54 protein-coding genes (1 of these 54 running past the window's edge) are annotated in these 57,371 nt (G+C 66.9%); 23 read left to right on the top strand and 31 right to left on the bottom strand.

Features of this window, described 5'->3' with window-relative positions:
- The 3 genes from ACFXKN_RS19330 to ACFXKN_RS19320 form a co-directional block, all read left to right on the top strand.
- Positions 1-197, top strand: partial view of a sulfurtransferase gene (locus ACFXKN_RS19330; protein WP_379433526.1) — the final stretch only. It extends 637 nt beyond the left edge of the window; 197 of the gene's 834 nt are visible here — the last part of the coding sequence; the start codon falls outside the window, past its left edge; it ends in the stop codon at positions 195-197.
- A 5-nt stretch (positions 198-202) separates the two neighbouring features.
- Positions 203-508 (top strand): DUF1416 domain-containing protein, encoded by a 306-nt coding sequence (locus tag ACFXKN_RS19325; protein WP_379433525.1) that lies wholly within the window; start codon positions 203-205, stop codon positions 506-508.
- Positions 509-686: 178 nt separating this feature from the next.
- Positions 687-1,379: an FABP family protein gene (locus ACFXKN_RS19320; protein WP_378967258.1), complete on the top strand. Its 693-nt coding sequence runs from the start codon at positions 687-689 to the stop codon at positions 1,377-1,379.
- Positions 1,380-1,704: 325 nt separating this feature from the next.
- Here the strand turns inward: ACFXKN_RS19320 and ACFXKN_RS19315 are convergent, their stop codons facing one another.
- From ACFXKN_RS19315 to ACFXKN_RS19295, 5 genes are all read right to left on the bottom strand, one after another.
- Positions 1,705-3,291, bottom strand: coding sequence for an ATP-binding cassette domain-containing protein (locus tag ACFXKN_RS19315; protein ID WP_379433524.1), 1,587 nt, complete (start codon positions 3,289-3,291; stop codon positions 1,705-1,707).
- A 131-nt stretch (positions 3,292-3,422) separates the two neighbouring features.
- The gene (gene cydD, locus ACFXKN_RS19310) at positions 3,423-5,363 is read right to left on the bottom strand and encodes a thiol reductant ABC exporter subunit CydD (RefSeq protein ID WP_379433523.1); all 1,941 of its coding nucleotides are present in this window, start codon (positions 5,361-5,363) and stop codon (positions 3,423-3,425) included.
- A 102-nt stretch (positions 5,364-5,465) separates the two neighbouring features.
- Positions 5,466-6,494 (bottom strand): cytochrome d ubiquinol oxidase subunit II, encoded by a 1,029-nt coding sequence (cydB, locus tag ACFXKN_RS19305; RefSeq protein ID WP_379433522.1) that lies wholly within the window; start codon positions 6,492-6,494, stop codon positions 5,466-5,468.
- 9 nt (positions 6,495-6,503) lie between these two features.
- Complete coding sequence (locus ACFXKN_RS19300) at positions 6,504-7,958, bottom strand: cytochrome ubiquinol oxidase subunit I (RefSeq protein ID WP_379433521.1); 1,455 nt, start codon at positions 7,956-7,958, stop codon at positions 6,504-6,506.
- Positions 7,959-8,093: 135 nt separating this feature from the next.
- The gene (locus ACFXKN_RS19295) at positions 8,094-8,999 is read right to left on the bottom strand and encodes an aminodeoxychorismate lyase (protein WP_379433520.1); all 906 of its coding nucleotides are present in this window, start codon (positions 8,997-8,999) and stop codon (positions 8,094-8,096) included.
- 122 nt (positions 9,000-9,121) lie between these two features.
- Here ACFXKN_RS19295 and ACFXKN_RS19290 point away from each other — a divergent pair, with 122 nt between their 5' ends.
- From ACFXKN_RS19290 to ACFXKN_RS19275, 4 genes are all read left to right on the top strand, one after another.
- Positions 9,122-10,225 carry a YgfZ/GcvT domain-containing protein gene (locus ACFXKN_RS19290; RefSeq protein WP_379433519.1) on the top strand — a complete coding sequence of 368 codons (1,104 nt, stop codon included), beginning with the start codon at positions 9,122-9,124 and terminating at the stop codon, positions 10,223-10,225.
- 11 nt (positions 10,226-10,236) lie between these two features.
- A complete protein-coding gene (locus ACFXKN_RS19285) occupies positions 10,237-10,905 on the top strand; it encodes an MOSC domain-containing protein (protein WP_379433518.1) in 669 nt (222 codons plus the stop codon).
- Between the two features lie 79 nt (positions 10,906-10,984).
- Positions 10,985-11,935, top strand: coding sequence for an asparaginase (locus ACFXKN_RS19280; protein ID WP_379433517.1), 951 nt, complete (start codon positions 10,985-10,987; stop codon positions 11,933-11,935).
- A 175-nt stretch (positions 11,936-12,110) separates the two neighbouring features.
- Positions 12,111-12,338 (top strand): DUF3073 domain-containing protein, encoded by a 228-nt coding sequence (locus ACFXKN_RS19275; protein ID WP_378967168.1) that lies wholly within the window; start codon positions 12,111-12,113, stop codon positions 12,336-12,338.
- A 287-nt stretch (positions 12,339-12,625) separates the two neighbouring features.
- Here the strand turns inward: ACFXKN_RS19275 and purM are convergent, their stop codons facing one another.
- The 6 genes from purM to purF form a co-directional block, all read right to left on the bottom strand.
- The gene (gene purM / locus ACFXKN_RS19270; protein ID WP_378967163.1) at positions 12,626-13,705 is read right to left on the bottom strand and encodes a phosphoribosylformylglycinamidine cyclo-ligase; all 1,080 of its coding nucleotides are present in this window, start codon (positions 13,703-13,705) and stop codon (positions 12,626-12,628) included.
- 88 nt (positions 13,706-13,793) lie between these two features.
- The gene (locus tag ACFXKN_RS19265) at positions 13,794-15,458 is read right to left on the bottom strand and encodes an ABC transporter ATP-binding protein (protein ID WP_379433516.1); all 1,665 of its coding nucleotides are present in this window, start codon (positions 15,456-15,458) and stop codon (positions 13,794-13,796) included.
- Entirely contained in the window at positions 15,451-16,401 is a 951-nt protein-coding gene (locus ACFXKN_RS19260; protein WP_379433515.1) for an ABC transporter permease, read from the bottom strand. The genes ACFXKN_RS19265 and ACFXKN_RS19260 overlap by 8 nt, the downstream gene beginning before the upstream one ends.
- Positions 16,402-17,442, bottom strand: a complete 1,041-nt coding sequence (locus ACFXKN_RS19255) for an ABC transporter permease (RefSeq protein ID WP_379433560.1) — start codon at positions 17,440-17,442, stop codon at positions 16,402-16,404.
- Positions 17,443-17,510: 68 nt separating this feature from the next.
- Complete coding sequence (locus ACFXKN_RS19250) at positions 17,511-19,118, bottom strand: ABC transporter substrate-binding protein (protein ID WP_378967139.1); 1,608 nt, start codon at positions 19,116-19,118, stop codon at positions 17,511-17,513.
- Positions 19,119-19,380: 262 nt separating this feature from the next.
- Entirely contained in the window at positions 19,381-20,961 is a 1,581-nt protein-coding gene (purF, locus tag ACFXKN_RS19245; protein WP_378967130.1) for an amidophosphoribosyltransferase, read from the bottom strand.
- A gap of 145 nt (positions 20,962-21,106) precedes the next feature.
- On the opposite strand from purF, the gene ACFXKN_RS19240 reads away from it, so the two are divergent.
- Entirely contained in the window at positions 21,107-22,525 is a 1,419-nt protein-coding gene (locus ACFXKN_RS19240; protein WP_379433514.1) for a YhgE/Pip domain-containing protein, read from the top strand.
- Positions 22,526-22,545: 20 nt separating this feature from the next.
- Here the strand turns inward: ACFXKN_RS19240 and ACFXKN_RS19235 are convergent, their stop codons facing one another.
- Complete coding sequence (locus ACFXKN_RS19235) at positions 22,546-22,956, bottom strand: sterol carrier family protein (protein ID WP_379433513.1); 411 nt, start codon at positions 22,954-22,956, stop codon at positions 22,546-22,548.
- Between the two features lie 43 nt (positions 22,957-22,999).
- Here ACFXKN_RS19235 and ACFXKN_RS19230 point away from each other — a divergent pair, with 43 nt between their 5' ends.
- From ACFXKN_RS19230 to ACFXKN_RS19220, 3 genes are all read left to right on the top strand, one after another.
- The gene (locus ACFXKN_RS19230) at positions 23,000-23,203 is read left to right on the top strand and encodes a hypothetical protein (RefSeq protein ID WP_378913900.1); all 204 of its coding nucleotides are present in this window, start codon (positions 23,000-23,002) and stop codon (positions 23,201-23,203) included.
- 6 nt (positions 23,204-23,209) lie between these two features.
- Positions 23,210-23,710, top strand: coding sequence for a hypothetical protein (locus ACFXKN_RS19225; protein ID WP_379433512.1), 501 nt, complete (start codon positions 23,210-23,212; stop codon positions 23,708-23,710).
- A gap of 71 nt (positions 23,711-23,781) precedes the next feature.
- Entirely contained in the window at positions 23,782-24,648 is an 867-nt protein-coding gene (locus tag ACFXKN_RS19220) for an alpha/beta fold hydrolase (RefSeq protein ID WP_378967101.1), read from the top strand.
- A gap of 1 nt (position 24,649) precedes the next feature.
- Here the strand turns inward: ACFXKN_RS19220 and ACFXKN_RS19215 are convergent, their stop codons facing one another.
- Positions 24,650-25,273, bottom strand: a complete 624-nt coding sequence (locus ACFXKN_RS19215) for a CPBP family intramembrane glutamic endopeptidase (RefSeq protein WP_379433511.1) — start codon at positions 25,271-25,273, stop codon at positions 24,650-24,652.
- The gene (locus ACFXKN_RS19210; protein ID WP_379433559.1) at positions 25,270-26,973 is read right to left on the bottom strand and encodes an alpha/beta hydrolase; all 1,704 of its coding nucleotides are present in this window, start codon (positions 26,971-26,973) and stop codon (positions 25,270-25,272) included. Before ACFXKN_RS19210 ends, ACFXKN_RS19215 begins: the two co-directional genes overlap by 4 nt.
- A 156-nt stretch (positions 26,974-27,129) precedes the next feature.
- On the opposite strand from ACFXKN_RS19210, the gene ACFXKN_RS19205 reads away from it, so the two are divergent.
- Entirely contained in the window at positions 27,130-27,417 is a 288-nt protein-coding gene (locus tag ACFXKN_RS19205) for a YiaA/YiaB family inner membrane protein (RefSeq protein WP_056818759.1), read from the top strand.
- A gap of 48 nt (positions 27,418-27,465) precedes the next feature.
- Here the strand turns inward: ACFXKN_RS19205 and ACFXKN_RS19200 are convergent, their stop codons facing one another.
- Together ACFXKN_RS19200 and purL are read right to left on the bottom strand one after the other, a co-directional pair.
- The gene (locus ACFXKN_RS19200) at positions 27,466-29,250 is read right to left on the bottom strand and encodes an alpha/beta hydrolase (protein WP_379433510.1); all 1,785 of its coding nucleotides are present in this window, start codon (positions 29,248-29,250) and stop codon (positions 27,466-27,468) included.
- A 22-nt stretch (positions 29,251-29,272) separates the two neighbouring features.
- The gene (purL, locus tag ACFXKN_RS19195; protein WP_378967071.1) at positions 29,273-31,567 is read right to left on the bottom strand and encodes a phosphoribosylformylglycinamidine synthase subunit PurL; all 2,295 of its coding nucleotides are present in this window, start codon (positions 31,565-31,567) and stop codon (positions 29,273-29,275) included.
- Positions 31,568-31,730: 163 nt separating this feature from the next.
- Here purL and ACFXKN_RS19190 point away from each other — a divergent pair, with 163 nt between their 5' ends.
- The gene (locus tag ACFXKN_RS19190; protein ID WP_379433509.1) at positions 31,731-33,026 is read left to right on the top strand and encodes a glycosyltransferase 87 family protein; all 1,296 of its coding nucleotides are present in this window, start codon (positions 31,731-31,733) and stop codon (positions 33,024-33,026) included.
- Positions 33,027-33,102: 76 nt separating this feature from the next.
- On the opposite strand, the gene ACFXKN_RS19185 is transcribed toward ACFXKN_RS19190, so the two are convergent.
- Entirely contained in the window at positions 33,103-34,395 is a 1,293-nt protein-coding gene (locus ACFXKN_RS19185) for a M18 family aminopeptidase (RefSeq protein ID WP_378967049.1), read from the bottom strand.
- Between the two features lie 62 nt (positions 34,396-34,457).
- Positions 34,458-34,895: a MarR family winged helix-turn-helix transcriptional regulator gene (locus ACFXKN_RS19180; RefSeq protein WP_378914051.1), complete on the bottom strand. Its 438-nt coding sequence runs from the start codon at positions 34,893-34,895 to the stop codon at positions 34,458-34,460.
- A 116-nt stretch (positions 34,896-35,011) separates the two neighbouring features.
- Between ACFXKN_RS19180 and ACFXKN_RS19175 the strand changes: the two genes are divergently transcribed.
- Positions 35,012-36,088 carry a substrate-binding domain-containing protein gene (locus tag ACFXKN_RS19175; RefSeq protein WP_379433508.1) on the top strand — a complete coding sequence of 359 codons (1,077 nt, stop codon included), beginning with the start codon at positions 35,012-35,014 and terminating at the stop codon, positions 36,086-36,088.
- Positions 36,089-36,548: 460 nt separating this feature from the next.
- On the opposite strand, the gene purQ is transcribed toward ACFXKN_RS19175, so the two are convergent.
- Together purQ and purS are read right to left on the bottom strand one after the other, a co-directional pair.
- Complete coding sequence (gene purQ / locus ACFXKN_RS19170) at positions 36,549-37,226, bottom strand: phosphoribosylformylglycinamidine synthase subunit PurQ (RefSeq protein ID WP_378967037.1); 678 nt, start codon at positions 37,224-37,226, stop codon at positions 36,549-36,551.
- The gene (purS, locus tag ACFXKN_RS19165; RefSeq protein ID WP_218718741.1) at positions 37,223-37,459 is read right to left on the bottom strand and encodes a phosphoribosylformylglycinamidine synthase subunit PurS; all 237 of its coding nucleotides are present in this window, start codon (positions 37,457-37,459) and stop codon (positions 37,223-37,225) included. The genes purQ and purS overlap by 4 nt, the downstream gene beginning before the upstream one ends.
- A gap of 97 nt (positions 37,460-37,556) precedes the next feature.
- On the opposite strand from purS, the gene ACFXKN_RS19160 reads away from it, so the two are divergent.
- Positions 37,557-38,201, top strand: a complete 645-nt coding sequence (locus ACFXKN_RS19160) for an MBL fold metallo-hydrolase (protein WP_379433507.1) — start codon at positions 37,557-37,559, stop codon at positions 38,199-38,201.
- A gap of 1 nt (position 38,202) precedes the next feature.
- On the opposite strand, the gene ACFXKN_RS19155 is transcribed toward ACFXKN_RS19160, so the two are convergent.
- From ACFXKN_RS19155 to ACFXKN_RS19110, 10 genes are all read right to left on the bottom strand, one after another.
- A complete protein-coding gene (locus tag ACFXKN_RS19155) occupies positions 38,203-39,549 on the bottom strand; it encodes a dipeptidase (protein WP_379433506.1) in 1,347 nt (448 codons plus the stop codon).
- Between the two features lie 11 nt (positions 39,550-39,560).
- Entirely contained in the window at positions 39,561-39,998 is a 438-nt protein-coding gene (locus ACFXKN_RS19150) for a hypothetical protein (RefSeq protein WP_378967001.1), read from the bottom strand.
- A complete protein-coding gene (locus ACFXKN_RS19145) occupies positions 39,995-41,419 on the bottom strand; it encodes an APC family permease (protein WP_378966996.1) in 1,425 nt (474 codons plus the stop codon). The genes ACFXKN_RS19150 and ACFXKN_RS19145 overlap by 4 nt, the downstream gene beginning before the upstream one ends.
- A 188-nt stretch (positions 41,420-41,607) precedes the next feature.
- A complete protein-coding gene (locus ACFXKN_RS19140; protein ID WP_379433505.1) occupies positions 41,608-42,309 on the bottom strand; it encodes a DUF2334 domain-containing protein in 702 nt (233 codons plus the stop codon).
- A gap of 123 nt (positions 42,310-42,432) precedes the next feature.
- Positions 42,433-44,580 (bottom strand): S9 family peptidase, encoded by a 2,148-nt coding sequence (locus ACFXKN_RS19135; protein ID WP_379433504.1) that lies wholly within the window; start codon positions 44,578-44,580, stop codon positions 42,433-42,435.
- A gap of 135 nt (positions 44,581-44,715) precedes the next feature.
- Complete coding sequence (locus ACFXKN_RS19130) at positions 44,716-45,648, bottom strand: alpha/beta hydrolase (protein WP_379433503.1); 933 nt, start codon at positions 45,646-45,648, stop codon at positions 44,716-44,718.
- 164 nt (positions 45,649-45,812) lie between these two features.
- Positions 45,813-46,235 carry an HIT family protein gene (locus tag ACFXKN_RS19125; RefSeq protein ID WP_379433502.1) on the bottom strand — a complete coding sequence of 141 codons (423 nt, stop codon included), beginning with the start codon at positions 46,233-46,235 and terminating at the stop codon, positions 45,813-45,815.
- A gap of 106 nt (positions 46,236-46,341) precedes the next feature.
- Complete coding sequence (purB, locus tag ACFXKN_RS19120; protein WP_378966950.1) at positions 46,342-47,763, bottom strand: adenylosuccinate lyase; 1,422 nt, start codon at positions 47,761-47,763, stop codon at positions 46,342-46,344.
- A 6-nt stretch (positions 47,764-47,769) separates the two neighbouring features.
- Positions 47,770-48,423, bottom strand: coding sequence for a TetR/AcrR family transcriptional regulator (locus ACFXKN_RS19115; RefSeq protein WP_378913865.1), 654 nt, complete (start codon positions 48,421-48,423; stop codon positions 47,770-47,772).
- A 157-nt stretch (positions 48,424-48,580) separates the two neighbouring features.
- Positions 48,581-49,744, bottom strand: a complete 1,164-nt coding sequence (locus ACFXKN_RS19110) for a pyridoxal phosphate-dependent aminotransferase (RefSeq protein WP_379433501.1) — start codon at positions 49,742-49,744, stop codon at positions 48,581-48,583.
- 127 nt (positions 49,745-49,871) lie between these two features.
- Between ACFXKN_RS19110 and ACFXKN_RS19105 the strand changes: the two genes are divergently transcribed.
- Positions 49,872-51,083 (top strand): M23 family metallopeptidase, encoded by a 1,212-nt coding sequence (locus tag ACFXKN_RS19105; RefSeq protein WP_379433500.1) that lies wholly within the window; start codon positions 49,872-49,874, stop codon positions 51,081-51,083.
- Positions 51,084-51,096: 13 nt separating this feature from the next.
- Here ACFXKN_RS19105 and purD read toward each other — a convergent pair whose 3' ends face one another.
- On the bottom strand, positions 51,097-52,380 hold the full coding sequence (gene purD, locus ACFXKN_RS19100) for a phosphoribosylamine--glycine ligase (RefSeq protein ID WP_379433499.1): 1,284 nt from the start codon (positions 52,378-52,380) through the stop codon (positions 51,097-51,099).
- 342 nt (positions 52,381-52,722) lie between these two features.
- On the opposite strand from purD, the gene ACFXKN_RS19095 reads away from it, so the two are divergent.
- The 7 genes from ACFXKN_RS19095 to ACFXKN_RS19065 all read left to right on the top strand — a co-directional run.
- A complete protein-coding gene (locus ACFXKN_RS19095; protein ID WP_378966914.1) occupies positions 52,723-53,100 on the top strand; it encodes a PH domain-containing protein in 378 nt (125 codons plus the stop codon).
- Between the two features lie 14 nt (positions 53,101-53,114).
- Positions 53,115-53,540, top strand: coding sequence for an HIT family protein (locus tag ACFXKN_RS19090; RefSeq protein ID WP_379433498.1), 426 nt, complete (start codon positions 53,115-53,117; stop codon positions 53,538-53,540).
- Between the two features lie 80 nt (positions 53,541-53,620).
- Positions 53,621-54,142, top strand: coding sequence for a DUF3558 domain-containing protein (locus tag ACFXKN_RS19085; protein WP_379433497.1), 522 nt, complete (start codon positions 53,621-53,623; stop codon positions 54,140-54,142).
- A 29-nt stretch (positions 54,143-54,171) separates the two neighbouring features.
- The gene (locus tag ACFXKN_RS19080) at positions 54,172-54,561 is read left to right on the top strand and encodes a hypothetical protein (RefSeq protein ID WP_379433496.1); all 390 of its coding nucleotides are present in this window, start codon (positions 54,172-54,174) and stop codon (positions 54,559-54,561) included.
- A 14-nt stretch (positions 54,562-54,575) separates the two neighbouring features.
- Positions 54,576-55,973: a PPE domain-containing protein gene (locus ACFXKN_RS19075; RefSeq protein ID WP_379433495.1), complete on the top strand. Its 1,398-nt coding sequence runs from the start codon at positions 54,576-54,578 to the stop codon at positions 55,971-55,973.
- On the top strand, positions 55,970-56,725 hold the full coding sequence (locus tag ACFXKN_RS19070) for an ESX secretion-associated protein EspG (protein WP_378966887.1): 756 nt from the start codon (positions 55,970-55,972) through the stop codon (positions 56,723-56,725). The genes ACFXKN_RS19075 and ACFXKN_RS19070 overlap by 4 nt, the downstream gene beginning before the upstream one ends.
- Before the next feature lie 299 nt (positions 56,726-57,024).
- The coding region (locus ACFXKN_RS19065; RefSeq protein ID WP_379433494.1) for a type VII secretion target at positions 57,025-57,371 on the top strand (347 nt) is incomplete at its 3' end.

Here is a 57,371-nt window from a genome sequence, read left to right as displayed (position 1 = left end):
AGCTCGCCGAGCTCTACAAGGATGCGGGCCTGGACGGCGAGAAGGAGACCATCGCCTACTGCCGTATCGGCGAGCGTTCCTCGCACACCTGGTTCGTGCTGCAGGAACTGCTCGGCCACCAGAACGTCAAGAACTACGACGGCAGCTGGACCGAATACGGTTCGCTCGTCGGCGTGCCTATCGAGTTGGGAGCGTAATCAATATGTGTGCAGCACCTACCCAGGGTCAGGCCATTCCGGCCGGCGTCGATGTGGAGAAGGAAACGGTCATCACCGGCCGTGTCCTGAGCACCGACGGCCAGCCCGTCGGCGGCGCCTTCGTGCGTCTGCTCGACGGCAACGGTGACTTCACCGCCGAGGTCGTCGCCTCGGGCACCGGTGATTTCCGCTTCTTCGCCGCGCCGGGTTCGTGGACCCTGCGCGCGCTGTCCTCGTCGGGCAACGGCTCCGCCGAGATCAGCCCCGATGGCGCGGGCATCCACGCCGTGGACGTCGCGGTCGCGAAGTAAGATCTCACAACGGCCCTGGTAGTTCCTGTGCGGGAACTACCAGGGCCGTTTTCGTATCTGTTGCGAGGGGTAGCTAGACTTCGGTTGTGGTCATCTTCTTCGAGGTACTCCTTGTTGCCGTGTCGATTCTCATCGGCTGGTTCGGCCTTTACGTCTTCTACCGCCTCTTCACCGAGTCATGAGCGGGCTCGCCGGCGAAGGTAACGAACAGGCCGAGCGAGCGAGTAACGAGCAAGGCGCTCCGGCCGAGCGTCGTAGTGGCGACGAGGCAGTGAATGTCGCCGCTGAACGGGCGAAAGAGACCGGCGCCCGAAACATTTCGGTCCTGCCTGGTCTTCCCCTGCCCGAAGACACGGCCAATCTGCGCCTCGGCCCGGATCTGAACCACGCCATGCTCGCCCTGCTGCCGATGGTCGGCGTGTGGCGCGGCGAGGGCGAGGGCCACCACCCCACCGAGGGCGGCTACCACTTCGGCCAGCAGATCATCGTCTCCCACGACGGTGGCGATTACCTGGCCTGGGAATCGCAGACCTGGAAGCTCGACGCCGAGGGCGAGTACACCGGCCCGGACCTGCGCGAGAGCGGCTACTGGCGGGTCGGCGGTGAGGGCTCCGAGGAGATGCTCGAACTCCTGCTCATCCACAGCAACGGCGTGATCGAGCTGTACTACGGCAAGGCCCGCAACCATGCATCCTGGGAGCTCGCGACCGACGTCTCCATCCGCAGCGCGTCGGGCGCGGTAGTCGGCGGCGCGAAACGCCTCTACGGCATCGTCGAGAACGGTGACCTCGCCTACGTGGAAGAACGAGTAGACCCCGACGGCGCCCTTGTCCCCCGCCTGTCGGCGCGGCTGGTCCGCTACATCGGCTGACAATCTTCGCGAACGGCCCGTCCAGCTCTGGGCGGGCCGTTTTCGTCGTGAAATGGAGCGACCCCCGAGCCTTTCCATCGCATTCGGTGAACGCGATGGTCCCGGTTGGATCATCCGGGGGCTCGGGGGTCGGGTGACTGCCTGGGATTCGCTCAGCGCACCGCTGGGGAATCTCCCGCAGTGGAGCTGCTAGCGGGCAGCCACCTCACGCATCCGATGAACATACATTCTTCAGACCACCTCCTCTCTTGTGTACTGATGAATCTAGCTGCGCCCGGCGCGGTCGGCAATCGAATTAATTGTGGTGCTGACCTGGGTGAATGCATCAGTTCGCCGCGGCATGGGGATATTCGACGTGGCAGGTGCCGGTCGCGTCGACGGTGACGATCGTGTCGGCTCCGTGGCCGGGCGGGAGTTGGTGGGTGACAACGACAACTGTGCGGTCGGGGGCGACGAGGCCGCTGTTCGCGTCCAAGAGGTCGCGCAGAATGTGGTCGCCTTCGGCTGCGGCCAGGTGTTCGGTCGGCTCGTCGAGGAGCAGGGTGTGCGCGGGGGCGACGAGGGCGCGGGCCAGCAGGATGCGGCGGCGTTGACCACCCGATACCGCGGCCGCACCGGCGGTGAGCGAGGTGTGCACACCGTCCGGCAACGAATCCAGCCAAGGCCCGAGACCGACTGTGCGCAAAGCGCTTTCGGCCGCATCGAGGCTGAGGTCACCACGCGCCACCCGCAGATTCTCCAGAATCGAGGTACCGAACAGATGCGCGTCCTCGGCGAAGAAGGTGACCCCGTCCCGAGGTGTATCGAACAGCCCGGCCCAGGCCATCAGCAACGTCGTCTTTCCCGCCCCACTCGGGCCGAGGACGACCACCCGCCGCCCCGCAGGCATCGCGATCGTGGCCGGCTTGTCTGCGGCCGCTGAGGGTTTCACCGAGGTGTCGCGAAGGCGATGCAGCGCGGCCCTTGCGGTGGTGAGGGTGGTCGCGGCGGCCGGGAGCGCACCGACTGCTTCGAAGGCGGAGAGGGGCACCAGGACGAGGATCGTCAGGGCCATCGGGGTCATTCCGCCGGGAAGTCCGCCGGTCGGTCCGTAGGCGGCGATGCCGACCAGCAAGGCGCCCAGTGCACTGATCCCGATCGAGAGCGGGGTCGCCGCGGCCGCCCAGGCGCTGCGCGACGCTGCCGAGTCCTCCGCGGCCACCGCACGATGGGAGGCCTTGTCCGCCACCGCGAGCGCCGCATCGAGGCGACCCGCGACGCGCAGTTCAGCGGCATGGTCGAGCACGGTCACCGCCTCAGCGGTGAACTCCGCCCGATCGGCCCGCACCGCGCGTTCGGCCGCCCGCGCGGCCACCGCCGACAGCCACGGCGCCACGATCCCCGAAACCGCCAGCGCGACAGCCAGAATCACCGCGGCGAGTGGCGAGATGATCGCGATCAACCCCACCGCCGCGAGCGACAACACCACCGCGACCGCGACCGGAACCAGCACCCGAACAACGACCGCCCCGAGGTCATCGATATCGGTACCGATGCGCACCAGCACGTCTCCGCGCCGCATCTCCCGGCCCGCCACGACACGCCGACCCGACGAGCCTGCCCGATCCCGCCACCACCAGACATCGGACTGGGCCAGCGTGCGATACACCGAGGTCCGGGCGGTAGTCATCGCCCGCAGCGCCACATCGTGGGTGGCCAGTCGCTCCAGGTACCGGCACAACCCCCGCGAGATGCCGAGCGCCCGCACCGAGACCACCGCGACGCTCAGATCGAGCACCGGCGGCATCTGCCACGCCCGCGCGATCAACCACGCGGCCAGCGCGGCCAACCCGAGCCCGCTCCCCAGCGCCGCAACTCCCCACGCGATCGCCACAGCCACCCGCGCGGGCGACAACGCGAGCAGCCGCCACATGTCCCGAACATCCCGAATGAGGCCGAGGAGACCCCCGCCTTCCGAGCGGTCCTGCCCGCGTCGAGCGCGAACGCCGCCCTTTTCCGACCGATCCGGTCGGCGATCACCCGCAGGAACATCCCCAACAATGCTCACGAGACCCGAACCTCCTGACCGGATCGGTCGGCGGACGCCGCCATGCCCGCGACCACCTCGACGACTACGTCCGCGGCTGCCAGAACTGTTGGGCGGTGGGCGATTACCACTACTGTCGCGCCGCGGTCGGCGAGGACGCGCAGGGTATCGAGCACGCGTTGTTCGCTCTCGGAGTCGAGGTGGGCGGTGGGTTCGTCGAGGAGCAGGATCGGGCGGTGGGCGGCCAGCACCCGGGTCAGGGCGAGGCGCTGGCGTTGGCCGAGCGAAAGGCCGGTGCCGTTCTGACCGACGACGGTGTTCCAGCCATCCGGGAGTTCGGCCAGCACCGCGTCGAATCCTGTTGCCGCGCTGACGGCTTGGAGATCCCAGTCGGGCCGGTCCGCTGCGGCACCCAGCAACTCCACGTTCTCGCGCAACGTCCCAGGAACCAGCACCGGGCGTTGCGGCAACCAGGCAATGCGGTTCCACCAGCCATCGGGGTCGAGTTCGCGAACATCGATCCCGTCGACCAGGACGGCACCTTCATCGGGTTCGATCAGCCCCAGAATCACTTGCACGGTAGTCGATTTCCCGCACCCGTTCGGCCCGGTCAAGACGGTCACCAGACCGGGTTCGAGCGCGGCCGACAGGTGATCGGGCGCGGTGCCCGCTCTGGCTGCGACAGTCAATCCGCGCAAGCTGATTCGCGCCGGCCCACCACCCGCATCGGCACCTGCACGCGTTGTGAAACCGTCCCCCACCATCCGCCCCGCCTGCACATCAGGCAGGCCAGATTCCCCTCTCTCCCCGCGCACTATCTCCGCGCCGGGTGCGACGACATCGCCCCATCCGGCACGAGGACGCGTGGATTCGATCCCCGGCTGCACAACCGGTTCGAGCACCGCGAAAGCCCGGTCAGCGGCCGCCATTCCATCCTGCGCCGCATGGAACTTCTCCCCCACCTGCCGCAGCGGCCAGTACACCTCGGGAGCGAGGATCAGCGCCACCAGCCCGCCGTACAACGCCATCTCCCCGTACACCAGCCGCAGCCCGATCGTCACCGCGATCAACGCGACACTCAGCGTCGCGAGGCTTTCCAGCACCATCGATGACAGGAACGCGATCCGCAGCGCGCGCATGGTCCGCTGCCGCAGCGAATCACCCAGCGCCCGCACCTGATTCGCCATACTCGGCGCGCCGCCGCCTTCGCGCCCGAGCGCGCGCAAGGTGGGCATGCCGGCGAAGAGGTCGAGGATCTGGTCCGACAACCGGGTGGTCGCGGCGAGTGTCGCCTCGGCTCGCCCCTGGGTGAGGAGCCCGATGAGCACCATGAATACCGGGATCAACGGCACCGTGATCACCGCGATCAGTGCCGAAGTCGGATCGTGCAACGCGATGACCACCAGCACCACCGGCGGCACCAGACACGCCAGCAACAGCGCGGGTAGGTAGCCCGTGAACCATCCGCGCAACCCGCTCAGACCGTTGCCGACAACGACCGCGATCTCGGTCCGCCGCGCGTCGAGTTCCCTCGGCGGTAGTTCGGCACCGGCCCGCAGCACCGCCGTCTCGAGCTCCGCGACGACCGCGCTGCCGGCTCGATGCGCCAACCGGGCCTGCCACCAACTCGCCAGCCCCCGCACCCCGACAGCGATCGCGAGTACAACCAATTCCGTGATCCACGAACCGAGTTCACGCTTGGCCGGATCAGTGATAACCCCGGCGAGTACCCGCCCGAGCACAATGGCGATCACCACGATCGTCGCCGTGATCACCAGCGCCAGCGCGACCGCGATCACCAGATGCGGACGCGCCGACCGCGCGTACCGCCACAACCGTGGATCGACCGGCCGCCGACCGGACCGCTTCCCGCCTTCCCCGGACGGGCCGGGTGGCGCCACCGCGTCCGGCCCCGCAACCGCCGAGCCGCTCCGCGCGTCCGCCGACACCGCCGGCATAGACGCGACCCGTCCCGGTCCATCCTGCGACAAGCTTTCCGACACCACCGCGTCCGACCTTTCGCGAGCAAAACCTTCCCGGGACGAGGCCGACACCATCGCTCAGCCTTTACCGCTCAAAGGCAAACCCACCGGCGGCGGAATCTGTTCGACGCGAATCCGCTGCCGGAATACCCAATAGGTCCACCCCTGATAAATCAGCACCACCGGCGTAGCGATCAGCGCCGCCCAGCTCATCACCTTCAACGTATACGGCGTCGATGACGCGTTGTAGATGGTGAGGTCGTAGAGCGGACTGATGGTCGAGGGCAGCACATTCGGAAACATCGACCCCACGATCAACACCGTTGCCGAGACAACAGTAAGCGTCGTCCCGACAAAGGCCCATCCATCACGGCCCGCGAAATTGGCCACCGAGGCGAGAACAAGCCCGAGCACAGCAGTCACCAGAACAATCCAGGTCCACCCGGCGCCGTAGGCGAGCTGCGTCCACAATCCGAATCCGCCGACCACCACTGCGGTGGGAATCAACAGCGACCTGACGATCCGCACAGCATCGGTCCGAACCTCACCCGCGGTCTTGAGCACCAGGAAAACCGCACCGTGCAACGCGAACAGCACACCGGTAGCCAATCCACCGAGCAAGGCGTACGGGCTGAGCAGATCCCCCACCGACCCGACGATCTGCTTGTCCGCGTTCAACGGCACGCCACGCACCATATTCGCGAACATCCATCCCCAAGCCAACGCCGGAATCCACGATCCGATCCCGATCCCGGCATCGCACCATGCCCGCCACTTCGGATCATTGATCTTGCCCCGGTATTCGATCGCGCACACGCGCAGAATCAACGCGACCAGCAGGAGCAGCAGCGCCAGATAGAACCCCGAGAACATGCTGGCGTACCACTCGGGAAACGCCGCGAACAGCGCGCCGGCGGCGGTGATCAGCCACACCTCGTTGCCGTCCCAGACCGGCCCGATCGTATTGAGTACCACGCGCCTGCGCGTATCGGAGCCCTTACCGAGAATCGGCATCAGCATGCCGACGCCGAAGTCGAATCCTTCGAGCACGAAGTAGCCGGTGAACAGCACGCCGATCAAGACGAACCAGAACTGTTGCAGACCCATCGTCGGCTCCTAGTACGCGAAGGAAAGTTGGGGAGTATCCGAGTCGGCCGAACTCTCGGCGTGCACCGGCGTGTCCGGCCCCGCGACGACATACCGTCGCATCAGGTAGCACCACACGATCGCGAGCGCGCCGTAGAGCAGCGTGAACACCACCAGCGAGAACAGCACGGTCCCCACATCGTGTTCGGAGACCGCCTGCTGCACCGTCATTCGAATATTCGGATCACCGGTCGGATTGGGCACCACCGCCCACGGCTGACGCCCCATCTCGGTGAATACCCACCCCGCGGCGTTGGCAAGGAACGGCGTGGGAATCGCGAGCAGGCTCAGCCAGGAGAACCATCGCTGATTCGGCACCCGGCCACCGCGCGTCACCCAGAATCCGGCCAACAGCAGCAGCACCGACCCACCTGCCAGCCCGATCATGGCGCGGAAGGACCAGTAGGTGACGAACAGGTTGGGCCGATAGTCACCGGGTCCGTACGCGACGTTGTAGGTCTTTTGCAGATCGACCACACCGTCGAGCGTCACCCCCGTGAACTCACCCTGGGCGAGGTAGGGCAGCACGTAGGGCACCTTCAGTACGTGGATCACACTGTCGCAATTGTTGTGCGTACCGACGGTGAGAACGGAGAAGTCGGGATCAGTCTCCGTGTGGCACAACGATTCCGCCGATGCCATCTTCATCGGCTGCTGTTCGAACATCAGCTTGGCTTGAATATCACCGGTGAAGATCAGTGCGGCACCGGAGAGCGCGACCACTACCAGCGAGGCGCGCCCGACCGGTCGCCACATTGTCCGCGCCGCTTCGAGTTTCACCGGATCACCACTGCGTGCGTTGCGCACCATCCACCAGCCGGCGATGCCCGCCACGAAGGTGCCCGCGGTGAGAAACGCGCCCGCCACCACATGCGGAAACGCGGCCAATGCCGTGTTGTTGGTGAGCAGCGCCCAAATGCTTTCCAGCTCAGCGCGTTCGGTCTCCGGGTTGTATCGCGCGCCTACCGGATGCTGCATGAAGGAATTGGCCGCGACGATGAAGAAGGCCGACGCGTTCACCCCGATGGCGACGATCCAGATCGTCGCCAAGTGCACCAGCTTCGGCAGCCGGGTCCACCCGAAGATCCACAATCCGATGAACGTCGACTCCATGAAGAAGGCGATCAGCGCTTCCAAAGCCAGTGGCGCACCGAAGACGTCGCCGATGAAGCGGGAGTATTCGCTCCAGTTCATCCCGAACTGGAATTCCTGCACGATGCCCGTCGCGACCCCGAGGGCGAAGTTGATCAGGAACAGCTTGCCGAAGAATTTGGTCAGCCGGTACCAGCGCTCGTCGCCGGTGACCACCCACGCGGTCTGCATCATCGCGATCAGCGGAGCGAGTCCGATGGTCAGCGGAACGAACAGAAAGTGGTAGACGGTCGTGATCCCGAACTGCCACCGGGAGACATCAAGGGTGTCCATCCGACCTCCACCGATCTACTACGACGACTTGTAGTAGATCGTACGCCCGGATTCACCCCGCTCGAGCGTGACAACCGCCACGGCGCGCGGAAACCCTTTCCGCAGGGGCACGCCCACCCGTGCCCCACGCACGGGTCACCAGTCTCCGATGGTCCCCGGCCGTTCGATGCCGAGGTCGACCATGTCGATGATCTCCTGGGCATTGTCGGGCGCCGACATGCGCACACCGTCGAGCTGGTTCACGCGCGCGGCGAGGGTGATGCTCGACAGCAGCCAGATGCTGTCACAGTCGAAAAGGTCTGCGGTGAACAGTGTCTGGTACTTGCACGACCAGCCGGACTTCTCCGCCACGTTGAACAGCGCCCGCTGCGTGACACCGGGCAGCACACCGCTTTTCGCGGGCACGGTGATGAGTTCCTTGCCGCGTGCGATCACCACCGACGAGCGCGGCCCCTCCAGCACCTTGTGTTCGGTGCTGTGGAAGATCACGTCCTCGGCGCCCATCCGCCGCGCGAACCGCAGCGCGGCCATATTGGTCGCGTACGACAGCGTCTTCGCGCCGAGCAGCTGCCACGGCGCCGCCTGCGCGAGGTCGACCGAGATGCCGCGCGCCAGCGACATCACCTTCACGCCCTCCGCGCGCGCCGTCGCGACCCGCGCGGGCACCGGGGAGACGAGCACATACGCGGTGGGCTGCGGGTCCTCCGGCGCCAGTTCCGAGCGCGGCGCGTCGAATTCCGAGTCGCGACCGCGGGTGTAGATCAGCCGCAACATTCCTTCCTCTTCCGATCCCCATTCCTTCACGGCCAGTTCCACCGCGGTGCGCCATCTCGACAGACCCGGCTCCGGCAGTTCCAGCGCCTGCGCCGAACGACGCAGCCGCGCCAGGTGAAATTCCAGCGCGGTAGCCGTGCCGCCGCGCACCAAAATAGTTTCGAATACTCCATCGCCGCGAAGTGCGCCGATGTCGTCGGCATAAAGCGACGGCACGTTCGCGTCAGCGACCGTCCCGTCGAGTGTCACAAGAACCCGATCTCCCATGTGCCGAGCGTAGGCGTTATCGCTCTGTTATGCCTACGGCTGGATCGAATCGAGCTCGCGACGCGCGCCGTGAGGACTACCAGGTTCAGCGCGCGTCGGCAGACGCGCCTACAGTGGGTGTCGTGTCACAGGTCGTCGTCCCCAGTCCTGTTCTCCATACGCCGGGTGCCGTCGCGGGTGCTCCCGACACTCCGGACGCCGCGGTCGCCTGGCATTACGGTGACCCGTTCGGAGAGCAGAAGGCCGCCGCGGAGCGGGTCGCGGTCGTGGATCGCTCCCATCGCAGCGTCGCGATAATCACCGGCGCCGAGCGCCTGACCTGGCTGCACACCATCACCAGCCAGCACATCGCCGCGCTGCCCGACGCGCACAGCGCCGAAACGCTCGACCTCGATCTCAACGGCCGCGTCCTCCATCACTTCGTCCTCACCGACCTCGACGGCACCCTCTGGCTCGATACCGAGGCCGACCGCGGCGCCGAGTTGCTCGCCTTTCTGAAGAAGATGGTGTTCTGGGCCGACGCCAAACCCGAAGCCGCCCCCGATCACGCCGTGCTGAGCCTGCTGGGCCCGCGAGTGGACACGCTGCTCGACACCCTCGGCATTGCAGCGCTGCCCGAGACCTATGCCGCCGCGGCGCTGCCCGGTGGCGGCTTCCTGCGGCGGATGCCGGACTCCTTCGACTTGATCGTCCCCCGGCCCGAGCTCTCGGCATGGTGGACCAGGCTCACCCAGGCCGGGGCCGCCCCGGCGGGCATGTGGGCCTACGAGGCGCTGCGAGTGGCCGCACTGAGGCCCCGCGTCGGCGTCGACACCGACGAACGCACGATCCCGCATGAGACCCGCTGGATCGGCGGCATCGACGAGCACGGGGCCGTCCACCTGAACAAGGGGTGCTACCGCGGGCAGGAAACCGTCGCCCGGGTCCACAACCTCGGCAAGCCCCCACGCAATCTGGTGCTCCTGCACCTCGACGGCTCGGCCGACGAGCGCCCGTCGACCGGTGACGACGTGACCGCGGGTGGGCGCACCGTCGGCCGCCTCGGCACCGTCATCGACCACTACGAACTCGGCCCGATCGCCCTGGCCCTGGTCAAGCGTTCGGTTCCCGCCGGCACCGAACTCGTGGTCGGCAGCATGGCCGCCGCCATCGACCCCGACTCGATCCCCGCCGACGACACCGAGCAGGCGGGGCGCGCCGCCGTCAACCGGTTGCGCGGGCGATGAACCGTCCGGTCATGCGCGTGGGCGATACCGGCCGCGTCGAGGCCGTGTGTGTCGTACACGCCGAGATCGAGGTCCGCACGCGCGTCGGCCGCACCGCCATCGACAAGCGTCCTGTCGATGGCCGCGTAGCCGTGGCCGCACTCGGCCTGGCCGGTGACCACGTCTGCGACACCGCCAACCACGGCGGCATCGACCAGGCCGTCTACGCCTACGCCGAGGAGGACGCCCGCCGCTGGGCCGGTGAACTCGACCGTGAACTGCCCGCGGGCTGGTTCGGCGAGAACCTGCGCCTGACCGGCCTCCCGGTCAGCGACGCGGTGCTCGGCGCGCACTGGGCGATCGGCGACACCCTCCTCGAGGTGAGCGCGCCCCGCGTGCCCTGCGCGACCTTCCAGCAGTGGTCCGGCGAACCGCGCTGGGTGAAACGCTTCGCCCTGCGATCCGACACCGGCGCTTACTTCCGGGTGCGCACCGAGGGCACGATCGGCGCGGGCGACGAAGTCCGCGTGGTCCACGTCCCCGAGCACGGCATCACCGTGCGCGATCTGTTCACCGGCGCCGACCCCGCCCGCCTCGAACGCCTGCGCGCGGAAGAACCGACGATCTCCGCCGACGTCCACATGCAGATCGACCGCCACACCCGAACCCGCACCGGCGTCACGGTGGAGGTCAGGGGATGAACGATCCGCAGGTCACCACGGAGGTCAGCGGGATGATCCTCCCGGAGACGACAACTCACTTCATTGCGGAGGTCAGCGAATGAGTGTCGAATTGGTCGAGGTCGTCCGTTCCGGTTTTCGTGAGTGCGTGCACCGCGGATCCGTGGTGATCCTCGACGCATTCGGCACCCCCACCCTCGAACTCGGCGAGATCCACGGCCCGATCTTTCCGCGCTCCACCAACAAGCCGATGCAGGCACTGGCCCTGCTGCGCAACGGTTTCGACCCCGTCGACGACGACGAACTCGCCATCGCCACCGCCTCCCACTTCGGCGAACCCGACCACATCGCCCTCGTCCGTCGCCTGCTCGACCGCTTCGGCCACACCGCCGAAGACCTCGCCTGCCCACCCGACCTGCCCTTCGAGGAAAACGCCCGCGCCGCCGCGATCACCGGCGAAGGCGCCAGCCGGCTGTACATGAACTGCTCCGGCAAACACGCCGCGATGCTGGCGACCTGCGCGATCAACGACTGGCCGCGCACCGGATACCTCGAGATCGAGCACCCGCTCCAGCAAGCGGTCCTGGCCACCGTCGCCGACGTCACCGGCGAACCGGAGACCGATCTGGGTATCGACGGCTGCGGCCTGCCGATCGTGCCCGTCTCGCTGGTCAACCTCGCGCGCGCCTTCGCCGGCTTCACCACGGCCGAGTCCGGCACCGCGCCGCGCCGGATCGCCGACGCCGTTCGGGCGAATCCACGAGTGATTTCCGGCACGAGCGGCCCGGATCTTCTGGCCATGTCGGCGACCCCCGGACTGTTCTGCAAGATCGGCGCCGACGGCGTTCACGCGGGTGCGCTTCCCGACGGAAGGGCCTTCGCGTACAAGATCGAAGACGGTCACGATCGGGCCCGGATGCCGCTGACGCTGGCGATTCTGCGCGAACTAGGCGTCGAGTGGACCGATCAGCACACCCAACTCGCGGCCACCGCGGTGTTCGGCGGCGACGCCAGAGTCGGAGTGATCCGCGCGATCCCGGGAGTCATCTGAGACCGGGCAGTCTGGGCGAAGAAGGGGCAAACCGGGGCGCTTCGACAGGTCTTCACCCACTCATGGGAGCGCGACGGTCTGACACACGCTAAAGTGTCTGTCAGGAAGAGTATTAATTCGAACGGGGCCGCCAACAAACCCCAGGCCGCCCCGCAGTGACGCGAGGGGGTCAGCCATGGGCCGTGGCCGGGCTAAGGCAAAGCAGACCAAAGTCGCACGTGAGCTCAAGTACAGCTCCGCGCCGACCGACTTCGCGAGCCTTCAGCGCGAGCTGTCGGATAGCGATGCTCCGCTCTACTCCCAACCAAGGAGTGGTGCAGTGCTGTCCGATGAGCACGATGCGGACGAGTCGTCGTCTCGTCGAAACGACGAGGACGACGGCTACGACAGCTGGCGCCGCTGACCAACAGCGACGAAGGGGGAGGCCATCCGGCCTCCCCCTTCCAGCCGTTCTCAGGTGAGTGACGACAGGCTCGCAGTAACAGTACGGCGAATACCTGAATACGCGACGAGCGTCCTGTGCACACACAGGACGCTCGTCGTGTTCGCCGCCTCGAGGCCCCGACCACCCCGAGCCGGCAGGAAAATCCCTCCGGTACGGGTTAACCGATCAGTGGCCGGAACAAACCCCGCAACGCACGTGAGCCGGGTCGCGGCGATCGCGACCCGGCTCAGTGGTAATTGCGTCGATCAGAACCTGGGGTGGTCGCCCAGCAGCACCGCACGCGGCGCTTCGACGTCAGCGGCCTTCTTGACCTGACCCAGCGTCCAGCAGTCGATGTGGCGGGCGGTGAGCACCGCCAGCGCACGATCAGCGTCCTCGGGCGCCACGATCGCGACCATGCCGACGCCCATGTTGAACGTCTTCTCCATCTCGATGCGCTCCACGCGTCCGCGCTGGGCGATCATCTTGAACACCGGCGCCGGGTTCCAGGTGCCACGATCCAGCTCGGCCACCAGGCCGGCGGGCAGCACGCGCGCCAGGTTGGCGGCCAGGCCACCACCGGTGACGTGCGAGAAGGTGCGCACGTCGGTTTCGGCGATCAGCGCGAGGCAGTCCTTGGCGTAGATGCGGGTCGGCTCGAGCAGTTCCTCACCGAGGGTGCGGCCGAACTCCTCGACGTGGCCGGTGAGCGACATCCGGTCGATGTCGAGCAGCACCTTGCGGGCGAGGCTGTAGCCGTTGGAGTGCAGACCCGACGAGCCCATCGCGATGACGACGTCACCGGGACGCACCCGGTCGGGACCGAGCACCGAATCGGCTTCGACAACGCCGACGCCGGTCGCGGACAGGTCGTAGTCATCGGGATCCATCAGGCCCGGGTGCTCGGCGGTCTCGCCACCGAGCAATGCGCAACCGGCCTTGATGCACCCCTCGGCGATGCCGGAAACCAGCTCGGCGACCTTCTCCGGGATGACCTTGCCGATGGCGATGTAGTCCTGCAGGAACAGCGGCTCGGCGCCACAGACCACCAGGTCGTCGACGACCATGGCGACCAGATCCAGCCCGACGGTGTCGTGCTTGTCCAGTGCCTGGGCGACGGCGATCTTGGTGCCGACGCCGTCGGTGGAGGCGGCGAGCAGCGGTTCCCGGTAGCCGCCCTTGAGCGCGAACATCCCGGCGAAGCCGCCGATACCGCCCTGCACCTCGGGTCGGCTGGCCTTCCTGGCCAATGGTCCGAACAATTCGACGGCGCGGTCACCGGCTTCGATGCTCACGCCTGCCGCGGCGTAGGAAGCGCCTGCACCGCTGGGTGTCTGTTCAGTCATTGTGGGGGAAAGCTCCAAACCGAATCGGCGGATAGATGCCTACTAACTCTAAGTGATCCGCCAGTCCGGGTGTCGTGCGGCTCCTAGGTCATTGTTCCAGTTCGGGGGTTAGTGTGGCGCCGATCTCGGCGCGGCGGCGCCGCTGTTCGACCGGGTCGGGGACCGGAACGGCGGCAACGAGGCGGCGGGTGTACTCGTGTTGTGGGTCGCGCAGGATCTGTTCGTTGTCGCCTTCCTCGACGCAGGATCCCTCGCGCAGGACCATGATCCGGTCCGCGAGCTGGTCGACGACGGCGAGGTCGTGGCTGATGAACAGACACGCCCAACCGCAACCACGCTGCAAATCGGCGAACAGCTCGAGCACCGCCGCCTGCACCGACACATCCAGCGCACTGGTCGGCTCGTCGGCAACGAGCAGATCCGGGTCGAGCACGAGCGCCCGCGCCAGACTCGCCCGCTGACGCTGCCCACCGGACAGTTCATGCGGGTACCGGCCCTCGGTGCCCGCGGGCAACTGCACGTCGTCGAGCATGTGCCTGACCCTCGCGCGGATGCTCGCCTTGTCGCCGGTGCCGTGCACGACCAGGGGTTCGGCGACGCATTCGCCGACGGTCAGGCGCGGATTGAGCGAACCGGCCGGATCCTGGAACACGAACCCGAACCGCCGCCGGATCGGCCGCAGTGTGCGCTGGGACAGCTCCGCGATGTCCTGCCCGCGAATCAGCACGTGCCCCGCGCTCGGCCGCTGCAGCGCGGCCACACAGCGCCCGATAGTCGACTTGCCCGACCCCGACTCGCCGACCAGGCCCAGGGTCTCCCCCGGCCTGATCTGCAAGCTGACGCCGTCGACCGCACGGAACGCGGGCCGCCCGAACGGCCCGGGGAACGTGACGACCAGATCCCGCACATCGAGCACCGGCTCGACGGACCGGTCGATCGCGGGCCGCTCGATGGTCGCCGCGCCGAGGTGCGGAACGGCATCGAGCAGCGCCCTGGTGTAGTCGGCCTTCGGACTGGCGAACAGCTCGTGCACCGGCGCCTGTTCGACCACCTCGCCCGCGCGCATCACCACCACCCGGTCGGCCAGGTCGGCGACGACACCCATGTTGTGGGTGATCAGCACGATCGCGCTGCCGAGCCGATCACGCAGATCGCGCAGCAGTTCCAGGATCTCGGCCTGCACCGTGACATCGAGCGCGGTGGTCGGCTCGTCGGCGATGATCACCTTCGGCTCACACGAGATGGCGATCGCGATCATCACGCGCTGCTTCTGCCCGCCGGAGAGCTGATGCGGGTAGTAGTCCACCCGATGCTCCGGGTCGGGCAGCCCGACCGTGCGCAGCAGCTCGATCGCCTTGGCCTTGGCCACTTTTCGGCTCATCCCACTGTGTGCGCGCAGTGCTTCACAGATCTGGAACCCGACCGTGAACAGCGGGTCGAGCGCGCGCGCCGGTTCCTGGAACACCATCGACACCTCGCCACCGCGCAGTGCGGTGAGCTGCCGTTCGGTCATCGAGGTGACCGGCCGATCGCCGATGGTGACCAGCCCGCGCACCGAAGCCGAATGCGGCAGCAGCCCGATCGCGGTGCGCGAACTCACCGACTTGCCCGACCCGGACTCGCCGACGATGGCGAGCACCTCACCGGGGAACACCTCGTAGGACACATTGCGCACCGCGTTCACGGGTCCGCTGTCGGTCGAAAAGGTGACCGAAAGGCCCGAAACAGCCAGTGCGGCAGTCTTTTCACTCATCGACTGTTTCCTTGTCTGCCGAGGTGACCGCACGCCTGGTGCGCAGCAGCGGGTTCAGCGTTTCGTCGAGGCTCTCGCCGACCAGCGTCATCCCGAGTACGACCAGCACGATCGCGGTTCCGGGGAAGATCGAGGTCCACCAGATGCCGTTGGAGACATCGTTGAGCGCCTTGTTCAGGTCGTAGCCCCATTCGGCGGCCTGGGTCGGCTCGATACCGAAGCCGAGGAAACCTAGCGCGGCGAGGGTGAGAATGGCATCCGCGGCGTTGATGGTGACGATCACCGGCAGCGAGCCGGTGACGTTGGACAGGATGTGCCGGAACATGATTCGCGTCGTCGACGCACCGGTTACCCGGGCGGCATCCACATACGGCTCGGTCTTCACCGCGACCGTCGCGTTGCGCACCACCCGGAAGTACTGCGGCACATAGACAACCGTGATCGCGATGGCCGCCGACAGCATGCCGCCGAGGCTGCTCGACGTACCACCGGCGACAACGATCGACACCACGATGGCGAGCAGCAGCGACGGGAACGCGTAGATGGCGTCCATGATCAGCACCAGCGTCTTGTCGACCCAGCGCCCCACATACCCCGACAGCAGTCCGAGCGGCACGCCGACCAGCAGCGACAGCGTCACCGAGATCGCGATCACCAGCAGCGCGGTGCGCGCACCGAACAGCACCCGCGAGAGCACGTCCTCGCTCCGCACCGAGGTACCGAACCAGTGCTCGGCCGAGGGCCCCTGCTGCGGCACGAAAGCCACACCGTCAGCGGTGTTCTGGGCCAGCCCGTAGGGCGCGAGTAACGGCGCGAACGCCGCAACGAGCACGAACACCGCGACCAGCACCAACCCGGTGATGAGGGTGACCCGTTGCAGTCCAACAGTTTTCGACAGCAGCTCGGCGCCGGGCAGACGCCGTCGTTTCACAGCGGTGGCCATCTAGAACCTCACCCTCGGGTCGATCAGCGCGACGATGGCGTCGACGACGAAGCTCATCACCGCGACGACCAGCGCGATGAACGCCACGATGCCCTGCACCGCGATGAAGTCGCGTGCCCGCAGATACTCGGCGAGCTGATAGCCCAGGCCTTTCCATTCGAACGTGGTCTCGGTGAGCACCGCGCCGCCGAGCATCATCGCGATGCACATGCCCATCACCGTGATGATCGGGATCAGCGCGTTGCGCACCGCGTGCCTGCCGGTGACCACCCGCGTGGACAACCCGCGCGCCCGCGCCGCCTCGACGAAATCGCTGCGCAGCGTCTGGATCAGGTTCACCCGCACCAGCCGCAGGAAGATGCCGCCGGTGAGCAACCCCAGCGCCACCGCGGGCAGCACCGCGTGTTCGAGCACGTCGAGCACATAGGACGGTTCGCCGTAGAGGATCGAATCGATGATCAGGATGTTCGTCTTCGGCGAAACATGTCGCAGCGCGAGCTCTACGTCCGTGCTGGCCCGCCCGCCGACCGGGAACCAGCCCAGCCACACCGAGAAGATCAGTTTGAACAGCATGCCGACGAAGAACACCGGCGCCGCGTAGGCGAGCACCGCGGAGAACCGCAGGAACGCGTCCGCCGCCGTATCCCGGTGCGTCGCCGCGTATCTGCCCAGCGGGATGCCGACGGCGAACGCGACGAGCAGACCCCAGAAGACGAGTTCGAAGGTGGCGGCACCGTAGGTGATCACCACGTCGGCGATCTCTTGATTGTCCTGCGTCCGGCCGAAGTCACCGTGCAGAAAGCCGGTGATGTACTCCCAATATTGCGTCAGGATAGGGCGATTGAGCCCTGCGGCTTCCTTGCGTTCCTCGATCTGATCCTGGGTCAGTCGACCACCCATGGCCGCGCTGATCGGGTCACCGATCACCCGCATCAGGAAGAACACCACTGTCACCAGCAACCATGCGGTCGGCAGAATCAGCAACAGCCGAATCAGCAGGTACCGCAGCAAAGCCACCTGGCGGGAACCCCCGCCGCGCATCCACCCGAAACGCCGCGCCCGGACCGGTGATCCGGGCGCAGCGGCAACGTCACTCACTTGCGCGTCGCTTACTTGCTCAGCACCGTGAAGCGGAACTTGAAGGAGCCGTCGAGGGTCTGATCGACACCGGAGACGCCCGGCTTCGACACCGCCACCTGCTTACCCGAGAGCAGCGGCAGGGTCGGCAGGAAGTTCTGCGCCAGATCCGTCTGGATCTTCTTCAGGAGCTCGGTCCGCTTCGTCGGGTCGGATTCGGTTGCCTCGGCGGTCAGTTGAGCGTTGATGCCGGGGTTCTCGAAGTGCGACTGCAGGAAGTTGTTCGGGCCGAAGAACGGCGTCAGGTAGTTGTCGGCGTCCGGGAAGTCCGGGAACCAGCCGAACTGGTACATCGGGTAACCGTCGGAGGCGCGCTCCTTCTGGTAGGTCACCCACTCGGTGGACTGCAGGTTCACCTTGAACAGGCCGGAGGCCTCGAGCTGGGACTTGACCGCCGCGTATTCCTCCGAGGAGCTGGAGCCGTAGTGGTCGGGGTTGTACTGCAGGTTCAGCGTCACCGGGGTGGCGACGCCCGCGTCGGCGAGGAACTTCGCGGCCGCGACCTTGTCCGGCTTGGCGCCGTAGAGATCCTTGAGCGGCTCGGCCGAACCGGCCATGCCGGCGGGCACGTAGCCGAAGGCGGGCTGGTAGGTGCCCTTGTAGACGCCGGCGGCCAGCGCCTCGCGGTCGACCGACGACGCGAATGCCTTGCGCACGGCCAGCTTCTGCGCCGGCGTGTCGCCCGGCATGGTGTTCATGTTGAACACGACGTAGCGCAGCTCGCCGCCGGGGCCGTCGGTGACCTTCACCTTGGAATCGGCTCGCAGGGAGTCGATATCGGTGGGGGTGAACGAGCGGTAGCCGACGTCGATGGCGCCGTTCTGCAGGTCCAGCTTCAGGTTGTCGGAGGTGGCGTAGTACTTGGTCGACACCGTGGTGTTCTTCGGCGTGCCGAGGATGCCCTGGTAGTCGGGGTTGGCCTGGTATTCGACCAGCTTGTTCTTGTCGTAGCTCGAGATCGTGTACGGGCCGGAGTAACCCTTGGCGGCGACGACCTCGTCGTCGGTGGCGACCTTGTCGGCTGGGAAAACCTTCTCGTCCACGATCGGGCCCGCCTGAGTCGGCAGGATCGTCGGGAAGGTCTGATCGTTGGCGACCTTGAGTGTGAACGCGACGGTGAGATCGTCGATCATGTCGGTCTTGTCGAGATTGCCGAGCAGCGAGGCCGGACCGTGCGGGTCGTTGATCTTGATCATCCGGTCGAAGGAGAACTTCACGCTCTTGGCGGTCAACGGGTTGCCGTTGGCGAATTTCAGCCCGGATTTGATCTTGCAGGTATAGACCGTCGGCGTGGTGAATTCGCACTTTTCCGCCGCATCGGGCTTGGGCGTGGTATCGCCCGGCGCGAAGTTCAGCAGATACGAATAGATCTGGTTCTCCACCAGCAGCGAACCGTTGTCGTACGCCGCGGCGGGATCGAGCGAGAAGATCTTGTCGGTGGTGCCGACGACCAGGCCCGCACCGGAGCCCGCTTCATCGGTGCGGCCAGAGCCACAACCGGCCAGCGCGGCGGCGACAGCGACGGTAATACCCACCGCGGCAATTTGTTTCGCGCGCGTACTTCGTGCCTTGTTCAACATCAGGTCCCATTCTCGAACGCCGCGCAGCCGTCGCACCCGGATCACAGGAGCGACGACTACATGGTGAGCTAGCGATATATCGAGGGACCGTACAGGTGAACCATTACCGGCCAGTTTCAAATGGTCCGAATTACTGCCGCCATGTTATGAACTAATCTTACGAAATTGCCGGTCACCGGAATTACTCTCGTACACAACACAAAAGGGGCCGATCAGGTTTATCCTGTCCGGCCCCTCTGGTGCGGTGTAGCGTCGGCGTGCGCTATGGACGACTGAGCGCGTCCACGTTTGCGTTCTCGCCCAACAGCTTCGACTCGGCCTTGCCCGAGAGCATCCCCTCGAGCACGTTCTTGCCGATAGCGGCCTCCGGCGGCAGTTCGATCGGGTAGTCGCCGGTGAAGCAGGCGGTGCACAGTCGCGAGCGCGGCTGTTCGGTGGCGGCGATCATGCCCTCGGTGGAGACGTAGCCGAGGGTGTCGGCGCCGATGGAGCGGCGCACGTTCTCGACCATGTCGGCATAGCTGTCGTCGGCACCGGTGCCGTTGGCGATCAGCTCCGCGCGCGAGGCGAAGTCGATGCCGTAGAAGCAGGGCCACTTCACCGGCGGCGACGCGATGCGCACGTGGATCTCGAGCGCACCCGCCTCACGCAGCATGCGGATCAGCGCGCGCTGGGTGTTGCCGCGCACGATGGAGTCGTCGACGACGATCAGCCGCTTGCCGCGGATCACTTCCTTCAACGGGTTGAGCTTGAGCCGGATACCCAGCTGACGGATCGTCTGGCTGGGCTGAATGAAGGTGCGGCCCACGTAGGCGTTCTTCATCAGGCCCTGGCCGTACGGAATGCCGGAGCCCTGGGCGTAACCGACCGCGGCGGGCGTACCCGACTCGGGCACCGGGATCACCAGGTCGGCGTCGACCGGATGCTCCTTGGCCAGCTTGCGGCCGATCTCCACGCGGGTGGAGTGCACCGAGCGACCGGCGATCGTGGTGTCGGGACGCGCCAGGTACACGTACTCGAAGACGCAACCCTTGGGCTCGGGATTGGCGAAGCGCATGGAGCGCACACCGTCGGAGTCGATGGCCAGCAGCTCGCCGGGCTCGATCTCGCGGACGAACGCGGCGCCGACGATGTCGAGCGCGGCGGTCTCGGACGCGACCACCCAGCCGCGATCGAGCCGGCCCAGCACCAGCGGGCGCACGCCGTGCGGGTCACGCGCGGCGTAGAGGGTGTGCTCGTCCATGAAGGTGAGGCAGAACGCGCCGCGCAGCTGCGGCAGCAGCTCCATCGCGGCGGCCTCGATGCTGGAGTCCGCCGACGCGTGCGCCAGCAGCGCGGTGACGATGTCGGAGTCGGAGGTGGCACCGGTCATCTGCGGGCGACCGTCGATCACACCGGCGCCGATCAGGCCGAGTTCGCGTGCGCGACCGGCCAATTCGGCGGTGTTCACCAGGTTGCCGTTGTGGCCCAGCGCCAGGCCGGAGCCGACGGAGGTGGTGCGGAAGATCGGCTGCGCGTTCTCCCAGGTGACGCCACCGGTGGTGGAGTAGCGACAGTGTCCGACGGCGATATGCCCGGGCATGGCCGCGAGAGTCTGCTCGTCGAAGACCTGGGAGACCAGGCCGAGATCCTTGAAGACCAGGATCTGGGAACCATCGGAAACGGCGATTCCGGCCGCCTCCTGCCCGCGATGCTGCAGGGCGTACAGGCCGTAGTAGGTGAGCTTGGCCACGTCTTCGTCGGGAGCCCAGACGCCGAAGACGCCACACTCCTCGCGAGGGTCGTGTTCGATCTCGTCGGGGGTGTTGGGCGTGGGGACGATCGTGGGATCGACGTCGGTCACCGTTTGCTCCCTGTTCGGGCGGGCTGGGGGCACTAGTCAGTCTACGGGTCATTCGCGACAGGTAGTACGCGCGCTCGCATCCTGGCAGCAATCCACTGGTCACGAACCGGCCGATCGGCCACAAGGAGCTGTTACGGTGCGGATCGTGACGACGGACGACAGTGCACACGTTGCAGCCGGTGAAACCGGGTCGGATAGTGAGAACACCAACGCGGAGCCGATTGATTCCGGACAGGCACCCGCTCGCGAAGCGACGTTCCCCACATCGATCATCGATCGGCGTCACTGGGCCCGGATCGTGCTCTCGCCCACTGCGGTGCTGACCGTGCTCACCGCCCTGCTCGGCGTGATGTACCTGGGCTATATCGCCGACCCGGAGAAGAATCTGCACGACTTCCCGATCGCGCTGGTCAATTCCGATGTCGGCGACGTGATGGGCTCGGGTGATCAGCGCAAGCAGGTCGATTTCGGCAAGCAGGTCACCGACGCGCTCGTCGCCGGTGTGCCCGCCGACAAGGTGGATCTGCGCGTGGTCGGAAAATCGGAGTCCGAACAGTTGCTGCGCACCGGGCAGGTGTACGGCGCGATCATCATCCCCGGCGATTTCAGCAAACGCCTGGGCATTCTCGGTACGGGCAGCATCGTGCCCGGCGAGATGGAACGGCCGATCATCACCCTGCAGTCCAATCCGCGCATGGGCGCCTACGGCGTCGGGATCATGCAGCGCATCGGCGACCAGGCGCTGACCGAGGTCGACAAGCAGGTCGGCATCCAACTGACCGAGCAGGTACAGGCCACCCTGGCCGAGACACCGGCGGGCGCACCGCCGCCGCAGGTGTCCGGCGCGGCGATGATCACCCTCGAGAGTCCGATCGATGTGGTGGCGCAGGACTTCCGTCCGCTGCCGAGCGGCACCGGGATCGGCCTGACCGCGTTCTTCTACTCGCTACTGCTGCTACTGGCAGGCATGGTCGGGGCGATGGTCATCCACACGATGATCGATTCCCAGCTCGGCTTCATGCCCACCGAGTACGGCCCCTGGTCCGTGCACTATCCGCCGACCCCGATCTCGCGCTTTCGCACCCTGCTCATCAAATGGGGGGTATCCGCGCTGGTCTCAGTGGTTGTTTCGCTGGTTTTCCTGCTGGTGGCGAAGGTGGTTGGCATGCCGGTCGACAATCCGCTCGCGCTGTTTCTGTTCTCGGTGCTCGCGATGATCGCTGTCGGCTGGACCGCCCTCATGACGCTGGCCGCCCTCGGCACCGCGGGTCTGCTGGTGAACCTGACCTTGTTCGTCATCCTCGGGCTGCCGTCCTCGGGCGGTACCGTCCCGATCGAGGCGACGCCGACCTACCTCGCGTGGCTCGCCGAATTCGAGCCGATGCACCAGGTGTTCCTCGGCGTCCGCTCGGTCCTGTACTTCGACGCCGGCTACGCGGCGGGCCTCGATCGCGGCATCTGGATGTCGCTGCTCGGCATCGCGATCGCCGTCGTATTGGGCACGATCATCACCCGCTACTACGACTACAAGGGCCTGCACCGCAAGCACACCGCGGCCGCCTGAGCCCGGCGACCCGGTTGCCGCTACCCGGCGGCCGGGTCGGTCCGCGTTGGCAGCGGCACAATCGGCAGCCACCCCGCGATCTCCCCCGCTCTGGTCCCCGACGCGCTCACCATCCCCGCCTGCACCGCGTCGTCGAATCCGAGCAGCCCGGTAGCCAGCAACAACCAGGTCCGAGCATCGGTCTCCACCACATTCGGCGGATTCCCCCGAGTATGCCGAGGCCCCTCGATACATTGCACCGCCACGAACGGCGGCACCCGAACCTCCACCGAATGCCCCGGCGCACTCCCCGCCAACGCCCGCACCGTCCCCTTCACCGCCGCCCCCAACTCCCGCCGCCCCGGCACCGGCAACCCCGGATCCCGCAACCACTCCCCCACACCCAACACAGCCGCCCGCACCTCCGCGGGATCAACCTTCTGTCGCGCCATTCCCCAGACGCTACCTAGCGCAACCGACACACAGAGGACAACCATGACCGCCTACCACCTCGAAGTCTTCCGAGACGACCGCTGGTGGATGATCCGAATCCCCCAACTCGACGGCCTCAACGGCAACATCGAAGGCCTCACCCAAGCGCGGCGCCACGCCGACATCGCCAAAGAGGCAACCGACTACATCTGCACAGTCGCCGATGTCGCAGCCTCCACCGTCGAACTCATTTACGCGCTAGCGTGATTCCCGATGAGACGTGCGACAGCTTTGATCTCGATCCCCGTGGCGACCCTGATCGCCGCCTGCCAGACACCCGACGACACCACCCCGCCTGAACCGCCACAGACCGTTCTGGCGTGTCAGGGCAAATTCGTGACCGGCCCACAAACGATCGCCGGATTCGACCTCTCGAAATTCATGCAGCGCACCCGCCTCCCACCGGATGTCCGCATAGCCGCGGGAAGATCAGCCGTGTCGCCCGATCGACCGGGCGCGGTCGACTTGTACCTCGACCTCTGCCTGCCGGGTACCGCAACGATGAACGACCTCCTCCCGGTCGCCACCGACCTGGCCCACGACCTCAAGGCCGACGAACTCGGCTCCCGCACAGCCACATTGACCATCGCCTGCGTCTGCGCCCACCTCCCGGGTCGCACCGAAGTGCGCGACGAGGACTTCCTGGCGCACCCGTGGAACGGCACGCCGTCCCGCGACGCCGAGTACCTGACCTGGACCAGGTCCGACAGCTGAACCACGGGGCTCCGACCACCGATCTATCGCCCGACGGCGAGGGTGGGTGGGGCGCGTCGTACATTCGTCCTATGAGTGTCACCGGTCCCCTAGAGCCGACAACGCTGCGATTGCGCGCTGCCGACGGGCTCACCCTGGTCGCCGACAGCTTCGGTGCCGAGGACGGCCCGTTGGTCGTGATGCTGCACGGTGGTGGTCAGAACCGGTATTCGTGGAAGCGGACCGGGCGGGCGCTCGCGGCGGCGGGGATGCGCGTTGTCACCGTCGACGCGCGCGGGCACGGTGACAGTGATTGGTCGCCGACGGCGGATTACTCCCGGGATGTGATGGTCGCCGACCTGCACACCGTGCTCGAGCAGCTCGGTGCGACGCGGGAGGCGGGCGCGGTGGTCGTCGGGGCGAGCATGGGCGGGATCACCGGGCTGCTCGCCACGGCGAAGCCGGGTGGCAGCGCGATCCGTGCGCTCGTCCTGGTCGACATCGTGCCCCGCTCGGAATCCGCGGGGGTGGCGCGCGTGATGGACTTCCTCGGCAGACACCGCGACGGCTTCGACACCCTCGACCAGGTGGCCGACGCGGTCGCCGCCTACCTGCCGCACCGCCCGCGCCCCGACAATTCCGACGGCCTGCTGCGCAGCCTGCGTCAGCGTGACGGCCGCTGGTACTGGCACTGGGACCCCGACCTGATCAGCGATGTCAACGACGACCCGGACGCCCGCATCGTCGAGATGGAAGCCGCCGCCGAGGCGCTGACCATCCCGGTTCTGCTGATCCGCGGCGGCAAGTCCGATGTCGTCAGCGACGAGGGCGCCGCGGCATTTCTCGCCCTCGCACCGCACGCCCGCCTGGCCGAGATCAGCGCGGCGGCCCACACCGCCGCGGGCGACGACAACGACGCCTTCACCGAGGCCGTCGCCGGTTTCGTCGCCACGGCCTGAGCTAGCGCCCCAGCCCATCGACCCACCGGGCAGCGGTCGGCGCGAGCGCTCCCCCGGCATTGATCGCCAGATGCAGGAGCGCGGGTGCGGTCGCACTGCCCGACCGCCGACGGAGTTCGGTGAAGACGAGCCCGGCGAGGGTGGTGGCCAGGATCGTCGGGAGTACCGGATCGCCTGCGGCTCTTGCCGGTTGGATGTGCCACAGCCCGAAGTCGATGGCACCGATCACCGGGGCGCCGACACTGTCGGCGAGCACGGGGTCGAGGGTGCCCCGGAAGATCGCTTCTTCGGCCAGGACGGTGCCTACGGGGATGTGCAGGGCAATCCATTCCAGGGTTGAGGTTTCCGGTGCGCGGACGGCGATTTCGAGTGGGAGGCGTCGGAGCGAAGGGATCGCCAGGGCGACGGCATAGCCGGTGAGCACTACGGCCGCACTGCTCAGTCCCCATCGGAACCCACTGGGCGACAACCAGTTCGGGTTGCCCCGGAAGAGCTTTGTGTATCCCGTCGCGAAGGCGACATTCGCCGCGGTGCGGCCGCGCAGTGGGAGATCGAGGGCAGGCAGGACCCGGTTGCTCCACAGCGGCGGAAGGATCAGCGCCGCGACCCTTTCAAGTCTTCTCACTTCACCTCCCGCTCGTAGGTCTCCGCCGATTCCAGTGCGGCACGGATACTTTCGACAACATCACCACTGACGCCGGTAGGCGCGACGACGGCCAACCACCCGTCCAGCACCAAACTCCCGTACCGATGCCCGTGCCCGTCGACGACCCCCTGCGCGTTGGTGAGATCGGCCGTGACCTGCCAGAACGTCACGAACGGCGCCCACCGCATCTGAGTGGACACATCGGAACCACGTGGCTCGCTCAACCAATCAGGCCGTGTGAAGATCAGATCGGCCGACCACCACACGATCGGGTCGGAGGGGTGTTGCAGATAGGCGATGCGAGGTGCACGCCACGGCTCCGAACCATCGAAATCTGCTGCGTCATCGGCGAATCGAACAACAAGCCCGTCCGCGTACACCGGCGCCACCTCGGGCGACCCCGGATCGCGGCGATCGACGAACTGGCTCCACAACCGATTCGAATTCGGCGGTCCGACCCACAACGCACCATCGACCTCCTCACGCAGATCGGCCAGCCCGTCGAACGCCTCCTCCGACCCCTGCGAACCCAGACTCTCCCCATAGACGAACAACTTCGGCCGATGCCCTTCCGGCTGGGCCGACCACCGCTCGTACACCGCGTCGAACAGCTCCCGGCTGGCCGCGGCCGCTTTCTCCCGGTCCGACAGGAACGAGAGCACGCTGGGCAGATAGGAGAACTGGGTCGCCACGATCGCCGTATCACCGCCGTAGAGATACTCCACAGCCCCCGCCGCCATGCCGTTGACCCAGCCGGTCCCGGTAGTCGTGACCACCACCATCGCCGCACGTTCGAAGGCCTTCGTCCGTTCGAGTTCAGCGACCGCCAGCTGCGCCGCGGTCTGGTCCCGAGTCACCGACTCCAACCCCACGTACGCCCGAATAGGTTCGCGCGCGGTCTTTCCCGTCACCTCGGTGATCGCGGCGGCACTCGGTCCGTTGGAAACGAACCACCGCCCCTCGAACCCCAATGTCTGCCACGGCGCGAGCGACCCGGGGCTCCCCGAACGCTCCGGCGCGATGGGCTGCACCGCGTACGGCGTGGTCCGATCGTTGCGCACGCTGAACGCCGAGTTGGCCACCGCGAAGAACGCCTGCGAGGCGACGCCGTTGAAGATCGTCACCGTGAGCACAACCAGCACCAGCAACCCGGCCGCCGGGGCCACTTCGCGCGGCACCCGCACCCACCGATTGAGCTGACGAGCCAGCCCGAGCACCATGACCCGCACCGTCCGATACGCGGCCACCACAGCCACCCCGACAGCCAAGCTGAGCAGGCCGGTGCGCAGATACGCGGGCGTGGTGGTCCCCGCCATCCCCATCAGCGAGGTGATCTCGCGCTGCCACCGCGCCGACTGCACCAGCATCACCGCCGCGACCAGCGCACACCCAACCAACACGGTCGCTTTGATGGCATACCGCAGCCGATCCGACGGGCTGGGAATCGGCAGCCGAGCCCGCACCCACCGCCGGAACACCCACTCGAGCACACACCCGAGCCCGTACCCGATCGCCGCGTTGATCCCACTGATCAGCCCCTGGAACAGCCAGTCACGCGGCACCAGCGAGGGCGTCACCGACAGCCCGAAAAACAGCGTCGCCAGCACCAATCCGACATAATTCAGATCGACGATGTCCTCAACGCGACGCGCGAGGACGCCGCCGCGCGCACGCAGCATCGTAGAAGTCGAAGCGCGCTCGGTCACCGCCCCAGTATGGCGGCCGGTACCGACAATCAACCGGATTTGTGACTGCGGAGCCGCTCACAAACTACGTACCGCACTCGAGTAGTTGTACGCGCGATCGCGAAGCGCCAGATCAGCACACTGAGAACCATGAGCACAAACACCAAGCCGAAGAACACCTCGGCCTACATGGCCCAGGCCGCGATCGCGTTCGCTGTCAGCCTGTTCGGGACCGGCGCCGGAATCGCCTACCTGCCGCTGGACGGCTGGCAGCGCGCGTTCCTGGCGATGTCGGGCCTGTTCCTGGTGACCAGCTGCTTCACCCTCGCCAAGGTCGTGCGCGACCAGCAGGAGACCCAGTCACTGATCGGCCGGATCGATGAGGCACGGCTGGAACAGCTGATCGCCGAACACAATCCGTTCAAATCGGTGTCGTGAGAAGACCGGGGCAGCTCCGATCGAGGGGTTCGGCGCTGCCCCGGTTCGTCACTTCAACTGCCGTTCGGTGGCAGCGGCCTCGGCGACGAACGTCTCGATCCGGGCCGCCAATTCCGGTGTGTAATCCGGTGGTTGGGCTACCGCCGCCCAGGCTTCGGGCACGATATTGCCGTAGTTGTGACCGTGTCCGTCCGAAACCGTCTGCGCGCGTGGCAGATCCGCGGCCACCTGCCAGAAGGTGACGATCGGATACCACGACATCGCCGGTGACACATCGGGTCCGCGCTTCTCCCGCAACCAATCCGGCTGACTGAACAGCAGATCCGGCGACCACCACACCACCGGATCGGAAGCGTGTTGCAGATAGACGATGCGCGGGTCGTTCCAGGTCGGCGTCGGCTGCGCGAGCCGATCGGCGTTCGCGGCGAACCGCACCGACATCCCGTCGGCGTAGATCGGGGCGATCTCGTCGGTGCCGGGGTCTCGTCTGGTCACGAATTCCGACCACAGCCGGTTGGAATTGGGCGGCCCCACCCACAGCACGCCGTCGGCGCGGTTGCGGATATCGGCCAGCCCGGAGAACGCGCCCTCCGACCCCTGCGAACCGAGGCTCTCGCCGTAGACCAGCAGCTTGGGCCTGGTTTCCTCGGGCAGCGCCGACCAGCGGTCGTACACCTTGTCGAACAGCGTGCGCCCCATGGTCATCGACTTGTCCCGGTCGGACAGGAACGACAGCGCGCTGGGCAGATACGAGTACTGCGTCGCCACCAGCGCGGTGTCGCCGCCGTACATCAATTCGACCGCCACGGCGCTGGTCGTATCGACCCAGCCGGTGCCGGTGGTGCTGATCACCACGAGCGCCTCGCGTTCGAAGGCCTTGGTGCGCTCAAGTTCGGCGAGGGCCACGTCGGTCTGCGCCTCGACGCCATCGGCGGATTCCAGCCCCGCGTAGACCCGAATCGGTTCGCGTGCGGGCTTTCCGGTTACCTGACCGATAGCGAGGGCGGTCGGCGCGTTGGCCACGAACCACCGCCCCTCCGAACCCAATGTCTCCCACTTGGCCAAAGACTCAGGGCTACCGGATCGTTCGGGCAGCGTCGGCTGGACCGCGTTCTCCGAGGTGTGGCTGTTGCGCGCGCTGAACGCCGAATTGGCCACGGCGAAAAAGCCTTTCGCCAACACGCCGTTGAACAACAGCACCGCGGCCACCACCACGACGAGCACCCCGAGCGGCCGGGCGAACGCCGCCGGGATCCGCACCCACTGGTTCAGCACCCGGGTCACCGTGCGCACCAGCCGAACCACCAGTCGCGAGATCCAGATCAGCAGACCGACCACCACCGCGCCGACCAGCACGGTCCGCGGATACCCGGCGTCGGACACCGGTTCCATCCCCATCAGGTCGGTGATCTGCCGTTGCCACTTCGAGGACTGGACGCTCATCAGCACCGCGAAGATCAGGCACGCCACCACGATCGCGATCTTCAGCGCTACCAGCAGCCAGCTCGGCCGCCGAGCCCACGCCGTGCGCACCCGCTCGGGCCAGGTGATCCGCGGCGCGACCCACTTGCGCCAGGCCCACGCCAGCAAGCAGCCGAGCCCGTAGCCGATCGTCGCGTTGATTCCGCTGACCAATCCCTGGAAGAACCAGTCACGCGGCAGCAGCGAGGGTGTCAGTGACAGCCCGAAGAACATCGTGGCCACGACAAGGCCGGTGTAATTGGGATGAAAAAACCTCTCCACCAGGTGAATTACCCGGATGAAGAGGTTCTTGTGCGCGTCGTCGTCGCGCGTGACCGGCTGAGGAGTCGAGCTCGTATCCGCTGTAGTCAAGCTCGACTCCTCATCGATCAATTCACGCGGTATGGGCTCCGAACAGCTTAGGCAGCGTGCCCTCGAATGCCTCACGCAATTCGGCGAGTGTCACGGAGAACTGCCCCTGCACCTCGACCGAATCCGAACCCTGGTCCACCACACCGATGCGCACCCACGGCAACTGCCGCGCGTCGCACATCTTGGCGAAACGGGTCTCCTCCGAACGCGGCACCGCGACGAGCACGCGCCCGGCCGACTCGGAGAACAGCTGCACGAACGGGTCCGAACCCTCGGGAAGCACGATGCGGCAACCGGTTTCGCCTGCCAGCGCCGCCTCGATGACGGTCTGTGCCAGACCACCCTCGGACAGGTCGTGCGCGGCGGAGATCATGCCGTCGCGCGAACCCGAGGTGAGCACCTCCGAGAGCAGCTGCTCGCGGGCGAAGTCGACCCGCGGCGGCACGCCACCGAGGTGATCGTGGGTGACCTGCGACCAGATCGAGCCGTCCAGCTCGTCGTGGGTGTCGCCGAGCAGGAGCAGCGACTCACCCGGCTCGATGCCGAGGCCGGTCGGGATGCGGCGGTGTACATCGTCGATCACGCCGAGCACGCCGACCACCGGGGTGGGCAGGATGGCGTCCTTGCCGGTCTGGTTGTAGAAGCTCACGTTGCCGCCGGTCACCGGAATGCCCAGCGCCGCACAACCATCCGCGAGACCGCGCACGGCCTGCTGGAACTGCCACATCACGCCCGGGTCCTCCGGCGAACCGAAGTTCAGGCAGTTGGTGACGGCCTTGGGGGTGGCGCCGGTGGTGGCGACATTGCGGAACGCCTCGGCCAGCGCCAGCTGCGCGCCGGTGTACGGGTCGAGCAAGGTGTAGCGGCCCGACGCGTCGGTGGCCAGGGCGATACCACGGCCGGAGGACTCGTCGATGCGGACGACGCCCGCGTCGGCGTGCTCGGCCAGCACGGTGTTGCCGCGCACGTAGCGGTCGTACTGCTCGGTGATCCACTTGCGGCTGCACAGCTGCGGGCTGGCGATCATCGTGAGCAAGGTCTCGCGCAGCTCGTCGCCGGTCTTGGGCCGGGTCAGGGTGGCGGTGGTGTCGGCGATCAGCGCGTCCTGGGTGTCGGGACGCTGCACCGGGCGCTCGTACACCGGGCCCTCGTGGGCGACGGTGCGTGGCGGCACGTCGACCACGGTCTCGCCGTGCCAGGTGATGACGAGGTGGTCGCCGTCGGTGACCTCACCGATGTCGGTGGCCAGCACGTCCCACTTCTTGCAGACGGCCATGAACGCGTCCACGTTCTCCGGCGTGACGACCGCGCACATGCGCTCCTGCGATTCGCTCGACAGGATCTCCGCGGGGGTCATGTGCTTGGCGCGCAGCGGGACCTTGGTCAGGTCGATGTGCATGCCGCCGTCGCCCGCCGCGGCGAGTTCGGACGTGGCACAGGACAGACCGGCGCCGCCGAGGTCCTGGATGCCGACGACCAGCCCGGCCGCGTACAGGTCGAGACAGCACTCGATGAGCACCTTCTCGGTGAACGGGTCGCCCACCTGCACGGCGGGCAGCTTCTTGCGGCCGGTGCCGGACTCGTCACCGGAGAAGGAATCCGAGGCGAGCACGGACACGCCGCCGATGCCGTCGAGGCCGGTGCGCGCGCCGAACAGGATGATCCGGTTGCCGTTGCCCGAGGCGAAGGCCAGGTGCAGGTCTTCCACACGCATCGCGCCCGCGCACAGCGCGTTCACGAGGGGGTTGCCCTGGTAGGAGGCGTCGAACACGGTCTCGCCGCCGACATTGGGCAGGCCGAGGGAGTTGCCGTAACCGCCGACGCCGCGCACCACACCGTCGACCACGCGACGGGTGTCGGGGGCGTCCGCCGCGCCGAAGCGCAGCTGGTCCATCACCGCGATCGGGCGTGCGCCCATGGCCATGATGTCGCGCACGATGCCGCCGACGCCGGTGGCCGCGCCCTGGTAGGGCTCCACGTAGGACGGGTGGTTGTGGCTTTCCACCTTGAAGGTGACGGCCCAGCCGTCGCCGATGTCGACCACGCCGGCGTTCTCGCCGATCCCGGCCAGCATGGAGGCCTTCATCTCGTCGGTGGTGGTCTCACCGAAGTAGCGAAGGTGCACCTTGGAGGACTTGTAGGAGCAGTGCTCGCTCCACATCACCGAATACATCGCCAGCTCGGCATCGGTGGGCCGACGGCCCAGAATCTCCTTGATGCGGGCGTACTCGTCGTCTTTGAGACCGAGTTCCTTGTACGGCTGCGGAGCATCCGGGGTGGCTGCGGCGGTAGCGACGGTGTCGACCTGCAGTGTCACGGGAGACCAGGGTCCTTTCGGCCGGGGGGAACTTGATCTGCAGAGTCTAATGGTTGCGGGGTAACCGCCTGCCGCCCGTCCTGCCCTCACGCTGGGACGGTGGCTGGATTCGGTCTGGTCACACTTGCGGTTGGGGCATCGGAGTACCCGTTACTCTGGCGCCGTGAACGAAAGACCGGGGGTTACCGAGCAGGTCGAGCCGCCTGTTCCCGCGCAAGGTGCGGAACCGAGCTCTCTCTCCTCGGAACAGAATTCCGACAACCCGGACCGTCAACGACGCTGGCTGACCGCCGCCATCGGATTGTTCGTGGTCTCCGCGGTCGTCGCGCTGCTCGCACACTGGTGGCACGGGTTCATCGACCTGCAGGTCTACCGCAACGGTGCGCGCGTGTGGCTCGACGGCGGCGACCTGTACGGCCCGATGCCGCCGGTGTACGGCCTCGGGCTGCCGTTCACCTATCCCCCGCTGGCCGCGATGTTCTTCGTGCCGCTGGCCTTGATGCCGCTGGTGGTGGCCGAGGTCGTGGTGCTGCTGACCTCGCTGGCGAGCCTGGGAATCGTGCTGTGGCTGGTGCTGGTTCGCGTGCGCCCCGAGCTCGACCGGATCGCGGTACTCACCGTGGTGATCGCCGGGCTCGGCTTCGCCCAGTACCTCGAACCGGTCCGCCAGACCTTCAACTTCGGCCAGATCAACCTGATCCTGATGGCCGTGGTCGCCATCGACATTCTCGCGCGCAAGCCGTTCTTGCCGCGCGGAATGCTGATCGGTATCACGGTGTCGATCAAGCTGATTCCGGCCGGCTACCTGCTGTATTTCCTGATCCGGCGGGACTGGAAGGCCGCGGCCACCATGGTCGCGTCGGCCGCGGGCGCGGTCGGCATCGGCTTCCTGCTGTTCCCCAACGACTCGGTCGAATACTGGTTCCACACCGTGTTCGACACCGGCCGCATCGGCACGCCCTACTTCGCGGGCAACCAGTCGATCAAGGGCACCCTGTTCCGCCTCGGCATGGACGAATCGCTGGCGACGGGCCTGTGGATCGGCCTGTCGGCGTTGACGATCGCGCTGGCCTCGGTGTGGATGTACCGCCTGATCGGCGCGGGCAACGATGTCGGCGCGCTCCTGGTGAACGCGGCCGCGGTGTTGTTGATCTCACCGGTGTCGTGGTCGCATCACTGGGTCTGGGTGGCGCCCGCGCTGGTCGTCTTCGTGAGCCTGGCCATCCGTCGCCGCTCCCGCGCCTTCACCACCCTTGTCGTCTTGTTCACGCTGATGTTCATCGTCGGCCCGCAGTGGGTCCTGCCACATTCGAACGAGAAGGAACTCGCCTGGGCTTGGTGGCAGCAGATCATCGGCAGCAGTTATGTGTGGACCACGTTCGCCGTGATCGTCTACGCGGTGATCACCTACCGCCCTGATCGAAAGCCCGCGGACACACCAGAACACGCGACAGCCTGAGCCCGGCCTGGACGGTTGGTCGCTAGACCTTCACCGTCCAGACCAGCTCATTGCTCAGGCCGGACCCCGGATCAGGTCAGTCCGTCGCTTCGGGGGTCAGGAAAGCGGCTAGGGCGGAGGCGTACGCGGGCACGTCGGCCGCGCCCATGAGTTCGCGGCAGGAGTGCATGGCCAACTGGGGCGCGCCGACGTCGACGGTCGACATGCCGGTGCGGGCGGCGGTCATCGGGCCGATGGTCGAGCCGCAGGGCAGGTCGGCGCGGTGGACGTAGCGCTGCAGCGGCACCTCCGCCTGCGCGCACGCGAGCGCGAACGCACCAGCGCCTGCCGCGTCGGTGGCGTAGCGCAGGTTCTGATTCACCTTGAGCACCGGCCCACCGCCGACCTCGATGCGATGCGCGGGCTCGTGCCGGTCCGGGTAGTTCGGGTGCGTCGCGTGCGCCATATCGCCGGAGGCGACTACCGAACCGGCAAGCGCGGCAAGGTAATCCGCGCGCCCACCACCGCGGGCCAGCACGATCCGCTCGAGCACCGCGGGCAGCAGATCCGATTGCGCCCCACGATCGGACTGGCTCCCGACCTCCTCGTGGTCGAACATCACCAGCACCGCTGTCGCGGCCCCCGGCTCGTCGGCGGCCGCGAGGAACGCCTGCAACCCGGCGTAGCAGGTGCCCTGGTTGTCGAGCCGCGGCGCGCTCACCAGATCGAGATCGCGACCGACGATCGTGCTCGACGCGAGGTCGTGGGTCATGAGTTCCCAGCCGAGCACGTCGGCGCCGTCGACCCCGGCCCGCTCGGCGACGAAGTCGAGGAACGACGCGGGTGCGTCGCCGATCCCCCAGATGGCGTTCACGTGCCGTTGCGGGTCGAGGGTGACCCCGCGCCGGTCCTCGGACAGATGAATGGCCAACTGCGGCACCCGCAGGATCGGCTCGTCGATCCGCACCAGCACATCGCGCATCCGCGCACCCTCGCGCACACTGAGCCGCCCCGACAGCCCGAGCTCCCGGTCCAGCCAGGAGTTCAGCCAGGCCCCGCCGTACGGCTCGAGCCCGACCAGCTGCCAACCGGCGCCTGCCAGGTCCGGATGCTGCTTCACCCGCAGGTTGGGGCTGTCGGTATGCGCGCCGACCACCCGGAACGGGGCAGCGGGTACCGCGTCGTAATCAGCCCACGCGATCAGCGAACCACCGCGCACCACATAGTGTTTCCCGCCCGCGTCGTCCCACGCCGACGCCTCGGTCAACGGTGTGAACCCGTTGCCGTCCAGCTCGGCCGCCACCGTCGCGCACACATGGAAAGGCGAGGGTGACGCATCGATGAAGGCACACAATCCGCTGGCCGTGGCCGCTGTCAAGGAAACCGGCATCCTGCGATCCTAGGCACGACACCGCGCCCGGGCACCCCGCCCCGGAAAGTCCGGTGCCCGGATCAGTCGTCGCGTTCGGCGATCACCGCGAGCGCGGCCAGCAGTTCGCCGTAGCGGCGAATCCCGAGGCGCGACCGTAACTCTTCCTCCGCGAGCTTCTCCTGCGCGCGGATCCTGGCGGCCAGTTTGGCCCCCAGGCTGCTCAACCCGATCAGGATCCGGCGCCGATCGTCGGTGGCGGCGACCCGGAAGATCAGCCCGCGTTCGGCCAGGTTGTCCGCGTGCCGGGTGGCCGAGGACGGAGCCAGCCGAGCCTGCGCGGCCAGTTCCGACATCGTCATCCCGTCGTCGGTGGACAACTGGGACAGGATCGCCCAATGGTCGGCCGTGAGGTTGTCAGCCGACAGCGCCGATTCGAGCCGACCTACCCAATTGCGCTCCGCGGAGCGCAAGGCGCCGTGCAGCGTGGAATACCCACTTATGATGGCCACCGATTGCATTCCCACCTGCCGAAATAGTCATTCGAACAATCCTGTTCGCACTAGGCGATAGAGTACAGAGTGCGGGATGTTCGGTCAGAGCCCGATCCAGTTCGTACCAGGCGGTAGAGTACAGAGTGCCTTCGTTTGGTCAGAGCCGGGATGAAACGATCGAGATTCTCTCGATCGTCCCCACGCAGGGCCCCGGTGGCATCATCGCGCCGTCGTGTACCGCCGCCATTTCCCTGGCCGTCGACGAAATCAATAGCAGCACAGGAATTCTCGGCCGCGAAATCCATCTCACGACCATCGACGGCGGCCGCGAACCAACCGAAGTCGCCGACGAAGTAGCGGCCTTCCTTGCCACTGGAATGGTCGGCGCGATCACCGGTTGGCATACCTCGGCGGTGCGCCGAGCAGTTGCCGAAGCCGTAGACGCCCGCGTCCCCTACCTCTACGCCACCGACCACGAGGGCTTGCCCGACGAACGCCCCGGTGTGCTGCTGGTAGGCGAACATCCCGACCACCAAACCGTCCCCGCGGCCGCCTGGATGGCCCGCGAACTAGGGGTGCGCCGCTGGGCGGTCATCGGCAACGACTACATCTGGCCCCGCCGAACAGCCCTGGCCCTGCGCCGATCCCTGCCCAACCCCTACGACATCATCGTCGAGCACTACGTCCCCCTCGGCACCACCGATTTCGGCGATTTCCTGGAGAACCCGGCACTCCTGCTGGCCGACGCGGTCCTGATCCTGATGGTCGGCGCCGACACCGCCCGTTTCAATCGCCAGTTCTCCGCCACGGGCCTACCCACCGTCATGCCCCGCCTCAGCCCGGCGGTCGACGAGAACGTCCTGCTCAGCGCGGGCCCGTCGGCGAACACCAACCTCTACGTGGCCTCGAGCTTCTTCATCGACAACAACACCACCGAGGGCCGATCCCGCCGCGCCCGCTACCACCGGCACCAAGGCCAATTCGCCCCGGCGCTGACCACTTTCAGCAATTCCACCTACGAGGCGATCCACCTGCTGAACACCCTGGCCGAAACAACCGGCACCCTCGACGTGAAAACCATCATCGCCGCCGCGGAAACCGGCCTGGTCCTGGACGGCCCAGCCACCCGCCGAGGCTTTCTGGGCAACCAAGCAGTAGGCCCCGCCCACCTAGCAATGGCAAACGGCGTCGACTTCGACATCATCGACACCCTCCACTAACCCCACCCCAACCACCCTGCACCCCAAGACCCTGCCCTACCGCACTCCCAGCCCCACCGCACACCCCAAGACCCTGCCCTACCGCACTCCCAGCCACACCGCACACCCCAAAACCGCCATGACCGCACTCCCAACCCCGCACCCGCGACCCCTGGGGAGCGGCGGCCACGAAGTGGCCGGTCCGCGGCCGGGTCGCCGATCAGGGCTCGAAAGCGCTACGCCGAAGGCGTTAGTCTCGAGCCCTGATCGGCGGCCCCTTGGGGCCGCGGACACGCGCGCGCCAGCGCGCCAATAAACACAGCGTCAAACCTGCCTGGGACTACCAAACCCCCGTGGCTTTGCCACACAACCGTCCCGGGACTACTGCTACCCCTGCGGCTATGCCACACAACCGTCCCGGGACTACTGCTACCCCTGCGGCTATGCCACACAACCGACCTGGGACTACCAAACCCAGTTCTCAGGCCCCCACAAAACTATCGATCACCGAAAAGAACATCCCCAACCCGTCATCGCTGGGCCCGGTCAATGCCTCGGTCGCGTGCTCAGGATGCGGCATCAAACCCACAACCCGCCCGTTAGCCGAAGAAATCCCGGCAATCCCGCGCTGCGACCCGTTCGGGTTGTCACCCGCGTACCGGAATACCACGCGGCCTTCGCCTTCGAGCTCGTCGAGCACCTTCTCCGAAGCCTGGAAACGCCCCTCGCCCGACTTCAGCGGAACAAGAATCTGCGCACCCGACTCATACCGCGAACTCCACGCGGTATCGGTCGCCTCGACCTTCAACCACTCGTCGCGGCAGATGAAATGCAGTCCCTCATTACGGGTCAGCGCGCCCGGCAGCAGCCCGGCCTCACACAAAACCTGGAATCCATTGCAGATACCGAGTACCGGCAGACCCTGCCCGGCGGCGCGAATAACCTCGCCCATCACCGGCGCGAACCGCGCGATCGCCCCACACCGCAGGTAATCCCCGTAGGAGAACCCACCGGGCACGATGACGGCGTCGACACCCTTGATATCGGCATCGGCATGCCACAGGCTCACAGCCTCGGCGCCGGCCAGCCGAACCGCCCGAGCGGCGTCGACATCATCAAGCGTCCCCGGAAAAGTAATTACGCCAATGCGCGCGCTCACGAGACCCGAACGACCTTCCAGTCCTCGATCACCGTGTTCGCCAGCAGCGCCTCGGCGATCTGCTCGAGCTCAGCGTCCGACACACTGTCGTCCACCTCGAGCTCGAATCGCTTGCCCTGCCGCACATCCGAGATTCCGGCGAATCCCAGACGCGGGAGCGCGCCGACCACGGCCTGTCCCTGGGGGTCCAGAATCTCGGCCTTCGGCATGACCTCGACCACGACTCGTGCCACGCGTTGCTCCTCAAGTGGTGTGTGGGTTACCTCGGAAATCTTAGTTGACCGGGCCGTCGCGCCCGCGTTCCGGGGTCACGGCGGCTTAGCATCGGGTATGCGCATCGCCCACTTCGGTCATTCCTGCATCCTCGTGGAACTGCACGGCGTGAAAGTGCTGTTCGACCCCGGCACCTTCGCGCACGGCTTCGAGGGCATCACCGGCTTGGACGCGATCGCGGTGACCCACCAGCATCCCGACCACATCGATCCGAACCGGATCGGCGACCTCATCGAGAACAATCCCGGTGCCCGCCTGCTGTCGGATCCGCAGACCGCGCAGCAGCGCAGCGAGGGCTGGGAGCCGGTTTCGGCTGGTCAGGTGCTGGATATCGGCGAGTTACATATCACCGGTGGCGGCGGCAGGCACGCGGTGATCCACCCGGAGATCCCGGTGATCGACAACACCGTCTTCCAGCTCGGCACCCCGGCAGACCCCGCCCAACTGGTCCACCCCGGCGACTCACTGTGGGTGCCGCCGGTCCCGGTCGGCGTGCTCGCCATCCCGGCCGCCGCCCCATGGATGCGCATCTCGGAGGCCGTCGACTACCTACGCGCCGTCAATCCCCGCACCGCGGTGCCCATCCACCACGGCATCATCGACCCCTCCGCCTACGGCACCTACTTCGGCAGGCTGACCGAGATGGCCCCGGCCGGCACCGAGTTCCGCGTACTCGAACCCGAGGACCAGGGCCAGTTCTGACTCAGCGGTAGCTGGTCAGAAACAGCGCTTCGGCCAGTGCCATGTGTTCGATCTCGGTGGGATCCACGCTCTCGTTGGGCGCGTGGATCAGGCATTTCGGTTCCTCGACGCCGATCAGCATGATCTCGGCCTTCGGGTAGGTGTCCTGGAAGACATTGCACAGCGGGATCGATCCGCCCTGCCCCTCGGTGGTCACGTCGCGGCCGTAGGAGGTCGCCATCGCCTGCTCCATGGCCGAACGGGCGGGCCCCCGCGTTGACGCGACGAACGGTTCGCCGAGCGCCTCGACCTCGATGTCGAGCTCAGCGTTCCACGGCACATGCGCACGCAGGTGCTTCTCCAGCAGGTCATAGGCCTGCTTGGGTTCGGTCCCCGGCGGGATGCGCAGGTTGAGCCTGGCCTTGGTGCTCGGCTGAATCGCCGCCGACGACCCGACCACCGCGGGCACGTCCATCCCGAGCACGGTCAGCGCGGGCCGTGCCCACACCATGTCCGAGACGGTGCCGCTGCCGAGCAGGTCGACGCCGTCGAGCACGCCGGCGTCGGCACGGAAATCGTCGACCGGATACTGCACACCGGTCCACTTCTGGTCGCCGGTGAGACCGTCGATGGTGGTGTTGCCGTCCTTGTCACGCAGCGACGACAACAGCTGGATCATCGCGGCGAGTGCGTCGGGCGCCGGTCCACCGAACATGCCCGAGTGCATCGGCCCCGCCATCGTCTTCACGGTGACGACGACATTCACGTTCCCACGCAGGGTCTGGGTGAAAGTGGGCACGCCGACCGCGAAGTTGCCGCAGTCGGCGACCAGGATCACATCGGCGCTCAGCAGATCGGGATTGGCGACCACGAACTTCTCCAGCCCGCCGGTGCCCTGTTCCTCCGACCCTTCCGACACCACTTTGATGCCGATCGGGAAGTCCGGCCCGATCGCACGCAGAGCCGTCAGGTGGGTGACGATATTGCCTTTGCAGTCCGCCGATCCGCGCCCGTACCAGCGGCCGTCCCGGTCGGTCAGCGTCCAGACCGGGGTCTTCCACGCGGCGTCGTCGAGCGGCGGCTGCACGTCGTAGTGGCAGTACAGCAGCACCGTGGGCGTTCCCGGTGGCCCCGGCTTGTGCCCGATCACGGCCTTACTGCCATCGGGGGTCTCGTGCAAGCCGACCTCGGTCAGCCCGGCCGCGGCGAACGCGTCGGCCACCCACTGCGCGGTCTGCTCGCAGCCTTCCGCCGGGAACTGGCGCGGGTCGGCGACGGATTTCAGCGAAACGAGCTGGGCCAGATCCTTTTTCGCCTGGCCCATCAGCCCGGAAACCTTGCCGCGCAGCGCTGTCACATCTTCGGTCATCTCTTCGCGCCTCACTTCGTTGTGTCGTCCAGCTTCAGGGTGTCGAGATGAGAAAGATAGTCCTGCAAGCGATCCGGGCAGTAGGTGGCGATCGCGAGCGCCACCGCCTCGGCGGAATCGCGCGGGCCGATCACCGGACGCTGACCTGGCCCAGCCGCACCGTTGGTGATCGAGGCCTGGTATTTCGCCTTGATCAGCGGCGAACTCGGGTCCTGGCAGACCGACCCGCCGTCGTCGCCGAGCGCGTTGGCGATCACGTCCGTCTCCGGTGCGGGGAGGCCGGCGGCGAGCAGATTGTTGTGCAGCTGTTCGGCTTTCGCGGTCGCGTGGGTGTTCTCGCGGATCTCGGTGAAGGTGAAGAGCCCGATCAGGGCGAACACCACGAGCAGCACACCGGTCGTGAGGTAGATCCACCGCCGCTTGCGGTCGGGGGCGTCTCCGGTCGTCATGCCTGCTTCCCTTCCGGTACGGCGAGTTTCCAGCTGTCCCTTCGGTTTCGGTAGAACAGGTACGGGATGAGCAGGCCGACGATGCCCATGCCACCGCCCACGATGAGCACGTACACCAGCGGACTGCCCGCGCCGAACTGCGAGGGCGGCACGAAGCCGATCGCGAACGCGGCGATCGAGGAGGCGGCGCCCAGGGCGCACAGCCCCATCAGCGCGGGCGCCCGGTAGCCACGCGGGTGATCCGGATTGTCCCTGCGCAGCTTGGCGGCCGCGGCGAACATCAGTACATACATGATCAGATACACCTGCGTGGTGATCACCGACAGAATCCAGTACGCGCTGGAGACATTGGGGATGAAGGCGTAGAGCAGCGCGATCAGCGTGGTGAACACACCCTGCGCCACCAGCATGTTCTGCTGCACACCGTGCTTGTTGAGCCGGGTCAGGATCGGTGGCAGATAGCCCTCGCTGCGCCCGATCAGCAACAGCCCCTTCGACGGCCCGGCCAGCCAGGTGAGCATGCCGCCGAGTGCGGCGGCCACCAGTGCGATGCCGATGATCGGGGTGAGGAAGCCGATCCCGAAGTGGCCGAAGAAGGCGTCGAAGGCCTGCATCACGCCCGCGGTGAGACTCAGGCTGGCCGAGGGGACCACCCAGCTGATCGCCAGCGCGGGCAGGATGAAGATCACCAGCACCAGGCCCATGGCCAAGAACATCGCCTTCGGGAATTCCCTGGCCGGGTTCTTCAGCGACGACACATGCACCGCATTCATCTCCATGCCCGCGTAGGACAGGAAGTTGTTCACGATCAGCACCAGGCTTGCCAGACCGGCCCATGCGGGCAGCAGATGGCCCGAATCCATCGGCGCCGCAGACGGATTGCCCTGCGCGAGGAACACCAGGCCGAGAATGACCAACAGCGTGCCAGGGATCAGCGTGCCGATCACCAGGCCCATACTCGACAATCCGGCCACCGTTTTCGTCCCCTGCGAGGACACGTACACCGCGGCCCAGTACACGGTGATGATCACGATCGCCACGTAGAGCCCGTTGGACGCCAGTGACGGATGAATGATGTACGCGAAAGTGCTTGCCACATAAGCGAGCAGGCTCGGGTAATAGAAAATGGTCATGGCGAACTGACACCAGACGGCGAGGAATCCCAGCGGCTTACTCAACCCCTCGCTGACCCATTGATAGATCCCGCCCTGCCAGCCCGACGCGAGTTCCGCGGCGACCAGCGAGGTCGGCATCAGGAACAGAATCGCGGGAATGACATAGAGGAATACACAGGCCAATCCGTACACGGCCATCGTGGGCGCTGATCGCAGACTGGCCACCGAACTCGTGGTCATCAACGCCAAGGTCAACCAGGACATATATTTCGTCGTTGTCGCGACTTTCGTCGCGGTGCCTGTCATCAGCGCTGCCTCCTGCTGTTTTAACAACTAGCGGAAACCACTCGATCAACGGGGCAATGATAACCGCCGCGTGTCCGGCGATAAGGCTCGAAACTCTGGGAAACATATGCACTGTCGAGTGTCGACACACTCGATACCGAGGCCACCGCCGCGCGCTGATCGCCAGTACGCGCGCGGCGGCGGCCCAGTCAGGCGGCTCTGGCCTCCGGGTAGAGCTCCCAGCGGTACACGTCGCTGCGCGCACCGTGGTACAGCGCGAGATCGACGGCGTCGAGCATCGCCTGTCGCGGACCCGACCGCTGCAACTGCGCCGCCGACACCGCCAATCGCAGCACGCCACCGCGCCGAGCGGTGCGCGCGGCACCCATCACCAGCGCCCGGCACCACCACGGTTCGGCCCGGAATCCCTCGCCGATCCCGTACACCCGAGCACGTTGGGCCACATCACGTTCCAGGTCGAGCATGCTGGTCAGCCCGAATGCCATCCGGAACCCCACATCGGGCAGCGCGGCCAGCGCACCGGCGGAGGCATCCCAGCGCGGCGCGGCGAACAGCCGGGTGCGCAGTTCCACCCGCTCCATCACCCGATCGGCGGCCTTGAGCCGCAACGTCGCCTCGTGTCGCGGCAGGTCGGCGAACTCCGCGCGCCGGGCCTTGGTGGCGGCCTGGTCGTACCCGTGCAGCACGATCGCGTCGCCAACGAGTCGCCGACCGCGCAGCCACGACTGCGTCGCCGGATCATCGACCAGCCGGTACTTGCCCTTCAATCGCGGCGCGACCAGCAACGACAGCCGCACGCCCCGCGCGTCCATCTCCCCGGCGAACTCGATCGCGGCATCGCGAGTCGTATCCCGGATCCCCGACACCGACACGATCAGCTCAGCGTTCATGCACCCAACGGTGACAGCCTCAGGTGACACCCGCGTGCTCCACCGATGACGCCCCGACGAACTTCGGCGCACGCCTCAGCACCCCTGCCGGTGGGCCCCAGCCGAAGCTGGGGCCCACCCGGATCACGCGTCCGCGAGGCCCACCCGGTCCAGGACCCAGGCGTATTCGAAGCCGACTTCCTTCCACTTCTCGTAGCGCCCGCTCACACCGCCGTGGCCCGCGGTCATCTCCGTTTTGAGCAGCACCTCGTTGTCGCCGGTCTTGGTGGCGCGCAGCTTGGCGACCCACTTGGCCGGTTCCACGTAGAGCACGCGGGTGTCGTTGAGGCTGGTGATCGCCAGGATGGCCGGGTAGTTCTTGGCCTCGACGTTCTCGTAGGGCGAGTACGACTTCATGTACTCGTAGACGTCCTTGTCCCGCAGCGGGTTTCCCCACTCGTCCCATTCGATCACCGTCAGCGGCAGCGACGGGTCCAGGATGGAGGTGAGGGGGTCGACGAAGGGGACGTTGGCGATGATGCCGGTGAACAGCTCGGGGGCCAGGTTGGCGACCGCGCCCATCAGCAGCCCGCCCGCGCTACCACCGTCGGCGATCAACCGGTCGGGCGCAGTGGCGCCGGTGTCGATGAGATGGCTCGCGCAGGAGACGAAGTCGGTGAAGGTGTTCTTCTTCAGCAGCGTCTTGCCGTGCTCGTACCAGAGCCGGCCCATCTCGCCGCCGCCGCGCACATGCGCCACCGCGAACACCATGCCGCGATCGAGCAGCGACAGCCGCGAGACCGAGAACGACGGGTCGATGCTGGCCTCGTAGGAGCCGTATCCGTAGAGCAGTGTGGGTTTCGGCCCGTCGGGCAGCCCGCTGCGCTTGATGATCGAGATCGGAATCCGGGTGCCGTCGGCGGCAATGGCCCAATCGCGGTGCTGCTCATAGTCATCGGCGTCGTAACCACCCAGCACCGGCTGCTCCTTGCGCAGCAGCAGCTCGCCGGTCGCGGGAACGTAGTCGAACACCTGCATCGGCGTGATGAACGAGGTGACGCCGACTCGCAGTGTCGGCTGCTCCCACTCCGGGCTCGAACCCGCACCGGCGGAGAACAATTCGAGGCCGAAGTCGAGCTCGGTCAGTTCGCCGAAGCCCTCGGGCGTGAGCGGCCATACCGACAGGCGCGGCAGCGCGCCGCGCCGGTAGCTGAGCACCAGGTGGTTGGCGAACGCGTCGATGTCCTCGAGCCGCACGTCCTCGCGATGCCCGATCAGGGTCGTCATGTCCGACGGGTCGGTGGCGGGCGCGACGGCGAGCACGAAGTTCTCCGCCTTCACCCCGTCGACCACATCGTTGTGCAGGATCAGGAACTTGTCCTCGCCCGCGATCACCGCGTGCTCGGCCGAGTACTCCACGCCTTCGCGGCGCGCCAGCAGCGGCCGGAACTCGCCCTCTGGGTTGTCCGATTCCAGGATCCAGCCCTCGGTGGTGATCTTGGAACCGAGCCAGATCATCAGGTACTTCTCGGAGCGGGTCGCGCCGACGCTCACCCAGTAGCGATCGTCGGGCTCGTGGAACACCGTCACATCGGCGTCGGAACCGGTGCCGACGCGGTGGCGCCACACGGTGTCGGGGCGCCATGACTCGTCGACGGTCTGATAGAAGATGTGCGTACCGTCCAGCGACCAGGTGGCCCCCGGTGCCGCGCCTGCCACCTCGTCGGCCAGCAGCTCACCGGTGCGCAGGTCCTTGATCCGCAGCGTGTAGCGCTCGTCGCCGGAGCTGTCGACGGAGTACGCGAGCAGGTTGCCGTCGTGGCTCAGCGAGAACGCGCCGAGTGCGAAGAAGTCCAGACCCTCGGCGAGGATATTGCTGTCGAGCAGCACCTGCTCGCCCTCGATCGCGGAGCCCACCTCGAGCTGCGGCGGCGTCCACGCGTCGATTCCCTCGGCCTTCGCGTCGACAGGACAGCGGCAGTGCACGCCGTACTGTTTGCCCTCGAAACTGCGCGAGTAGTACCAGTAGTCGCCCAGGCGCGTCGGCACCGAGAGATCGGTCTCCTGCGTCCTGGCCTTGATCTCGTCGAAGATCTTGTCCCGCAGGGGCTGCAACTGGTCGGTCTGCGCCGCGGTGAAGGCGTTCTCCGCCTCCAGATACGCGATGACCTCGGGGTCTTCCTTGTCCCGTAGCCATTCGTAGTCGTCGACGAACGTGTCACCGTGGTGGACCCGCTCGAAGGGCGCCTTCTTCGCGATCGGCGCCGACACAGTCTCATTCTCGCCAGCCATCCGTCCACCGTAGCCGCCCCACTCCAACCGGGCCCGCCAACTCGGCCGTCGGCGGCCGCGGCAGTGCATCCGAACGCACCGCGACCCGGCTCTCCGGCGGTAACAACCGTCGAACCGGGTCGGGTGTGGAGACTGTCAGGCCCCGAGCGCGGGTCCGATGACCGGCCACGAGGCGTGCAGGGCGTCCTCCCAGTACGACCAGGAGTGCGTGCCCACCGGGTGGTAGTCGATCTTCGCGCCGATGCCGGCGCCGCGCAGGCGCTGGTCGAAGGCCACCATGCAGGTGTTCACGCCGAGTTCGATCGGTCCGCCGAGGAAGATGTTCTCCGCCAGCGTGGGCTTGAGCTCCGCCTCGTGCGGGCCGGGGATGCCGGTGCCGGTGGACATGTACAGCGCCTTGCCGCGCAACCCTTCGATCAGCAGGGCCGGGTCGTGTGCGGCCCACTCGGGGCTGCCGGGCGCGCCCCACATGTTGACCGGGTTGCCGCCGCGATTGGCGATGGAGAACATCATCGCGCCTGCCGCCATCGCGATGTCCGGGCAGGCGCTGTAACCGGCCACGGCGCGGTAGAGGCCGGGGTGGCGGGCGGCCAGGATGTAGGCCGCGTTGCCGCCCATCGACAGCCCGCCGATGCCGTTCACGCCGTTGCCGTTGAAGTGTCCGTCGATCAGCCCGGGCAGTTCCTGGGTGAGGAACGTTTCCCACTTGTACCGGCCGAACCGCGGATCATCGGAGATCCAGTCGGTGTAGTAGCTGGCCTGGCCGCCCATCGGCAGCACCACGTTGACGTTCTTGCCGCGGAAGAAGGCTTCGGCGTCGGTGGCGTTGGTCCAGGTGCTCTGGCCGATACCGGGGTCGAGCCCGTCGAGCAGGTAGTACGTGCCGCGCGAGCCACCACCCGCCGGATGCAGGACCTGTAGATCGACATTACGGCCCATCGCGGGCGAGGTGACGGTGATAGCCGTCCGATGCGGAGTCAGTTCGTTGACTCCGATGATCTGCGCGGCGGACGCCGGCGCGGGGTGAACCACCGCCGGTCCGATCACACCGAGAGCAATAGCCAGCACTGCAGCAGCAACACCTGTACGACGCACGATCTACCCTCCATAACCGCATGCCAATGACAGTCCAAGGTAACCCACAGGTGAACGAACTGGAAGCATTTGGCGTTTCGGGCGTTTCTTCAGCAAACTCCCCGGTTTGCAATGACCGCTTCGCCCGAAAAGGCGGGTCAGCGGGTGAGCGCGCCCCGGATCGAACCGGCCAGGTAGTCGAGATCCGCCCGCGCGGGAGTTGTCGGCCGCGCACGCAAACCGAAGCCGTCACCGGGTGTCCGCGGGATCACGTGCAGGTGCACATGGAAGACCTCCTGCCCGGCGGTAACCCCGTCGGCGAGAAAGAAATTCACCCCGTCGGCCGCCACTTCGCTGCTGCGCAGCGCGGTCGCGATCTGCTGGCCGACCTGAAAGAGCTTGCCGCCCAACGCCGGATCGAGATCGGCCAGACTGGGCGCCGCCACCTTGGGCACCACGAGGACATGCCCCGGCGTCACAGGACGAATATCCAGGAAAGCCAGCACCTCGTCGTCCTCGTAAACCTTCGAGGCAGGGGCGAGCCCATCGATGATGTCGGCGAAGATCGTGTACGGATTCACCCACGTACGGTAACCCCGGCGAAATCGCGCAATCCGTCGCGTTCTAGTCAGATATCTGATTATTGCGAGCCGAATTGGGCGATTACGCCGGATCACTCGACGTGAACTACAGAATCGGCGACGGCGTGTAGCGCGCGGCTTCCGGATTCGCCTCGACCAGCTTCTGCACCTGCGCGACCACTTCGGACACCTGGTCCGACGCCGCGCCGATGAACGCGGCCTTGTCGGCCAGCGCCGCATCCAACCCCGCGCGATCGAGTGGCATCCGCTCGTCGGCAGCGAGACGGTCCAGCAGATCGGGTTCACGCCCCTGCTCGCGCATGGCCAGCGCCACGGCCACCGCGTGCTCTTTGATGACCTCGTGCGCGGTCTCGCGGCCAACGCCCGCGCGCACCGCCGCCATCAGGATGCGCGTAGTCGCCAGGAACGGCAGGTACCGGTCGAGCTCACGCGAGACCACCGCCGGGTAGGCGCCGAACTCGGCGAGCACGGTCAGGAAGGTCTCCATCTGCCCGTCGATGGCGAAGAACGCGTCCGGCAGCGCGACGCGGCGCACCACCGAGCAGAACACGTCGCCCTCGTTCCACTGCGCGCCCGCCAGCTCGGCCGCCATCGAGCCGTAGCCGCGCAGGATCACCTGCAGGCCGTTCACCCGCTCGCAGGACCGGGTGTTCATCTTGTGCGGCATCGCCGACGACCCGACCTGGCCCGGCTGGAAACCCTCGGTGACCAGCTCATGACCGGCCATCAGCCGAATCGTGTGCGCGAACGACGACGGCCCGGCGCCCAGCTGCACCAGCGCGGACAGCACATCGTGATCCAGCGACCGCGGGTACACCTGACCGACGCTGGTGAACACCGTCGCGAAGCCGAGGTGGGTGGCGACCTGCCGTTCCAGGGCGGCGAGCTTGCCCGTGTCACCGTCGAGCAGGTCGAGCATGTCCTGGGCGGTGCCCATCGGGCCCTTGATCCCGCGCAGCGGGTAGCGGTCGATCAGGTCGCGCATCCGGGCGAGGCCGACGAGCATCTCGTCGGCGGCGGAGGCGAAGCGCTTGCCGAGCGTGGTGGCCTGCGCGGCGACATTGTGCGAGCGCCCGGCCATCACCAGCGTCTGGTACTCGGCGGCCCGCTCGGCCAGCCGCGCCGCGATGGCGATGCCGTGGTTGTAGACGTGCTGGAGGGAGAGCCGGATCTGCAGCTGCTCGACGTTCTCGGTGAGGTCACGGCTGGTCATGCCCTTGTGCACGTGTTCGTGCCCGGCGAGGGCGTTGAATTCCTCGATCCGCGCCTTCACGTCGTGGCGGGTGACCCGCTCACGCTCGGCGATCGAGGCCAGGTCCACCTGGCCGATCACGCGTTCGTAATCGTCGACAACCCCTGCGGGGACATCGATTCCGAGTTCGGCCTGCGCACGCAGCACCTCCAGCCACAGCCGGCGCTCGAGCACGATCTTGTTCTCGGGCGACCAGAGCGCGACGAGCTCCGGGCTGGCGTATCGGGTGGCGAGGACATTCGGGACGAGGCTCACGAGCACTCAGTCTAATTGCCGTACCCGTTCGGCCTGCTGGGGCATCATGTTCGGGACCACGGGCGGGGCGACGATGTCGATCATTTCGAGCAGACCGGCCCGGGCGGGTCGGCGGGGCTCGGGGTGGCCTTCGATCAGCGCGGCGACCACCGCACCGTCGACGACGGCCACCAGCCTGCGTAACTGCTCGGGGCGCACCACTCGGTCGGAGCGGCGCAGCACGTCGGCGAGCAGTTCTTCGAGCTGGGTGCGTAGTCGGAGCTGGACCTCACGTAACTCGGGATGACGGGCCGAGGCCACGGAACGCTCGTAGCGGGCGATCAGCTGACCGCGGGCGTCCAAGTCGCCGTCATCGGGGCCGACGAGCACGTCGAGGACGAGCTCGACCGTCGCGTCGGTGCCGCGCCTGCGATGGCTGACCTCGCCGACCCGGCGGCGCATCGCGTCGAGTTCGATCGCGCCACTGAACTCGACGGCGCGGGCGATCAGATCTTCCAGCGATTCGAAGTAGTAGGTGGTCGACGCGAGTGGAAGATCGGCTCGGGAGGCCACCGAACGATGTCGCACGGCGTCGAAGCCGCCTTCGAGCAACAGCTCAGCCGCCGCCGCCACCAGAGCCTGCCGACGTCGTTCGCCTTTCGGGGTCGTTGCGGTGGTCACCGTGCTGGAGTGCCAGTCGTCATCAGTTCAACCGTGCGCAATCGTCATCGGGGAAACACTGGGAATTCGGGATAACTGAGTTTTACCGTATCGCAGCACAGATGTGTTCGTACTACGCAAAGTTGTTGTCGCACATCACTGTTGACAGGGGGTCGGATCAGCCCTTCAGGAACCTGCCCAGACGCTCCAGTGCTGCGGCGATGTCGTCGGTGGCGCCCGCGAAGGAAAAACGGACCGTGTGGTTTCCATTCGTGGTGTCGAAATCGAGTCCGGGCGCCAGTGCGACGCCGGTTTCGGTGAGTACCTCGGCGCACCAAGCCCGGGAATTGTCGGTCAAATGTCCAATATCGGCGTAGGCGTAGAAGGCGCCGTCAGCGGGTGCGAGATCGGTGATTCCGATCGCGGGCAAACCCTCCAGGAGCAGCGACCGGTTGCGCGCGTACCGGCGCACATGCCCGTCCAGTTCATCCTTGGCTTCCGGCCCGAAAGCGTGCACGGCCGCGTACTGAGAGATCGCGGGCGGGCACACCGTCATATTCGACGCCAGCCGTTGCAGCGCCGGGCGCAGGTCGGCCGGGGCCAGCATCCAGCCGAGCCGCCAGCCGGTCATCGAGAAGTATTTCGACACCGAACCGATCACCACCGATTCGCGGGAGAACTCCCACGCCGAGGAGGTCGGCGTGCTCGCGCCCGCGTAGGTGATGCCGTGGTAGATCTCGTCGGAGATCAGCAGCGTGCCGTGCTGGTCGCACCAGCGGGCCAGCGCGGCGAGTTCGGCGGGGTCGATCATGGTGCCGGTCGGGTTGGCCGGGCTGGCCACCACCAGACCCTTCGGCAGCTCCGGCAGCGCTTCGAGCATCGCCACGGTCGGCTGGAATCTGGTCTGCGGGCCGCAGTCCAGTTCGACGACCTCGCACCCGAGGGCGGACAGCGTGTTGCGGTAGGCGGGATAGCCGGGGCGGGCCACAACCACGGTGTCACCCGGGTCGAAGGCGGCCAGGAAGATCAGCGTGAACGCGCCCGACGACCCGGTGGTCACCACCACCTCGTCGGGGTGCACGTCGTAGCCGTAGGTCTCGCTGTGATGGCCCGCGATGGCCTCGCGTAGCGGCAGAATGCCGAATGTCTCGGTGTAGCCCAGCAATTCGTGATCGATGGCGGCCCTGGTCGCCCGCAGCACCGGCGCGGGCGCCTGCGTCGATGGCTGCCCGGCCGCGAGCACCAGCACATCGCCGTGCGACCTGGCGCGTTCAGCAGCCGCTTTCCACACATCCATGACGTAGAAAGGGGCAATGGCCGACCGGCGCGATTCTCTGGACACCCGAGAGACGGTAGAGCACCCGATTGCGGACGTTCACCGATATGGTCGGCACAATGGCTCCGACAGCGAAGACGCAGCCACCGACGCGACCCATCTGGTCACGTCGGGGCCGGGGCGCGGGGGCGGGATGAAGCGGACAGGCACCGACGTGGGCACCGACATTCGCGCGTCGGGTGGGGACTCGGAATCGACCGCGTCCGAAACAAGCAGCGCGGCGCCGGGCGGGTCCGGAGTAAGTAGCGCCTCCACAGCAGGCGCATCCACCGCCCGCAGCGGCGTGGCCGATGGCTCCGAACGAACACACCACGATGGACCGGCACGATCGAGTACCGGCGCGGCCGAGCGGTCGAGCCGCCGGGTCGTGAGCGTCAATGGCCGGATCTTGCAGGCGAATTGGCGTGAGCAGCTGCCTTCGAAGGTCGCGGCGCGCGATCGGATGACGGAGTGGGCGGCGCGGTATCCGGTGGTCGGGGAGATCGCGGGTGAGCTGCGTAGCGGTGAGGTGCGCAAGGTCTTCTGGCGGCGGCCGAAGGCGCAGGCGGAGGGCATGTGGGCGCGGCGGCCGAGCCGCGAGCGGGTGCGTCAGGTGCTGGTCGAGCGGCGTGTGCTCATCGCCGGAATGGCCGCGGTGGCGGTGTTCGTCGCTGCCGACGGGCAGTTCGGCGGGGCCGTCGACGGGCCCCCACTCGCACCGGGCGAAGCACTGCACGTGGCCATCGCCTATCCCCCGCAGCTCCTCCCCAACCCGCAATCGGCGACCCGCCTGCTCGCCGCGATCGACGCGGGTGAAAAGCGCCGCGAGGCACTCGTGGTCGCCGCGGCGGCCCGCGCCACCCTCGAACGTGCGAAAGCGGAGGCGGCGGCCGCGGTTTCCGGTGAATGGCAGGACTGGATGGGCCAGCGCGCCCCGGTGGTCCCCGGCACGATGGTCCCCGGCTCGACCCCGTCCATCGGCGGGTTCAGCCTGCCCGCGAAGGGCGCGTTCACCTCCGGTTTCGGGTCCCGCTGGGGCACCCTGCACCGCGGCATCGACATCGCGGGCCCCCTCGGCAGCCCCATCTACGCCGTGGCCGACGGCACCGTGGTGGAAGCGGGCCCGGCGCAGGGTTTCGGCCTGTGGGTCCGCATCCGCCACGACGACGGCACCATCAGCATCTACGGCCACATGTACGACTTCGTCGTCTCCCAGGGCGAGCGCGTCCCCGCCGGAATGCAGATCGCCCGCATCGGCAACCGCGGCGATTCCACCGGCCCGCATCTACATTTCGAAATCGTCCAGAACGGTCAGCATGTGGATCCACAGGCCTGGCTCGCGATGCACGGCCTGCGTCTCGACTGACAATGTCGGCGAATTACCCGACGACGCTGTTGCGTTCCGGCACCACAACTTCGGTCGCGCCGATATCGGTCCGGAAATGGCTGCCGGGGAGTTTGATTCCCGCGAGCCGCGCATAGGCCCGCTCGCGCGCCTGCGCGAGATCGGCACCGACACCGACCACGTTCAGCACGCGCCCGCCCGCCGACACCAGTGCCTTGTCCGCGCGCTGATCCGTGCCTGCGTGCAGTACCAGCGTTTCGCCCTCGAGCGCGCCGTCATCGGCGCCGGTGATCACATCGCCAGTGCGCGGGCGCGCCGGGTAGTTCTCGGCGGCGAGCACGACGGTGATCGCGGCACCGTCCTTCCAGCGCGGTGCGTCGACCTCGGCGAGGCGTCCGGTCGCGGTGGCGTGCAGGAGTTCGGCGAACGGGCTGTCCAGCAGCGCGAGCACCGCCTGGGTCTCGGGATCGCCGAAGCGGCAATTGAATTCGACGACAGCCGGGCCGTTCGTGCCGATCGCCAGACCCGCGTACAGCAGGCCGGAGAACGAACTACCGCGCGCGACGAGCTCGGCGGCTACCGGCTTCACCACGTCGTCGATGATCTCGGTGAGCGTCTCGTCCGGCAGCCACGGCAGCGGCGTGTAGGCGCCCATGCCGCCGGTGTTCGGGCCGGAATCGCCGTCGCCGACCCGCTTGTGGTCCTGCGCGGGCAGCAGCGGAATCACGGTTTCGCCATCGACCAGGCAGAACAGTGACACCTCCGGCCCGTCGAGGAACGACTCCAGCAGCACCGGATGTCCCTGCTCGAGCAGTTCGGCACCGTGATCGCGGGCCGCGCGCCGGTCGGTGGTCACCACCACACCCTTGCCCGCCGCGAGCCCGTCGTCCTTGACCACCCAGGTCGGGCCGAAGCGGTCGAGCGCCGCGTCCAGCTCGGCCGGGCTGTCCACGATCTCGCTGTGCGCGGTCCGCACCCCGGCCACCGCCATCACATCTTTCGCGAACGCCTTGGACCCTTCGATCCGGGCCGCGTCGGCCGACGGGCCGAACACCGGGAACCCGGCCGCGCGCACGACGTCGGCGACGCCGAGCACCAGCGGCACCTCGGGACCGATCACCACCAGGTCGGCGGCCACCTCGGCGGCCAGGGACGCGACATCGTCGGCGGAGCAGGGATCGACCTGGCGCAGCTCGGCGTGCTGGCCGATGCCGGGGTTGCCGGGGGCAGCGATCACCGCCGTCACCGAGGGGTCCCGGCGCAGCGCCAGGACGAGGGCATGTTCACGGGCTCCGGAACCGATGACGAGTACGCGCACGAAGGCAAGATTAGTCGCGCACTTCGCACGCACTTCGCACGCCCCTGACCGCGCACTTCGCGCACCGCGAACCGATACGCGGTATCGGTACCAAGTATCGGTTCCCTCGTACCGATACTCCGGCCTCGAGCATGTTCCGAACCCAGCAACCGGATCGAACCAGCCCCGTGCGGTCATCCGCGACCAGCTCGCTCGGGCACCAACGGCCGTGGCATGGCGACTCGACCCCGATCGTCGATCCGTGCGCAGCCAACCGGCATAGCCCTCGCGGCTCGGGTTCAGTTGCGCCACAATGGAACGCAGGTATAGCGCGAGAGCCGCCACCGAAACGGGGAGCACACGATGGGCCTGCTCGACGGGATGATGGGCAATGCCGGTCGCATAGATCCGGCCGCCGCCCAGCAGGAATACGCGAAGCTGTTCGGTCAGGGCGAGCAGGTGTATGCCGCGTTCATCCTGGTCCGCGACGCGATGCTGTTCACCAACCGCCGCCTGATCATGGTCGACAAACAGGGTGTCACCGGCCGCAAGGTCAGCTACCACAGCATTCCCTACCGTTCGATCAGCCACTTCGCCGTCGAAACCGCTGGCACCTTCGACCTCGACGCCGAGCTCTACATCTGGATCGGCAGCGGCGACGAGCCGGTCAAGCAGCGTTTCAACCGTCAGGTCGACATCTACGAGGTGCAGGGCATCCTGTCGCATTTCGTGTCGATCTAGCTACGCTCACCGGTATGGCATCCGTCTTCAGCGCGATCATCGCAGGTCAGATCCCCGGCCGTTTCGTCTGGGAAGACGACGAGTTCGTCGCCTTCCTCACCATCGGCCCCGTCACCCAGGGTCACACCCTCGTCGTGCCGCGCGCGGAGATCGACCAGTGGCAAGACGTGGATCCCGCCGTGATCGCCCGGATGATGGGCCTGGCCCAGAAGATCGGCCAGGCCGTCCGCGTCGCCTTCGACGCCCCGCGCGCCGGCCTGCTCATCGCCGGCCTCGAGGTCCCCCACCTGCACACCCACGTCTTCCCCGCCTACACGATGGGCGACTTCGACATCTCGGGCGCGAACACCGACCCCACCCCCGAATCCCTCGAAGAGGCCCAGACCAAGATCAAGGCCGCCCTGCGCGACCTCGGCCACGGAGCCAACGTCCCCGCCTGATTTCCATTTCGATGGAACCGAACCGCCCGACCGCGCGTCTAAGAAGGCGAGCGGTTGTTGTGCGCGATAGAGGAGAAGAGATGCGACTGGTTGGCTTTGCCGCCGGGGTGTGCGCTGTACTGGCGCTCGCCGGATGCTCCAAAGCGGTTGATGGGCAGCCCGAGGCCAGTGGGGCTCCACTGACCAAGGAACAGCTGTTCGATCCGTGCACAGTGTCGGACAGTGTGTTGCTGGCGGCGGGTCTAGACCCTGCGTCGAGGGACGACAACCCGTTCTCGGTTCCGAGAGCGGAGTGGAAAGGCTGCGCATGGCGGGGAGACGGCCACTTCATCAGTTTTATGTCGACAACCCACACAATGCAAGATATTCGAGCGAACGACTACCTCCACGACTTTAAAGACATCAGCGTCGGCAACCGGCCCGCTGTGCAATACCTCCTCGGCACCAGAACGCCAGTAAATCAGTGCGCAATAGCATTTGACACCAGCAAGGGCCGGGTATCAGTGACGGCATCAAAATTCATCGACGATAAGTCATCGACCGACCCATGCCTACTGGTGAACAAGGCTGCGCCAAACTTCCTGGAAGTGCTGCCCAAGTAGGCCCGAAAGAACACCCGAGGAAGTGACAGATGGCACCGAACGATCTGGCCACAAATTTTCAAAGCATGGCAGGCGAGGCTGCGGCAGGTCGCTTGATCATCGAATACGACGCGGCCGAGCGTTGCGCGAAATGGTGTGACGCATATATTGCCGATCTCCGAGCTCTCTCCTTGCGCACTCAGAGCATGGTCCTTGCGGATTCATTCGGCAGTCTCAATTCCGCCAAAGCCCTCGGCAAGAAGTTTGCGGACCTGGCAGAAGGCGGCCCAGGAACCGGCTCGTACGCCGATGCGGCCACTCAGCACATCGAAATTCTCACCGCGATGGCCGACATGTACCGCAAAGCCGGTGCCGCATACAAGAACTGCGACGAGGCTACCCAGCTCGCCATCAAGCAACAGACCAACAAACTAGATTGAATCCGGGGGGATAAATGACTTTCTCAGATTTTATGGGCAAACTGGCCAGCGTTGCAGTAACAGCGTCGAGCCCGGCCAGAATTAGCGACCGACTCGGCTCGCTGTTCGATTCCGACGTCTCCGCCACACAGTCCGAGCTGGACGCCCAGGCCGCTGGCAACAGCGCACGATCTCGCATCTACGCCGAGAATTCCAGCCTCGCCACCGGCTTCTCCGGCGAGTTCACACCGCAGGTCGTACCGCCCGTCATGGAACCGTTCCTCACCATGAGCCATTCGGACATCATGAAATTTGTCGAGTCGATCAAGCCTGAGACAATGAGCACCAGCGTTCAAGCCTGGCGGCAATTGGCGACCGACACCACAACAAAAGCCACCGCCTTCCATGACAATATCCAGAAGGAAATGGAACGTGGCTGGTCAGGAAGCGCGGCAAGCCAAGCGCTGACGAGCACCAAAAGCTATCTCGCCGACGTGCACAAGGTCGACCAGGCCGCCTCGCTGATCGGCAACAAGATGGAAGAGGCCTACTCCGGCTTCAACCAGGTGAAGTACTCGGTCCCCCACGAGTCCGAAAACCAGAGCAGCACCGTAGGCGGAATAGTGGTCTCCGCGCTCGCATCTTCGGTCGTGCCCGGCGGCGGTATCGCGACTTCGTTGCTCATGGACAGCACTAGCGAGGGCCGCTCCGAAGCCGCCCAAGCCGCAGCTCGACAGGTGATGGAGACCGTCTACAAGCCGGTCGCGCAACAGTCCGACACCCAGGTCCCGAAGGTCCCCACACCGGCGAAACCCCAGTCCGACAAGCCAACCGGCGACGACGACAAACCGAACGGCACCAACACCGACAAAGGCACGACCACCGACAAGGGCACCACCACCGACCCGAGCACCGACGACACCACTCCCACCACCACGGAGCCGGAAACCCCCACCACCGACGACCCCGGCGACGACGACACCACCGGCGACGACACGACCGGCGACGACACGACCGGCGACGAGACCACCGCCGCCACGACAACCCCCGAAACCCCCACCACCACGACCCCTGCAGGCACCACCCCGGGCACGACCCCGGCGGGCACGTCCCCCGGCGGCCTCGGCTCCGGCGGCGGAGCAGGCGCGGGCGCGGGTGCGGGAGCGGGCGCAGGTGCGGGCACCCCCGGCGCGGCAGTCCCCGGCACCGCGGGCCAGAAACAGGCCGCAGGTGCTGGAGCGGGCGCGGGCGCGGGTTCCGGCGCATCGTCGGGCCGCTCGGGTATGGGCGGAATGGGCGCACCCGGAGCGCGCGGCGGCGGCAAGGACGACGAGGACGAGCACCAGGCCCCCGACTACCTGCGCGGCGTCCACGAGGAACTGCTCGGCCCCGACCGCCTGCACGTTCCGCCGGTGATCGGCGGCGACGCATGACCGACACCTGGGAGCTGACCCCGTTCGAATTCTGGGTCGCCTGGGAAACGCTCGGCCGCGACCGCATGCCCTGGCCCCTCACCTTCACCGCCGGTGTCGAAACCCAGGTCGAATTCGACCTGGAATGCCGTCGCGCCGCGGATACGCTGATCGCCAAAATGGGCACCGACGAATCGCTCTACCACGCCCTACACGCCCTCGCGCACCCCGAAATCCGCATCGAACTGTTCGGCCACCGGCTCGACGGCCGGACCCGCATGGTCCGCGCCTGCGCCACCACCGAAGCAGGCAACGGCGCCATCGCCGCCCAACTCCCCGGCCCCGAATACGGCCAGGGCGGCAACATCCTGATCTCCCTACGCCCCGCCCACGCCATCACCACCCGCCTGCTGGCCATCCTCCCGAAAACCCCCGCGGGCACCACCGGCGGCTTCAACGTCCACCGCGACGACTTCACCACCACCCCCGACCCCTACGCCCGCCACCGCACCCCCGCCGAACAAGCCCTCAAATTCCTCAAACGCCCCTTCATCACCTACGCGGAATTCCGCGTAGCCACCGGCCCCGCCCTGGACGGCTGGCAAGAAGGCGGCACCACCCTCCAACTGGTCGACTACACCAACGACGGCCGCTACCTCATCCAAGAAGGCGAACGAGTAGAAGTAACCCCCACCACCCCCGACAAAATAGAAGCCAACCTCCAACGCCTGATCGACCAAGCCACCGCCACCACCCGCCAATCAGCCTGGTAACCAACACAACTAGAACCTGCAGCTGCTAGTTCTGTCAGAGAATCCGGTACAGATCAGCCCGATCTCTACCGGATTTCTTGTGCCTGACGATGCCCGCGAAGGCACTCCTCCGCAGTCTTAGACGCACCGAAGCCCGTTCTGGTTCCACCGATTTCACCACCATCATCAACCCATCCCGATCCGCTACGCTCGACCATTGGCACTGCGTGCCGCAGGTCGTCGCGATTGGGTCCGACCTGCTCGATCAGGATCGAACACCGTAGGTCACGGGCAGGGAGTGCCCGTCGACCAGAGGTGGCATGACGTACGAGGGGCGGGGCATCACCATGACCAGCGCTGGCGGGGAACTCAGCATCTCCCCGGACAAGATCAAATCCCACGCCACCAACGTCACCTCGGCTGGTTCAGGGTTGACCGAAGCCCTCGAAGCAGCCCAAGCCGTCTCAGCCCCCTCCGACGCTTTCGGCAAACTCTGCGCCTTCCTCGGTCCCTTGTTCGTCGACTCGGTCGAAACCGACGGCATCGACGCGATCCAGGCCGCGATCGACGCTTTCGGTAACACCAGCTCGAACCTGACCGCCGTCGCTGACGCGTTCACCACCCGCGACACCACCAACGCCGCAGCGCTCAAGACCCAAGAGTCCGG

The organism is Nocardia sp. NPDC059195 (assembly GCF_042754695.1).
Lineage (GTDB): Bacteria > Actinomycetota > Actinomycetes > Mycobacteriales > Mycobacteriaceae > Nocardia.
Note: the sequence above shows the minus strand (reverse complement) of the source record. Positions and strands in the feature narration are given on the sequence as shown.

Excerpts from the sequence above, each read along its gene's own strand:
- ACFXKN_RS19325 (WP_379433525.1), top strand. The coding sequence starts at position 203 with ATGTGTGCAGCACCTACCCAGGGTCAGGCCATTCCGGCCGGCGTCGAT.
- ACFXKN_RS19320 (WP_378967258.1), top strand. The coding sequence starts at position 687 with ATGAGCGGGCTCGCCGGCGAAGGTAACGAACAGGCCGAGCGAGCGAGT.
- ACFXKN_RS19315 (WP_379433524.1), bottom strand. The coding sequence starts at position 3,291 with ATGTGGCGGCTGCTCGCGTTGTCGCCCGCGCGGGTGGCTGTGGCGATC.
- cydD (WP_379433523.1), bottom strand. The coding sequence starts at position 5,363 with ATGCCGGCGGTGTCGGCGGACGCGCGGAGCGGCTCGGCGGTTGCGGGG.
- cydB (WP_379433522.1), bottom strand. The coding sequence starts at position 6,494 with ATGGGTCTGCAACAGTTCTGGTTCGTCTTGATCGGCGTGCTGTTCACC.
- ACFXKN_RS19300 (WP_379433521.1), bottom strand. The coding sequence starts at position 7,958 with ATGGACACCCTTGATGTCTCCCGGTGGCAGTTCGGGATCACGACCGTC.
- ACFXKN_RS19295 (WP_379433520.1), bottom strand. The coding sequence starts at position 8,999 with ATGGGAGATCGGGTTCTTGTGACACTCGACGGGACGGTCGCTGACGCG.
- ACFXKN_RS19285 (WP_379433518.1), top strand. The coding sequence starts at position 10,237 with ATGCGCGTGGGCGATACCGGCCGCGTCGAGGCCGTGTGTGTCGTACAC.
- ACFXKN_RS19280 (WP_379433517.1), top strand. The coding sequence starts at position 10,985 with ATGAGTGTCGAATTGGTCGAGGTCGTCCGTTCCGGTTTTCGTGAGTGC.
- ACFXKN_RS19275 (WP_378967168.1), top strand. The coding sequence starts at position 12,111 with ATGGGCCGTGGCCGGGCTAAGGCAAAGCAGACCAAAGTCGCACGTGAG.
- purM (WP_378967163.1), bottom strand. The coding sequence starts at position 13,705 with ATGACTGAACAGACACCCAGCGGTGCAGGCGCTTCCTACGCCGCGGCA.
- ACFXKN_RS19265 (WP_379433516.1), bottom strand. The coding sequence starts at position 15,458 with ATGAGTGAAAAGACTGCCGCACTGGCTGTTTCGGGCCTTTCGGTCACC.
- ACFXKN_RS19260 (WP_379433515.1), bottom strand. The coding sequence starts at position 16,401 with ATGGCCACCGCTGTGAAACGACGGCGTCTGCCCGGCGCCGAGCTGCTG.
- ACFXKN_RS19255 (WP_379433560.1), bottom strand. The coding sequence starts at position 17,442 with ATGCGCGGCGGGGGTTCCCGCCAGGTGGCTTTGCTGCGGTACCTGCTG.
- ACFXKN_RS19250 (WP_378967139.1), bottom strand. The coding sequence starts at position 19,118 with ATGTTGAACAAGGCACGAAGTACGCGCGCGAAACAAATTGCCGCGGTG.
- ACFXKN_RS19235 (WP_379433513.1), bottom strand. The coding sequence starts at position 22,956 with ATGGCGCGACAGAAGGTTGATCCCGCGGAGGTGCGGGCGGCTGTGTTG.
- ACFXKN_RS19230 (WP_378913900.1), top strand. The coding sequence starts at position 23,000 with ATGACCGCCTACCACCTCGAAGTCTTCCGAGACGACCGCTGGTGGATG.
- ACFXKN_RS19225 (WP_379433512.1), top strand. The coding sequence starts at position 23,210 with ATGAGACGTGCGACAGCTTTGATCTCGATCCCCGTGGCGACCCTGATC.
- ACFXKN_RS19220 (WP_378967101.1), top strand. The coding sequence starts at position 23,782 with ATGAGTGTCACCGGTCCCCTAGAGCCGACAACGCTGCGATTGCGCGCT.
- ACFXKN_RS19210 (WP_379433559.1), bottom strand. The coding sequence starts at position 26,973 with ATGCTGCGTGCGCGCGGCGGCGTCCTCGCGCGTCGCGTTGAGGACATC.
- ACFXKN_RS19205 (WP_056818759.1), top strand. The coding sequence starts at position 27,130 with ATGAGCACAAACACCAAGCCGAAGAACACCTCGGCCTACATGGCCCAG.
- ACFXKN_RS19185 (WP_378967049.1), bottom strand. The coding sequence starts at position 34,395 with ATGCCGGTTTCCTTGACAGCGGCCACGGCCAGCGGATTGTGTGCCTTC.
- ACFXKN_RS19180 (WP_378914051.1), bottom strand. The coding sequence starts at position 34,895 with ATGCAATCGGTGGCCATCATAAGTGGGTATTCCACGCTGCACGGCGCC.
- ACFXKN_RS19160 (WP_379433507.1), top strand. The coding sequence starts at position 37,557 with ATGCGCATCGCCCACTTCGGTCATTCCTGCATCCTCGTGGAACTGCAC.
- ACFXKN_RS19155 (WP_379433506.1), bottom strand. The coding sequence starts at position 39,549 with ATGACCGAAGATGTGACAGCGCTGCGCGGCAAGGTTTCCGGGCTGATG.
- ACFXKN_RS19150 (WP_378967001.1), bottom strand. The coding sequence starts at position 39,998 with ATGACGACCGGAGACGCCCCCGACCGCAAGCGGCGGTGGATCTACCTC.
- ACFXKN_RS19145 (WP_378966996.1), bottom strand. The coding sequence starts at position 41,419 with ATGACAGGCACCGCGACGAAAGTCGCGACAACGACGAAATATATGTCC.
- ACFXKN_RS19140 (WP_379433505.1), bottom strand. The coding sequence starts at position 42,309 with ATGAACGCTGAGCTGATCGTGTCGGTGTCGGGGATCCGGGATACGACT.
- ACFXKN_RS19135 (WP_379433504.1), bottom strand. The coding sequence starts at position 44,580 with ATGGCTGGCGAGAATGAGACTGTGTCGGCGCCGATCGCGAAGAAGGCG.
- ACFXKN_RS19105 (WP_379433500.1), top strand. The coding sequence starts at position 49,872 with ATGAAGCGGACAGGCACCGACGTGGGCACCGACATTCGCGCGTCGGGT.
- ACFXKN_RS19095 (WP_378966914.1), top strand. The coding sequence starts at position 52,723 with ATGGGCCTGCTCGACGGGATGATGGGCAATGCCGGTCGCATAGATCCG.
- ACFXKN_RS19090 (WP_379433498.1), top strand. The coding sequence starts at position 53,115 with ATGGCATCCGTCTTCAGCGCGATCATCGCAGGTCAGATCCCCGGCCGT.
- ACFXKN_RS19085 (WP_379433497.1), top strand. The coding sequence starts at position 53,621 with ATGCGACTGGTTGGCTTTGCCGCCGGGGTGTGCGCTGTACTGGCGCTC.
- ACFXKN_RS19080 (WP_379433496.1), top strand. The coding sequence starts at position 54,172 with ATGGCACCGAACGATCTGGCCACAAATTTTCAAAGCATGGCAGGCGAG.
- ACFXKN_RS19075 (WP_379433495.1), top strand. The coding sequence starts at position 54,576 with ATGACTTTCTCAGATTTTATGGGCAAACTGGCCAGCGTTGCAGTAACA.
- ACFXKN_RS19070 (WP_378966887.1), top strand. The coding sequence starts at position 55,970 with ATGACCGACACCTGGGAGCTGACCCCGTTCGAATTCTGGGTCGCCTGG.